The 56,100-nt window shown below is 58.2% G+C and carries 60 protein-coding genes and 1 tRNA gene (2 of these 61 running past the window's edge); 16 read left to right on the forward strand and 45 right to left on the reverse strand.

The window, feature by feature from the left end; genetic code table 11:
* From ACN0WW_RS08650 to ACN0WW_RS08730, 17 genes are all read right to left on the reverse strand, one after another.
* Nucleotides 1–2,303, reverse strand: the 5' portion of a protein-coding gene (locus ACN0WW_RS08650; protein WP_417611455.1) for a DUF2460 domain-containing protein. Its footprint begins 46 nt before the window's first position; only the first 2,303 of its 2,349 coding nucleotides appear in the window; the start codon lies at nt 2,301–2,303; the stop codon falls past the left edge of the window.
* A 1-nt stretch (nt 2,304) separates the two neighbouring features.
* Nucleotides 2,305–2,886, reverse strand: a complete 582-nt coding sequence (locus ACN0WW_RS08655; RefSeq protein WP_417611457.1) for a tail tape measure protein — start codon at nt 2,884–2,886, stop codon at nt 2,305–2,307.
* Entirely contained in the window at nt 2,879–3,118 is a 240-nt protein-coding gene (locus ACN0WW_RS08660; RefSeq protein WP_417611459.1) for a phage tail assembly chaperone, read from the reverse strand. Before ACN0WW_RS08660 ends, ACN0WW_RS08655 begins: the two co-directional genes overlap by 8 nt.
* A 58-nt stretch (nt 3,119–3,176) precedes the next feature.
* Complete coding sequence (locus ACN0WW_RS08665) at nt 3,177–3,497, reverse strand: gene transfer agent family protein (RefSeq protein ID WP_417611461.1); 321 nt, start codon at nt 3,495–3,497, stop codon at nt 3,177–3,179.
* The gene (locus ACN0WW_RS08670) at nt 3,490–3,897 is read right to left on the reverse strand and encodes a phage tail tube protein (RefSeq protein WP_417611463.1); all 408 of its coding nucleotides are present in this window, start codon (nt 3,895–3,897) and stop codon (nt 3,490–3,492) included. Before ACN0WW_RS08670 ends, ACN0WW_RS08665 begins: the two co-directional genes overlap by 8 nt.
* A 240-nt stretch (nt 3,898–4,137) precedes the next feature.
* The gene (locus tag ACN0WW_RS08675) at nt 4,138–4,536 is read right to left on the reverse strand and encodes a DUF3168 domain-containing protein (protein WP_417611465.1); all 399 of its coding nucleotides are present in this window, start codon (nt 4,534–4,536) and stop codon (nt 4,138–4,140) included.
* On the reverse strand, nt 4,533–4,754 hold the full coding sequence (locus tag ACN0WW_RS08680) for a hypothetical protein (protein ID WP_417611467.1): 222 nt from the start codon (nt 4,752–4,754) through the stop codon (nt 4,533–4,535). Before ACN0WW_RS08680 ends, ACN0WW_RS08675 begins: the two co-directional genes overlap by 4 nt.
* Complete coding sequence (locus tag ACN0WW_RS08685; protein ID WP_417611469.1) at nt 4,751–5,077, reverse strand: head-tail adaptor protein; 327 nt, start codon at nt 5,075–5,077, stop codon at nt 4,751–4,753. The genes ACN0WW_RS08680 and ACN0WW_RS08685 overlap by 4 nt, the downstream gene beginning before the upstream one ends.
* Nucleotides 5,077–5,622: a head-tail connector protein gene (locus ACN0WW_RS08690; RefSeq protein WP_417611471.1), complete on the reverse strand. Its 546-nt coding sequence runs from the start codon at nt 5,620–5,622 to the stop codon at nt 5,077–5,079. Before ACN0WW_RS08690 ends, ACN0WW_RS08685 begins: the two co-directional genes overlap by 1 nt.
* A 105-nt stretch (nt 5,623–5,727) precedes the next feature.
* Nucleotides 5,728–6,900: a phage major capsid protein gene (locus ACN0WW_RS08695; protein ID WP_417611473.1), complete on the reverse strand. Its 1,173-nt coding sequence runs from the start codon at nt 6,898–6,900 to the stop codon at nt 5,728–5,730.
* Nucleotides 6,901–7,014: 114 nt separating this feature from the next.
* On the reverse strand, nt 7,015–7,551 hold the full coding sequence (locus ACN0WW_RS08700) for an HK97 family phage prohead protease (RefSeq protein WP_417611475.1): 537 nt from the start codon (nt 7,549–7,551) through the stop codon (nt 7,015–7,017).
* On the reverse strand, nt 7,548–7,856 hold the full coding sequence (locus ACN0WW_RS08705; protein ID WP_417611477.1) for a DUF6127 family protein: 309 nt from the start codon (nt 7,854–7,856) through the stop codon (nt 7,548–7,550). The genes ACN0WW_RS08700 and ACN0WW_RS08705 overlap by 4 nt, the downstream gene beginning before the upstream one ends.
* Nucleotides 7,857–8,172: 316 nt before the next feature.
* The gene (locus tag ACN0WW_RS08710; RefSeq protein WP_417611479.1) at nt 8,173–9,309 is read right to left on the reverse strand and encodes a phage portal protein; all 1,137 of its coding nucleotides are present in this window, start codon (nt 9,307–9,309) and stop codon (nt 8,173–8,175) included.
* A 281-nt stretch (nt 9,310–9,590) separates the two neighbouring features.
* Nucleotides 9,591–10,976, reverse strand: a complete 1,386-nt coding sequence (locus tag ACN0WW_RS08715; RefSeq protein ID WP_417611481.1) for a DNA-packaging protein — start codon at nt 10,974–10,976, stop codon at nt 9,591–9,593.
* A complete protein-coding gene (locus ACN0WW_RS08720) occupies nt 10,969–11,457 on the reverse strand; it encodes a hypothetical protein (RefSeq protein ID WP_417611483.1) in 489 nt (162 codons plus the stop codon). Before ACN0WW_RS08720 ends, ACN0WW_RS08715 begins: the two co-directional genes overlap by 8 nt.
* 172 nt (nt 11,458–11,629) lie before the next feature.
* Complete coding sequence (locus ACN0WW_RS08725) at nt 11,630–13,411, reverse strand: patatin-like phospholipase family protein (protein ID WP_417611485.1); 1,782 nt, start codon at nt 13,409–13,411, stop codon at nt 11,630–11,632.
* 72 nt (nt 13,412–13,483) lie between these two features.
* On the reverse strand, nt 13,484–14,551 hold the full coding sequence (locus ACN0WW_RS08730; protein ID WP_417611487.1) for a DUF2855 family protein: 1,068 nt from the start codon (nt 14,549–14,551) through the stop codon (nt 13,484–13,486).
* Between the two features lie 146 nt (nt 14,552–14,697).
* On the opposite strand from ACN0WW_RS08730, the gene ACN0WW_RS08735 reads away from it, so the two are divergent.
* The 3 genes from ACN0WW_RS08735 to ACN0WW_RS08745 all read left to right on the forward strand — a co-directional run bounded on the left by ACN0WW_RS08735 (nt 14,698) and on the right by ACN0WW_RS08745 (nt 18,515).
* Entirely contained in the window at nt 14,698–16,254 is a 1,557-nt protein-coding gene (locus tag ACN0WW_RS08735; protein WP_417611489.1) for an alanine/glycine:cation symporter family protein, read from the forward strand.
* 231 nt (nt 16,255–16,485) lie between these two features.
* The gene (locus tag ACN0WW_RS08740; protein ID WP_417611491.1) at nt 16,486–17,067 is read left to right on the forward strand and encodes a YqaA family protein; all 582 of its coding nucleotides are present in this window, start codon (nt 16,486–16,488) and stop codon (nt 17,065–17,067) included.
* Between the two features lie 74 nt (nt 17,068–17,141).
* Nucleotides 17,142–18,515, forward strand: coding sequence for a glutamate--cysteine ligase (locus ACN0WW_RS08745; protein WP_417611493.1), 1,374 nt, complete (start codon nt 17,142–17,144; stop codon nt 18,513–18,515).
* A gap of 151 nt (nt 18,516–18,666) precedes the next feature.
* Here the strand turns inward: ACN0WW_RS08745 and dinB are convergent, their stop codons facing one another.
* Nucleotides 18,667–19,776 carry a DNA polymerase IV gene (gene dinB, locus ACN0WW_RS08750; RefSeq protein WP_417611495.1) on the reverse strand — a complete coding sequence of 370 codons (1,110 nt, stop codon included), beginning with the start codon at nt 19,774–19,776 and terminating at the stop codon, nt 18,667–18,669.
* A gap of 39 nt (nt 19,777–19,815) precedes the next feature.
* Nucleotides 19,816–21,396 (reverse strand): pentapeptide repeat-containing protein, encoded by a 1,581-nt coding sequence (locus ACN0WW_RS08755; protein WP_417611497.1) that lies wholly within the window; start codon nt 21,394–21,396, stop codon nt 19,816–19,818.
* A gap of 71 nt (nt 21,397–21,467) precedes the next feature.
* On the opposite strand from ACN0WW_RS08755, the gene ACN0WW_RS08760 reads away from it, so the two are divergent.
* Together ACN0WW_RS08760 and ACN0WW_RS08765 are read left to right on the forward strand one after the other, a co-directional pair.
* Nucleotides 21,468–22,721 carry a multidrug effflux MFS transporter gene (locus ACN0WW_RS08760; protein WP_417611499.1) on the forward strand — a complete coding sequence of 418 codons (1,254 nt, stop codon included), beginning with the start codon at nt 21,468–21,470 and terminating at the stop codon, nt 22,719–22,721.
* A gap of 24 nt (nt 22,722–22,745) precedes the next feature.
* Entirely contained in the window at nt 22,746–23,186 is a 441-nt protein-coding gene (locus ACN0WW_RS08765) for a DUF2147 domain-containing protein (protein ID WP_417611501.1), read from the forward strand.
* Nucleotides 23,187–23,419: 233 nt separating this feature from the next.
* Here the strand turns inward: ACN0WW_RS08765 and ACN0WW_RS08770 are convergent, their stop codons facing one another.
* The 6 genes from ACN0WW_RS08770 to ACN0WW_RS08795 form a co-directional block, all read right to left on the reverse strand.
* The gene (locus ACN0WW_RS08770; protein WP_417611503.1) at nt 23,420–24,430 is read right to left on the reverse strand and encodes an SO2930 family diheme c-type cytochrome; all 1,011 of its coding nucleotides are present in this window, start codon (nt 24,428–24,430) and stop codon (nt 23,420–23,422) included.
* Nucleotides 24,430–25,623: a parallel beta-helix domain-containing protein gene (locus ACN0WW_RS08775; protein ID WP_417611505.1), complete on the reverse strand. Its 1,194-nt coding sequence runs from the start codon at nt 25,621–25,623 to the stop codon at nt 24,430–24,432. Before ACN0WW_RS08775 ends, ACN0WW_RS08770 begins: the two co-directional genes overlap by 1 nt.
* A 95-nt stretch (nt 25,624–25,718) precedes the next feature.
* Nucleotides 25,719–26,414: an aspartate/glutamate racemase family protein gene (locus ACN0WW_RS08780; RefSeq protein ID WP_417611507.1), complete on the reverse strand. Its 696-nt coding sequence runs from the start codon at nt 26,412–26,414 to the stop codon at nt 25,719–25,721.
* 35 nt (nt 26,415–26,449) lie between these two features.
* Nucleotides 26,450–27,922 (reverse strand): NAD(P)(+) transhydrogenase (Re/Si-specific) subunit beta, encoded by a 1,473-nt coding sequence (locus tag ACN0WW_RS08785; protein ID WP_417611509.1) that lies wholly within the window; start codon nt 27,920–27,922, stop codon nt 26,450–26,452.
* On the reverse strand, nt 27,922–28,218 hold the full coding sequence (locus ACN0WW_RS08790; RefSeq protein ID WP_417611511.1) for an NAD(P) transhydrogenase subunit alpha: 297 nt from the start codon (nt 28,216–28,218) through the stop codon (nt 27,922–27,924). The genes ACN0WW_RS08785 and ACN0WW_RS08790 overlap by 1 nt, the downstream gene beginning before the upstream one ends.
* Nucleotides 28,219–28,228: 10 nt before the next feature.
* Nucleotides 28,229–29,359: a Re/Si-specific NAD(P)(+) transhydrogenase subunit alpha gene (locus ACN0WW_RS08795; protein WP_417611513.1), complete on the reverse strand. Its 1,131-nt coding sequence runs from the start codon at nt 29,357–29,359 to the stop codon at nt 28,229–28,231.
* 308 nt (nt 29,360–29,667) lie between these two features.
* Between ACN0WW_RS08795 and ACN0WW_RS08800 the strand changes: the two genes are divergently transcribed.
* Nucleotides 29,668–31,095: a sigma-54-dependent transcriptional regulator gene (locus ACN0WW_RS08800; RefSeq protein ID WP_417611515.1), complete on the forward strand. Its 1,428-nt coding sequence runs from the start codon at nt 29,668–29,670 to the stop codon at nt 31,093–31,095.
* Nucleotides 31,096–31,232: 137 nt separating this feature from the next.
* The gene (locus ACN0WW_RS08805) at nt 31,233–31,838 is read left to right on the forward strand and encodes a hypothetical protein (protein ID WP_417611517.1); all 606 of its coding nucleotides are present in this window, start codon (nt 31,233–31,235) and stop codon (nt 31,836–31,838) included.
* 7 nt (nt 31,839–31,845) lie between these two features.
* Here the strand turns inward: ACN0WW_RS08805 and ACN0WW_RS08810 are convergent, their stop codons facing one another.
* Complete coding sequence (locus ACN0WW_RS08810; RefSeq protein ID WP_417611519.1) at nt 31,846–33,264, reverse strand: DEAD/DEAH box helicase; 1,419 nt, start codon at nt 33,262–33,264, stop codon at nt 31,846–31,848.
* Nucleotides 33,265–33,372: 108 nt separating this feature from the next.
* On the reverse strand, nt 33,373–33,876 hold the full coding sequence (locus tag ACN0WW_RS08815) for a hypothetical protein (RefSeq protein ID WP_417611521.1): 504 nt from the start codon (nt 33,874–33,876) through the stop codon (nt 33,373–33,375).
* Between the two features lie 162 nt (nt 33,877–34,038).
* Here ACN0WW_RS08815 and ACN0WW_RS08820 point away from each other — a divergent pair, with 162 nt between their 5' ends.
* Nucleotides 34,039–35,487 (forward strand): FAD-binding oxidoreductase, encoded by a 1,449-nt coding sequence (locus ACN0WW_RS08820; RefSeq protein ID WP_417611523.1) that lies wholly within the window; start codon nt 34,039–34,041, stop codon nt 35,485–35,487.
* Nucleotides 35,488–35,538: 51 nt separating this feature from the next.
* The gene (locus ACN0WW_RS08825; RefSeq protein ID WP_417611674.1) at nt 35,539–36,324 is read left to right on the forward strand and encodes a SapC family protein; all 786 of its coding nucleotides are present in this window, start codon (nt 35,539–35,541) and stop codon (nt 36,322–36,324) included.
* A 225-nt stretch (nt 36,325–36,549) separates the two neighbouring features.
* On the opposite strand, the gene ACN0WW_RS08830 is transcribed toward ACN0WW_RS08825, so the two are convergent.
* A complete protein-coding gene (locus ACN0WW_RS08830; protein WP_417611525.1) occupies nt 36,550–37,386 on the reverse strand; it encodes an N-formylglutamate amidohydrolase in 837 nt (278 codons plus the stop codon).
* Between the two features lie 189 nt (nt 37,387–37,575).
* On the opposite strand from ACN0WW_RS08830, the gene cpdR reads away from it, so the two are divergent.
* Nucleotides 37,576–37,953, forward strand: a complete 378-nt coding sequence (gene cpdR, locus ACN0WW_RS08835) for a cell cycle two-component system response regulator CpdR (RefSeq protein WP_417611527.1) — start codon at nt 37,576–37,578, stop codon at nt 37,951–37,953.
* 43 nt (nt 37,954–37,996) lie between these two features.
* A tRNA-Val gene (locus ACN0WW_RS08840) sits at nt 37,997–38,071 on the forward strand.
* 20 nt (nt 38,072–38,091) lie between these two features.
* Here the strand turns inward: ACN0WW_RS08840 and ACN0WW_RS08845 are convergent.
* From ACN0WW_RS08845 to rpmF, 4 genes are all read right to left on the reverse strand, one after another.
* A complete protein-coding gene (locus ACN0WW_RS08845; RefSeq protein WP_417611529.1) occupies nt 38,092–39,132 on the reverse strand; it encodes a helix-turn-helix transcriptional regulator in 1,041 nt (346 codons plus the stop codon).
* Nucleotides 39,133–39,243: 111 nt separating this feature from the next.
* Nucleotides 39,244–40,215, reverse strand: coding sequence for a beta-ketoacyl-ACP synthase III (locus ACN0WW_RS08850; protein WP_417611531.1), 972 nt, complete (start codon nt 40,213–40,215; stop codon nt 39,244–39,246).
* On the reverse strand, nt 40,212–41,255 hold the full coding sequence (plsX, locus tag ACN0WW_RS08855) for a phosphate acyltransferase PlsX (RefSeq protein ID WP_417611533.1): 1,044 nt from the start codon (nt 41,253–41,255) through the stop codon (nt 40,212–40,214). The genes ACN0WW_RS08850 and plsX overlap by 4 nt, the downstream gene beginning before the upstream one ends.
* Nucleotides 41,256–41,307: 52 nt before the next feature.
* On the reverse strand, nt 41,308–41,487 hold the full coding sequence (gene rpmF / locus ACN0WW_RS08860; RefSeq protein WP_082788395.1) for a 50S ribosomal protein L32: 180 nt from the start codon (nt 41,485–41,487) through the stop codon (nt 41,308–41,310).
* 212 nt (nt 41,488–41,699) lie between these two features.
* Between rpmF and ACN0WW_RS08865 the strand changes: the two genes are divergently transcribed.
* The gene (locus ACN0WW_RS08865) at nt 41,700–42,095 is read left to right on the forward strand and encodes an MAPEG family protein (protein ID WP_417611538.1); all 396 of its coding nucleotides are present in this window, start codon (nt 41,700–41,702) and stop codon (nt 42,093–42,095) included.
* A gap of 55 nt (nt 42,096–42,150) precedes the next feature.
* Here ACN0WW_RS08865 and ACN0WW_RS08870 read toward each other — a convergent pair whose 3' ends face one another.
* From ACN0WW_RS08870 to ACN0WW_RS08880, 3 genes are all read right to left on the reverse strand, one after another.
* The gene (locus ACN0WW_RS08870) at nt 42,151–42,717 is read right to left on the reverse strand and encodes a DUF1993 domain-containing protein (RefSeq protein ID WP_417611540.1); all 567 of its coding nucleotides are present in this window, start codon (nt 42,715–42,717) and stop codon (nt 42,151–42,153) included.
* Between the two features lie 75 nt (nt 42,718–42,792).
* Nucleotides 42,793–43,455 (reverse strand): MBL fold metallo-hydrolase, encoded by a 663-nt coding sequence (locus ACN0WW_RS08875; RefSeq protein ID WP_417611542.1) that lies wholly within the window; start codon nt 43,453–43,455, stop codon nt 42,793–42,795.
* Nucleotides 43,456–43,511: 56 nt separating this feature from the next.
* Nucleotides 43,512–44,165, reverse strand: a complete 654-nt coding sequence (locus tag ACN0WW_RS08880) for a S24 family peptidase (RefSeq protein WP_417611544.1) — start codon at nt 44,163–44,165, stop codon at nt 43,512–43,514.
* Nucleotides 44,166–44,348: 183 nt separating this feature from the next.
* On the opposite strand from ACN0WW_RS08880, the gene ACN0WW_RS08885 reads away from it, so the two are divergent.
* Both ACN0WW_RS08885 and ACN0WW_RS08890 read left to right on the forward strand, forming a co-directional pair.
* Entirely contained in the window at nt 44,349–44,492 is a 144-nt protein-coding gene (locus ACN0WW_RS08885) for a hypothetical protein (protein ID WP_417611546.1), read from the forward strand.
* Nucleotides 44,482–44,838, forward strand: coding sequence for a hypothetical protein (locus tag ACN0WW_RS08890; RefSeq protein WP_417611548.1), 357 nt, complete (start codon nt 44,482–44,484; stop codon nt 44,836–44,838). Before ACN0WW_RS08885 ends, ACN0WW_RS08890 begins: the two co-directional genes overlap by 11 nt.
* On the opposite strand, the gene ACN0WW_RS08895 is transcribed toward ACN0WW_RS08890, so the two are convergent.
* Nucleotides 44,829–45,584 carry a hypothetical protein gene (locus tag ACN0WW_RS08895; RefSeq protein ID WP_417611550.1) on the reverse strand — a complete coding sequence of 252 codons (756 nt, stop codon included), beginning with the start codon at nt 45,582–45,584 and terminating at the stop codon, nt 44,829–44,831. The two genes, ACN0WW_RS08890 and ACN0WW_RS08895, sit on opposite strands and share 10 nt — an antisense overlap.
* A 292-nt stretch (nt 45,585–45,876) precedes the next feature.
* On the reverse strand, nt 45,877–47,109 hold the full coding sequence (locus ACN0WW_RS08900; RefSeq protein WP_417611552.1) for a TIGR04063 family PEP-CTERM/XrtA system glycosyltransferase: 1,233 nt from the start codon (nt 47,107–47,109) through the stop codon (nt 45,877–45,879).
* A gap of 269 nt (nt 47,110–47,378) precedes the next feature.
* On the opposite strand from ACN0WW_RS08900, the gene ACN0WW_RS08905 reads away from it, so the two are divergent.
* Entirely contained in the window at nt 47,379–48,779 is a 1,401-nt protein-coding gene (locus tag ACN0WW_RS08905) for a putative O-glycosylation ligase, exosortase A system-associated (RefSeq protein ID WP_417611554.1), read from the forward strand.
* Nucleotides 48,780–48,935: 156 nt separating this feature from the next.
* Here the strand turns inward: ACN0WW_RS08905 and ACN0WW_RS08910 are convergent, their stop codons facing one another.
* The 4 genes from ACN0WW_RS08910 to ACN0WW_RS08925 all read right to left on the reverse strand — a co-directional run bounded on the left by ACN0WW_RS08910 (nt 48,936) and on the right by ACN0WW_RS08925 (nt 52,578).
* A complete protein-coding gene (locus tag ACN0WW_RS08910) occupies nt 48,936–49,229 on the reverse strand; it encodes a putative quinol monooxygenase (RefSeq protein WP_417611556.1) in 294 nt (97 codons plus the stop codon).
* Nucleotides 49,230–49,289: 60 nt separating this feature from the next.
* Nucleotides 49,290–50,468 carry an acetyl-CoA C-acyltransferase gene (locus tag ACN0WW_RS08915; RefSeq protein WP_417611558.1) on the reverse strand — a complete coding sequence of 393 codons (1,179 nt, stop codon included), beginning with the start codon at nt 50,466–50,468 and terminating at the stop codon, nt 49,290–49,292.
* 112 nt (nt 50,469–50,580) lie between these two features.
* Nucleotides 50,581–51,747 carry a mechanosensitive ion channel family protein gene (locus ACN0WW_RS08920; protein WP_417611560.1) on the reverse strand — a complete coding sequence of 389 codons (1,167 nt, stop codon included), beginning with the start codon at nt 51,745–51,747 and terminating at the stop codon, nt 50,581–50,583.
* 60 nt (nt 51,748–51,807) lie between these two features.
* Entirely contained in the window at nt 51,808–52,578 is a 771-nt protein-coding gene (locus ACN0WW_RS08925; protein WP_417611562.1) for a TlyA family RNA methyltransferase, read from the reverse strand.
* Nucleotides 52,579–52,661: 83 nt separating this feature from the next.
* Between ACN0WW_RS08925 and ACN0WW_RS08930 the strand changes: the two genes are divergently transcribed.
* The gene (locus ACN0WW_RS08930; protein ID WP_417611564.1) at nt 52,662–53,174 is read left to right on the forward strand and encodes a hypothetical protein; all 513 of its coding nucleotides are present in this window, start codon (nt 52,662–52,664) and stop codon (nt 53,172–53,174) included.
* Between the two features lie 292 nt (nt 53,175–53,466).
* On the opposite strand, the gene ACN0WW_RS08935 is transcribed toward ACN0WW_RS08930, so the two are convergent.
* The 4 genes in view from ACN0WW_RS08935 to lptM are tightly spaced (at most 49 nt apart) and all read right to left on the reverse strand, a layout consistent with a single transcriptional unit that may run on beyond the window.
* A complete protein-coding gene (locus ACN0WW_RS08935) occupies nt 53,467–53,940 on the reverse strand; it encodes a DUF2721 domain-containing protein (RefSeq protein WP_417611566.1) in 474 nt (157 codons plus the stop codon).
* Nucleotides 53,937–54,713 (reverse strand): siroheme synthase, encoded by a 777-nt coding sequence (locus tag ACN0WW_RS08940; RefSeq protein WP_417611568.1) that lies wholly within the window; start codon nt 54,711–54,713, stop codon nt 53,937–53,939. The genes ACN0WW_RS08935 and ACN0WW_RS08940 overlap by 4 nt, the downstream gene beginning before the upstream one ends.
* 49 nt (nt 54,714–54,762) lie before the next feature.
* Nucleotides 54,763–56,022: a diaminopimelate decarboxylase gene (gene lysA, locus ACN0WW_RS08945; protein ID WP_417611570.1), complete on the reverse strand. Its 1,260-nt coding sequence runs from the start codon at nt 56,020–56,022 to the stop codon at nt 54,763–54,765.
* 31 nt (nt 56,023–56,053) lie between these two features.
* Nucleotides 56,054–56,100: the final stretch of an LPS translocon maturation chaperone LptM gene (gene lptM, locus ACN0WW_RS08950; protein ID WP_417611572.1), read on the reverse strand. Its footprint extends 205 nt past the window's final position; the window shows 47 of its 252 coding nt (coding positions 206–252); its start codon lies off the right edge, out of view; the stop codon is at nt 56,054–56,056.

Genomic DNA, 56,100 nt, shown 5'->3' on the forward strand with positions numbered 1-56,100 from the left:
CCAGCGAGAAAGGTCGCTCGGCTCACGGTCAGCTGGTCGCGGGCGAAGCGAACCGGGACATCGAACAGAAAACCGGCGGTAATGGCGCTGCCATCCGCAGGCGGGCTGTCGAAAAGGATGCTTCCTGCCGGACCCAGCGACCAGCCTGCCGCCACTTGCCCGTCGATCGCGATCTGCAGCGAATCCTGACGGGGCCGCGTGATCAGCCGTTGCTGTGGTTCTGCGCCAGCATCACCATAGTTTTTCACCAGCTGAAAGGCGGTCTGCTGACCATCGCCCTCACCCAGCACCTGATCGTTTGGCGTCGGCGCACCGATCATATCATTGGAACTGTGATCATAAGGATCGCGAAAGCGAAAAGCCTTGGCGGCACCCCGCCGCGCCCGGAAAAAGGCGATCAGATCATGCAACTCCTCCTCGCTCCGGATCCCCGGCCCGACATCGAACTCCAGCCGCGCATCGGCCCAGTCGCTGTTGCGTTTCTCATGGCCGGAGATGGTAGTAATAATATTGGTCGAGAATCCCGGTGAAACGCTGGCGCCCTGGCCAATCGCGATCGGAAACAACACATCGTCAAAGGCGTTCACATCCGCTTCCTCTTCCTGAAAATAGGTAAATCCGTCGCGCGCCACCTGTGGCAGCGCCCAAATGTGAATTTCCGCGGTGCCGCGCGCCTTCGCATCCGCAATCGCTTGCGCCATATGGCCCCAGATAAATTGATCGGCGGCATCAAGCACAAAACCGGCAAAATAATGCTGTTGCTCAACCGGATAGCCCAGCCGCTGCGTCGCCAAAGCGACCCCGGTGCTGGCCGCTAGCCGGTTGCCCGCAATCACCCAGTCATAATCTTCCAGTTGCAAGATATCGAAGGCCGGCGACGCCCAGCCAACCGGCAGATTGGCCCGCTTGGCCTCGGGTGCCTGCTCATCCAAAATCGTTGGCAGATAAGCCAGCAGCAATGTCTCGACGGGCGCAGCACCGGCTTCGTTTTTCACGGCATTGAGCAGGTCCGCCGTCGACTGCGCCAGAAGCGCCCCCGCCTGATCCAGCATCGCCTGTTGGGCCGCTGTCTTCGGCCCATCAATGCTCGATATACTAACCGAATTCGCGCCAAATGCCGCGCTGGCAGCCGCATCATAAAGACAAATGCGTTTGTCCGGCATGATCCACCACCAGGGCTCACCGACCTGAAAGCGGATCGTCGCTCCCGCATCTCTGGCAATCGCGGTAAAAGCGCGCGCCACCGCCTGCAGATAGGACATCGCACTGCCATTGGCGGGCGAAAGCAAGGTCGAGGGCGGTTCCCAGCCGGTCAGCGCCGGATCGCCATTTTCCGCTCGCTGTTTCCAGTCGTTCCAGCAATGCGCATCGAACAATTCGTAGGACAGCGACAGAATCACCGTAAAACCCATGGTTTCGGCGCGCATGATCAGATCACGGTGCCAGGCCGCCGCCGGCTGGTTGATCGCCGCAAAGTCCTCGCCCGCCTGAGGTGCCGACAGGCTGACATAGAGTCCGGACCCAACTGTCTCCAGCCGGAAATAATGGCTCATCCCGAGATAATGGTTGATCGACCCGCGATAGCCCAGAGCCCGGATTGTGCGGAGCAGCCGCTCCGGCGTCTGGTTGAAACTGTCATCATAGGCGGTCGCCATCGACAGACCATGTGCCGGCAGCATGATATCGCCAATATCCAGCACCGCGCCCCGGCCATCGGTCCGGATATCGCTCATCTCCACCCAGCCGATCCTCGGCGTAGCAAAGCGCGTGCCGAGCCCGTCATAATCCGGCGGAATGATCGAGATGAACAGCCGGTCGATATCCTCCGCAAATAGCGGATCGGCCTCGCCGGGCAGCACGAAGCCGCCGTCGAGCTGCGAAAACTCTATCGAAATCAGTGCATCGGTCGGTGTGCCGTTGGCATAATTCCACAGCCGCACATACCAGCTTTTCGGATTGCCTGCCGCGTCCCGCCCTTCAATCGTCAGCGTCGGCCCGTTGATCGCGTCCAGCGGCATGATGCCGGACGAGCGCCAACGAAACCGCCAGCTGAGTCCCGCGTAGTCGCGCTCTGTCTCATAGGCGAGCAACGGGTGATCGAGCGTATCTTCGCTTTCCCAGATCAGTCCGGCCAGATCATCGCTGTTGTAGAAAACCGCATCCACCCGCAGCGCGTCCGGTGCCGTTGTCACCACCGATGCCATCATCGGACGCGGGAAGTTGATCGTCCAGAAGCGCGGATCAAAGCGCTGGATGAAGCTGCTTTGCTGTCTGGTCCGTTTGTCCGCTAGCCAATATCCCATATCAACCCGCCTTTGCCGCCAGCGCGTTCCGCACCGCGCGGCCAACCTGCCGGCTCGAGCGCCGGATCTGGTCGGGTGCGCTCCCCTGGCCATTGTCGGAAATATTGATGGTTAGCCGGATGTTGGGCGCACCGCCGATAGCGGCCGTCTGTTCGATCCGTCCGGCCGCTGTCGGGACAAATATTTCCGGGCCCCGTTCGCCAACCCGATAGGCTCGGCCATCGCTCACCGGACCACCGGTTGCGCGTCCGGGCGCGCCAAGAAATGCGCCGAGCAGGTTCGTCCCGATATTCAGCAAGCCAGAGCCGCTCGAACCACCACCAAACAGGCCTTGCAAACCGCCACGGATCGCGGCGCTGGCAATATCGTTCATCACCGACAGCGCGACCCGCCGCAAATCCTCGAAATCCAGCGAACCGCGGCGAATGGCACGGCTCAGGGTCCGCTCCAGTGCCGACCCTGCCTGCTCCACGCCCGATACAAAAGGCCCGTCGAGCTGCCCTTTCATATCCGCCACATCCTTGGCGAAACCGGCGGTGTCGGCGCGGACGCTGACCACCAACCGTTCGATTTCCTCATCCATCAGGGAAGCTCTCTTTCAGTTTTTCGAGTTGTTCTGCGTCCAAAGGAACAGCGGCCTGATCGCCCGCGCTGCTTCCGGTAAAGGCAGCAAATATCGCCACCAGTTCGGCGGGCGTCGCTTTCCAGAATTGATCGGCTGTCCAACCGAGAACGGCGCAGACCGTCCCGGACAATTTTTGGGTCGCGTTGGAAAAATCAGTGTTCTCCCGCGCAGGCGGGAGTCCATCTCCCAAAGCATCGGTCGACGAACACTCTCGAGATGGACCCCGGCCTACGCCGGGGCACAGCTCACTATTCACCAACACCCGACAATATCTGCCGCAGCACTATCTTCAGCGCCGGCGTTACCCCGGCCAGGCCCAGGCTCATCATCCCCTCGCCCAGCTGATCCCGGCTCAAGCCTTCGGGCCGATCCCGAACAACATGCCAGAACAGCGCGACGATTTCCGAGAGCAAAAGCCGCCCATTCGCCGCCCGCTCAACCAGATCGAACAACGATCCCAGTTCCTCTTCCGCTGCAACCAACGCCGCAAAAGTCGGGCGCAAAACGATCCGTTGACCGTCGATCCGCAACTCCGCCTCACCGCGCAGGCGATTGGCCGGCTCAGACATTGATCACCGGCCCGGAGCTTTCGAGGCTGAGAGTGTAACTGCGCTCGCCGTTATAATCGCCGCTATAGTCCAGCCGAGCGACCAGGAAATCGCCCTGCATGCGCTCGCCACCTTCGAAGCTGAGTTCATAGGCATCGATGACGCCGCCCAGCGCATGATTCTTGATCCGCATCTCCGCTTCCGACCCTGTAAACACTCCGGCCCCGGACACCGAGACCGAGCGAACCCCGGCCCCCGACAGCAGTTGCCGCCAGCCACCGCTATCCTTGCTGGTGATCGCCACCGGCTCACCATTGACCGTCATCTGCGTGGTCCTGAGCCCGGCGATCGTCGTATAACCCACCGGACTGCCGCCATCGCCAATCTTCAGGAGAAAGGCACTGCCTTTTTCTGCTGCCATATTCTGGTTCCTTTATGTGATCGTTATTATGTCTCGCGGCAGTTCGCTTTGCGAACGCCTCCGACGGGGCGGGCTATCGCCCGACGCGCGGTCGCGCTTGCCTCACTATGCTCGGTTGGACGCTGGCTGCGAGTGGGAACGCCAAACCGACGCGCAGCGGAGGCAAGGCCGACCGGCCGCCGCGCCTTATGGCGCGAAAGCCAAGGGCGCGGATGCGCCCGCCCGGCGCTTGAGGGTAAATTAAACCCTCAAAACCTTGGCCCGATATTCCACCAGCCCGCTCCACGGCCCGGCCGTCCGCCGCAAGATCCGCGTGCGCCGAAAAGTGAAGGTGACAATCTGCCACCCCTCCGGATCCTCCAGCCCCGCCTCCAGCGCTTCCTCGACCAGCGCCATCAGCCGGTGCAGACGCGCCGCAGTCTCGCCATCATCATATATCGTCAGCGCCAGGCTAAGCTCACGCCCAACCCCGCCCTTGTGGCTCCAGTCGAGCGAAGCCCCGGTGGCCAGCGCGATATAGGGGTAGTCCGCGCGCGGCGGCGGACCATCAAACACGCCGCTGACCAGATCTATCAACGGACCATGTGCCTGCAGCAGAACGACCAACTGCGCCTGCACCGCCTCCAGCGCGCCGCTCATCGAGCACTCCGCAGCAGAAAGCCGATATCGCGCAAACTGCTATGGTCGAGCAGCCGCTGTTTCAATCGCCCTGCTTCCAGTTGGAAGCCCTCAGCGGTTTCGGCGACCCGGACATCCTCTGGCAGGTCCTCCGCCAGCACCGATTGGATCCCGGATTTCACGCCCGCCAGCCGCTGCTGTGCGATCAGTTCTCCGCGCCTCTGCACTTTCTCCATCATCTTGTTTCTTCCGCCTGCAATATGGTTTTCGGAATCAGCCGGTGCTCCAGAACCACGCTCGTGATCACCATCACGCGACCACGCCAGAGCAGCCGGTCGCCCGGTTTAATCGCCTGCGTTTCCCGCAAGACAAACCGCCAGCGTGGCAAGGCGGACCGGCTTTCGCCGGCCTCCGCGCGGCCGCTGCGCATCGCCTCCGCCGCTGCCCAAAAATCTCCGATGCTGTTCCACAGCGGCTCGGCGGAACCCAGCGGATCGCGGTCGGTAGGTTGCCGCTCGATCGCAATGCGTTCCCGCAAAATCCCGGAAAATTCCTGTCCCATCACGCGATCCGCATCCGGCGATAGGGTCGCCACAGCGCCGTCACCGCACTGGGCGGGCCGCCGATATCAACGCCGTCGCGGTTGGCATAGAGATAGCCAGCCAGCCGCACGATTCCCTGGCGCAGGCCCGCCGGCAATTGATCCCAATCCGCCGCCAGACCGCAGCTATAGACAATCCGTATTCGGGACGCGTCGCTCTCCTCCCGCATCCGCACCCAGCCAAGCCCCTCGCTGTCGATATCAATCGCATAGTCATCCACCGCCAGCAGCGCCGCGCTGCCGTCCGCTTCCACCGCTTCGACCGAGACAATCGCCTGCACCGGCAGCCGCTTCAGCTTTTGCCAAGCCTGCCACGCCGGCAGGACGTCGGTCACTGACCGTGCGATCAGCATCAGGCCGGTAAAATCCTCGCACAGGCCAGCGGCGCTGCGCAAAAAGGCCGCAATCGCATCATCATCGGCATCATGATCGATCCGGACAAAGGCCTTGACCTCCGCGATCAGCGAAGCCGGCAGATCCGGCCATTGGGCAACAGGAAAGCTCACGATCGCGGGCTCCTTTCGCTAGATTTTCAGAAAAGGTGCGCCCGTGCCGGATCGAGAGGGGAGCAACCGGCACGGACGCGCTGCGCCGAAGCGCAGCAAGGGGGTTCAGGAAGCGCTGAACTGCATCAGCTTGATCGCTTCCGAATTCATCAACTGCCCGCCGACCCGCTTCGTCGCGTAGAAATGGACGAACGGCTTGTTGGTGAACGGATCGCGCAAAATATGCGTCGCCCGACGCTCGGCGATCAGATAACCGGCACGGAAATTGCCGAAGGCGATCGCCAGGCTGTCGGCGGCAATATCGGGCATATCCTCGGCCTCGACCACCGGATAGCCGAGCAAGGTCGCCGGCTGCCCGCTGGCCAGCGAAGGCTGCCACAGGAAGGCGCCATCCGCGGTCTTGAACTTGCGGATCTGCACCAGCGTCGCGCTGTTCATCACGAACGCGGCGCCCTGCCGGTAAGCCGGGCGTAGCGTATGCACCAGATCGACCAGCACATCCTCGCTGGCAAAACCGCCGCTCGAACCGGACGCCACATATTGCAGGGACCCAAAGGCCCGAACATCGTCGCTCTCGTCGGTTACCGCGGCATTGAGAAAGCCGCGCGGCTGGTTCACGCCCGATCCACTGATAAAGGCCGCGCCCTCCGCCCGGGCAAATTCCCGTGCGATTTCGTCGGCCAGCCAGGCCTCGACATCAAAGGCCGCGTCATCCAGCATTGCCTGCGACGCCGCCGGATTGGCGTAGAGCTCGCCGCTCGGCGGCGCGATCTCGTTGAAATCCGGCGTATCCGTCTCCGGCCGCGCAGCCGTCTCGCTGACCCAGCCCGATGGCGTGCCACCCGTAGTCACCAGCTTGCGATAACCAGCGGTCCCCGTCTGCACCACGGTCGCAATCGACCGGATCGGCGAAATATCCTTGAGCGTCGCCCCGATCAGCGCATCAATCTCCTGTGGCACGGCAAAGCCGCCCTCGGGCCCCGAGGCACCGGAAAAGCTCTTCAGCTCAACCCCGGCCTGCTCGCCGCGGCGGAGATATTTGGCCACAAAATCCTGCGCGGCAGACGAGGACGGCATGCCTTTGGCACCATCAAGCACCGGCCGCGCCGCAACCTTGCCGATCGCATCGACCTGCCCTTTCAGACCGTCAACATCACCGCGCAAGGCGGCAATCGCCTCACCATGTTGCTGCGTTTCCTCGGCGATCAGCACCGCATCAAAAGACGCTTCCAGCGGATCGGCCTTGGTTTCAAGGGGGTTTTCGGGAGAGAGTTCCATAACATTCCTTTCCTGGGTTATCTTCAATTGAACCTATGAATCGCGCGAGGTCGCGAAGCCACGAAGCGGGAGCGTGCACTTCGTGACTTCGCGACCTCGCGCGAAAAATTAATTTTACTGAACCAGATGAACGCGCGCCAATGCCTGCATCGGCGACGTCACCAGGGAAATCTCCGCCACATCCAGATCGAGCAATTCGCGCGGAATCTCGCCCTCCGCCCGCTTGACCCGGTAGCCAAAACTCAGCCCTTTCAGGGCTTTGCCCTGCAACATCCGGGCAGCGGTTCGACCAGCCCTGGTCGCAGTCGAAACCGTCCCGATCACGCGCAATCCGCGCCGGTCTTCCCGGACAAAATCCACCGTCCCGATCCGCCGCAGCGGATCATGCTGCCACAACAGCGGTAGGGACTGTCCATCCGGAAAGACTCCAAAGGCCCCACGACGAATAATATCCCCGCCCCGGTCCACCCGGTCAAAAATCGCTGCATAACCGGCAAAGCGAATGCGGTCCGAATATCCCGTTCGCCCTGAGCCTGTCGAAGGGCCTTTCGCGGCGTTTTGCGTTAGTGGTGAGCCTGTCGAACCACGCCTCTCGGACGAGCGACACCCTTCGACAAGCTCAGGGCTAACGGATTGCCCCACCGCCCTCACGTCACCAGATCCCCCAGCCCCAACCGCATCGCGATCCCGACCAGGAGCAGCGCCAGCACCCCGCGCACCACCCAGCGGATCGCCGCTTTCCAAGCGCTCGCCTTGGCATCGCGCCAGGCGCGCAGCAGCTCGCGCAGTTCGTCAATATCGTCCTCCGCTCCCGGATCGGCCAGCCCCAGCCGGTCCAGCACCCGCGCCGCGCCATTATCGGTCGCATCCTCGACAATCGCGCGCAGCGTCACCAGATCCGCGCCATCGCCTTCCGCCTGCGCCATCAGGCGAGCCAGCATTTCTTCGTTTTGCATTTTTTTGAAAACTCCGTTTTGACCTCAAGCGCCGGGCGCGGGATATTTCGCTATGTCTCGCGGCAGTTCGCTGCGCTCACGCCTCCGACGGGGCGGGCTATCGCCCGACGCGCGGTGGCGCTTGCCTCGCTATGCTCGGTTCGGCGCTCCCGCTCGTGATTGTCTTTTAACCGAGGCGCAGCCGAGGCAAGGCCGACCAGCCGCCGCGCCTTATGGCCCGAAAGCCAAGGGCGCGGATGCGCCCGCCCGGCGCCTGAGGTTAAAATAAAGATTCCCCGTCGGAGGCGTGAGCGCAGCGAACTGCCGCGAGACAAAATTAAACCCCCAGCATCGCCCGTTTCTCTTCCGGCGACAGAAAATCCGCCTCGCACACCTGCTTCCACAGCCACTCGCGATCCTCCGACAGCGCCGGGATCTGATCGCGGTCCACCGCCAGCGCCGCATCCGGCCACCAGGCCCGCAGCGCCTCCGCCAGCCCGTCCAGTATCTTCCCGGCCAGCGGGAGGATGGTCAGCCGCCACAACGCCCGGTTGGCCTCGCGATAATTGGCATAGCTATTGTCACCCGGCAGCCCGAGCAGCATCGGCGGCACACCAAAGGCCAGCGCGATTTCCCGCGCCGCCGCTTCCTTCAGCGCGACAAAATCCATGTCCGCCGGGCTCAGGCTCATCGACTGCCATTTCAGCCCGCCCTCGAGCAGCATCGGTCGCCCGGCATTGCCCGACCCAGCAAAGCTCGCTTCCATCTCCGCCTTCAGCCGGTCGAACTGCTCCCCGGTCAGCGCCGACCCGTCCGCGCCCGGATCATAGACCAGCGCTCCCGAAGGCCTCGCGGCGTTATCCAGGATCGCCTTGTTCCACTTCGCCGCCGCATTATGCACCGCCACCGCCTTCGCCGCAGCCCCCAGACAACCGAGCCCATAATGATCATCGGTCGGATGAAAGGCCTTCACATGGATGACCGCCGCCCGGCCCATTGCATCCTGAGCCGCCAAGCGCGTCACATGCTCACCAGCGCGATAGACATAGGCAACCGGCCAGCCCTTGGCATCCGGCTCCACCGTCACGCGGTCGGGCCGCAGCGCATAAAGCTCATCCGGCTGCCCGTCGCCGCCGGCCATCACCTGCACATAGCCATTGCCATGCAGCAGCAGATGCGCCGCCAGCGTCTCCAGCAACGACTGGCCCGCGCTGCTCGTCTGCACCAGCGCCGCAACCCGATCGTCAACCGGCAACAGCGGTGCGCCACCGACGCCCTCCGACACAATCCGCACCGCCCGCTGGGCAATCGCATTCTCGACATAAGCCTCGCGGACCCGTCCCTCGTAAGAAAAAGGTGCGTCCCCCGAAAGAGCCGCGCCACCATAAGTGCCGATATAGCTGCGCCCAAGCGGCGGCCGCAAAGAGCCGCCCCCGCCCTTGAAGGCGAGCGCAATATTGTCCCAGAATGTCATATCTATCTTCCTTGATAACAAAGATGTGCTCCGCACTCGATGCGGAGCCCTGGAGGCCAGACACCGACCCCCGTAAGAGCTCCGCATCAAGTGCGGAGCACGAAATAACGTCCGCAGCTACAACGGCGCGGTGCCCCTGCGCAGGCAGGGGCCCATCTCCTGCAATATTTTTGATAAAGCACTGGATCTGGTAAGCGCCCGCCGCAACTCTTGGCGCAAGCCATATCCATTGCGAATGACGAGCCTTCTCGAGATGGCCCCCTGCCTGCGCAGGGGAACAACTACCGCACCCGCGGCACCCGTTCATTCCCCAACATCAACTCCGTCAACGCCCATACCAGCGCATCCGCCCGGTCCGGCGACCGCCCCGGCCCTTCATATCCGCCACCGATCAGCAACCCGCACAGCTCGTCTTCCAGCTGCGGGAACGCCCCGACATGATGCACCCGGCCGTTTTCATAGAGCGCCGCCACCGGTTCCGCCCGCGCAACCTTCCCGCGCGCCGCATGGACCAGCTTGACCGGCAGCGAAATCTTCGCTGCATGCAGCACCGGTTTCACCATCGCCCCGCCCTGATTGGCTTCGGCAATCACCCGGTCCGCCTCAAACCGGTCCGCTGCGTCGGCCACCCGCCGCGCCCAGGTCTCCGGGCTGGCCTTTTCCACGCTGCAATCCGCGAGCACATAGGCTTTGCCATCTGCGCCCAGTGCGGCGACAATGATCCCGCAGGCATCTCCGGTTTTGGAGGCGGGAGGATCCACACCGATAACGATACGGACAAGCCCCGCATCCCGTTCGTCTCGAGCGCAGTCGAGAGACCGGTCCGGCGTAGCGCCAGTGTCTCGACTTCGCTCGACACGAACGGCAGCAACCCGGCACCCTTCAATCATCGCCCGCGTCCACAACGCGCCTTCCGGCTCCTCGATCAACTCCCCGTCCAGCTCCTGCCGCCCCAGCCGCGTGCCGCCATAATCCGCCACCATCGCGGTCAGAAAAGCCACAGGCAGATGCAGATCATTATCCTGCGTCCGGCCCCTGGTGATCGCCACTCCGTCCGCATTCACCAGCGCCCGCACCAGCGCCACCGGACGCGGCGTCGTTGTCGCCACCAGCTGCGGCCGAAAACCCACCCGCAAACCCATTTTCAGATTGTCCCAGGCCGCTTCCGCCTGCCCGGCATTGTTCATCCACTTGGCAATCTCGTCGCACCACGCATGGCTATGCTGGGGACCGCGTAATCCTTCCGGTTCCGCTGCCGAATAGAGATAGGCCTGCGCCCCATTGTCCCATGTCAGCCGCTTCAGCGACGGTTCCCATATCGGCCGCTGTTTCGGCGGCGCGATCGACAGCAGGCCGCTCTCGCCTTCGACCATGACCGTGCGCGTTTCCGCATAATTGGCCCCGACCAGCGCCAACCGCGCGCTGCCATCGCCTTCGGCAATGCTGCGCACCCATTCCGCGCCCGCCCGGGTTTTGCCAAAGCCGCGGCCGGCCATGATCAGCCAGACCAACCAGTCGCCATCCGGTGCCCGTTGTTCGGGCCGCGCCCAGAACGGCCAGTGATAGAGAAAGGCGTCCTGTTCCTGCGCGCTTAGCCCGGCAAGAAAGGCCCGTCGCTGACGTGGCACCGCCCCGGCAAAAAGCGCCGCATCGCTGCCATCAGTCATCGTCGCTCGACGCCGCTGGCTTGGCTCTCTGGTCGGCCAGCGCTCGCCCGCTCAACAGCTTCTCGCGCATGTCCGCCAGTTTGCGGTCCAGGCTGGCGCGCACTTCCTCCGGATTGATCTGCCCTTCCGCCACCCGCGCCAGCGCCACCATTTCCTTGTGCGCCAGCAGCAGTTTGACGCCAATGCCGTCGCGAAACTGCCTGACCATCGCAACCTGCTTGCCTTCGTGAAACACCGGTTTCTCGACGCCGTTGCGGGCGCGGTCGAGCAAATCCATTTCCAGCAGTTCGTAGCCGGCGGCCAGCGCCTGCATCCATGCCCGGAAAAACTCCGGATCGCACTCCCGCCATTTGTAAACGGTCGATACCGCAACCCCGGCAGCCGCCGCCGAATTGGCGACGTGCGAACTGGTGGCGAGATTGCTGAGAAACTTCACCTTGCGCCTGTCGTCACATACTCCCCGGGTTTTCGATTTTGCCATAATATACTCCGTACCGGACCGCCGCGAACCATCCGGACATAAAAAAGGGCCTTCCGGTCTGAAGGCCCGGCCGGTCGTTCAGAGCCCGTCGGCCCGAATCACAATTTCGCGATGTTCCTGATATGTACCTAAACAGCGTGACGATGTCAAGAGTTTTTACCTATTTGGTTTATTAATCTCCAAAATCCATCGTCGGCAGAACCTGTTCACTGATATATTCAGCGGCCATATCCGCCAGTTCCCGCCCCAGATGCCAGTCGAGAATCTGCATATCGGGAATGATCGGCGGATTAACCAATATGTCCTGATCGCCCAGCATCTCCTTCGATGCCATCCGGCTTGCCACGACCATCGACCGCGACATGATTTCCACGATCGAGGGAAATTCAGCCTCGCGCTTCCGTCTGAGCAGGACATCGCGAATGAGCGACCATCGTCCCCGGATATCCCCATATTGAACGTCAGTGCGCCAGATTTCATTGGGATCACCAAGCGAGACCACGATATTCGGCCCCGCCTTGATCCCGTGCATGATCTTGACCGGCACATTGTCGAGCACCCCGCCGTCGACCAGAATATTGCCGTCGCTGTCGATAAAGGGCGGCAATATCGTCGGCAGCGAGCCCGACGCGCGCACGCATTCCCACAACGGCCCGCGCCGGTGGATGTGCAGGCCGTTGGTCGACAGGTTGGTCGAGACACCGAAGAAATTGATCGGCTGATCGGCGATATCCTTGGTGCCGTACCGGGTCCTCAGTTCCCGGTCGAACACGGTCGGGTCGAGCAGCGAGTAGAGCGGCAGGGTAAACCGCCGCATCGCCTTGGCATGGATGAACATCGCTTCCATCTGATCGAGCGTTTCCTCGACCGACAATCCCCTTGCAATCGCGCCGCCCATCGCCGCGCCAGCGCTGGCGCCGCCGATAAAGTCGATCGGGATGTCGGCCTGCTGCAACGCCTTGATCACGCCCAGATGGGCACAGCCCAGCGCCCCGCCACCAGCCAGCACGACGCCGATTGCCCTTCCGGTCAGAAAACGCGCGACCTTGGTAAAGTCCGCATCATTGTCGAGCGCAACATGATGGTGCAACTTCGGCGCGCGCGGGTCGATCCATTCGCCGCTGCGGCTGATCGCCTTGCTGCTATTGGTGCGCAGCAGCAGCAACGTCCGCTGCGGCTCGGCGATCCAGCCCATCGCCACCTCTTCCATAGCATTGGGCGCGGGGTCCATCTTGCCGGGCCGCCCCACCATCACCAGCGCATCGGCATTGCGGCAGACCATCTGCCCCCAGTCCTCCGATCCGCTGCCGTCGATCAGAACATAGGCACCCCTGGCCTCCTGCTCCGCCAGCCAGGCCTGATATTCCTGGGCGTCGGCGGCTTCGCTGGTCCCCTGGTCGAGCGCCACTACCGGCGTCTCTGCGCGCACCACCGTTTCAAAAGCCTCTGCCAGCCGCGCCAGAAAACCATCCGGCATCTGGCTGGTTCCGGCTGGCAGCAGCGCAATCACCCGCGGGTTCTTCGCTGTCACGGACGCCGTCCGGGCCGTCGCTACCGCGAGTCGGGCCGAAACCAGTTTCAGCATGCCCGCGTTCAGTTCCGGATGGCTCCGGGCTATCTCGTCAAAAGCCCGCCGCGACACTTCCAGTACATGGGAATCGCGCGTGGCGACGACATCGGCGGTGCGCTTGCCGCCGGCAAAAAAGGCCAGTTCGCCAACCGCTTCTCCGGTTTCAATATGAGCGACGATCCGGCTCCGGTTGATAACCACCCGGAACCGGCCGGATTCGACAAAATAGAGCGCGTCCGCATCATCGCCCTGCCGCACCAGCACCTGACCACCAGCGATCTGCCGCATTACGGAAACTGCCTGCAAGGCCTCCAGTGCTTCCGCTGCCACCCCGTCAAACAGCGCATGACGGCTAAGGTCCGGTTTTCCTGTTGGTTCAGCCACGCAAAACTCCCCGTTGGTGCGCCCCTTATGCGATCCTTATCCTGGCCTGGCGGATCACAATCAATCCCGCGCCTAATCCATATGACACATCAGGCCGCGGCTGGGTGCCACGGCATTGGACAGCATGGAGATATAGGCCGTTTGCAGCGCATCCGCTCCCGCAACATCCTCGATGGTGAGATAGGCGCTGGCCCCTTTGACAAAGGCGGCAAATTGCTCATCAACCTGCGCCCGAAAGGCCGCCGGCCCGATTTCCTTCATCAGCGTCTCGGCCGCTGTCGGCGCAAAGAACAGCTCCGGCTTCGGCCCCTGCATATCGTCCGCGCCGCCGCGCTCTTCGACATGAGTCGCACCGACCAGCGCACTATGTTTGAGACCATCGCCCCATTGTGCATGGATGTCCGACAGCAACCGCCCGTTGCCGGCAAAATCAACCGAGACGATCGGCTGCCCGGCATCCACTTGCTTCAGATCATCATAGACAATGACTTCATCATAAAGCCCGCTTGTCTCGACAAATGCCTTGTTGCCCTCTGACGTGAGACCGATCCGCTTGATCGCCGGGCTCAGGTTTTTGGCGACCATCGCGAGGCCCAGCGCGGTTTTCGAGGAAGCACTGGTCGTCAGCAGCGCTTCGGCTCCAAACCATTCGTTTGACCGCATGAAATGCTCGATCAGAAAACTCGTCGTGAACAGAGGCTGGAAGAGGGCCCGCTCGGCTTCGTGCGTGCCCTGATTGCTGCCCAGCCGGTGATATTGATTGTAGATGATCGCCAGTCCCTGCCGGTGCTCGGCGCCATCGACAAAGCCGCCATCCTGCACGTTGGTCGGCGTGACCAGCAAATGACTGGCCATTGGCAAATAGCCATAGACCCGCTCGCCAACCGCAATATCGGCGTTTGCCGATGCCAACACCCTGGCAAAACCCCAGACCGGCACAATGCCCCACTCGGCATCGCCGGTCGGAAAGAAATTCCAGTAGCCAAACGCCTCACCGGCCGCCGCATAGGTGATATTATTGGCGGTCAGGGCGTATTTTTCTATTCCCAGCAGAATTTGGCCCTCTCCCAAAGCAGGCGTATCGCTATCGTGCCATTCCGCTTGCGCCAGATCCTCTTTCTTCACCCACAGGCTTTGCATCTTTCAGACTCCATCCGATATTCCGGTTGCCGTCCAGCATAAGCGCTCCCCGCGATTTGGCAAAAGCATTTGCCAAAAACCGTTCGCCTGCTAATCCTGCGACTGAGCATAGACTTAGCGCGTCCGCGCCATCGGGGAGAATTTTTGTGAGTGCAGCACCGGTTTCGGGTTTTGAGGCAGCGATCGTGCCGATCACCAATGTTTCAGATTTTATCTGGGGTGGAACCTGGGAGGGAACCGAAATACTGCCGATACCGCCGATGGTGGTGTTCCTGCTCGGTGCCGGCATCTATTTCATGATCGGTCTGCGCGGCTATCCGCTGCTGCGCCTGTTTCCGGCTTTGGCAGGATTGTTCAAGAAACCGGCCGGCGACGGCAAGGGCGAAATTTCCCCGTTCGCCGCTCTCTCCACCGCCTTGTCCGGCCAGGTCGGCACCGGCAATCTCGCTGGCGTCGCCACCGCGATCACGCTTGGCGGACCCGGTGCAATCTTCTGGATGTGGGTCACCGCGCTGTTCGGCATGGCGCTGGCTTTTGCCGAAGGCTCGCTCGCTGTCCGCTTCCGCGAACAGGCCGAAGACGGCACCTATCGCGGCGGCCCGATGAGCTATATCACCATCGGTCTCGGCCCCAAATGGACCTGGCTCGCCATCTTGTTCTGCCTCGGCACGCTCTTCTCCGCGCTGGTCACCGGCAACGGAATCCAGGCCAACAGCCTCGGCGACAGCGCCAATGAGCTGTTCGGCGTCGAGGAATGGATTGGCGGCGCCGTAGCAGCCGTCGCCGTATTCATCGTGATCATCGGCGGCATCAAGTCGATCGGCCGCGTGGCGGAAACCATCGTTCCCTGGATGGCCGGTGCCTATCTGCTGATGGCCTTCATCGCGCTGGTCATCAACATCCCCGACCTGCCGGAAACCTTCGGCCGCATCTTCGGCGGCGCGTTCAATGCGCAGTCGGCCAGCGGCGGCTTTCTCGGCGCAGCGATCATCATCGCCATCCGCGCCGGTGTCGCCCGCGGCCTTTTCTCCAACGAAGCCGGACAAGGCTCGACCCCGATCGCTCACGCCGTCGCCCAGACCAACGATCCAGCAGCACAGGGCCGCTTTGCCATGATGGGCACATTTATCGACACAGTGGTGATCTGCACGATGACCGCGCTGGTGATGCTGACCGTCGAAGGCAATTTCACCCATACGCTGGCCGATGGCACAGCGGAGGCAGTGAAACATGCTTGGCAGTCCGACCTCAACGGCTTCGCGATGACCTCGGGCGCCTTTGCCGCGGCCTTCCCGTTCCTCGTGTTCGGCATTCCGATCGGCACGCTGATCGCTTCGGTGGCGCTGATCCTGTTCGTCTTCACCACACTGCTTACCTGGAGCTATTATGGCGAACGGGCGATCACCTATCTCTATGACCTGACCCCCGGATCGACCCTGAAAGGCGAAACCCGCCTCCACTTCGCATGGCGCGTGCTCTGGTGTCTGGTGATCTTCATCGGTTCGTTCGCACCACTGGAACTGATCTGGCGGCTCGGAGACATTTCCAACGCCGTCATGACCCTGCCAAATATTGTCGGTCTGCTGGCGCTGTCCGGCGTGGTCTTCGCGCTGGCCAAAGGTCATCGCTCCGCCGGCACCGATCATGGCCGCGAGACACCGCAGGAACTGATGGAAGAGATCACCGGCGCGCCGGGGCACTGAATGAACTTTTCTTTGAACCTCAAGCGCCGGGCGCAGGCATCCGCCTGCTTGGCTATCGCGCCAATATGGCGCGGCGGCCAGTCGGCCTTGCCTCGCTACGCTCGGTGTCATCTCCATCAAACCGAGCGTAGCGAGGCAAGCGCGACCGCGCGCCCGAGCTTATGCGAGGAAAGCCAAGCAGGCGGATGCCTGCGCCCGGCGCCTGAGGCCCAATAAAGAGATCCAATAAAAATGCTCAAACGCCTCTATGAATGGATGCTCGACAAGGCCGGCCATCCGCAAGCGACCAAATGGCTCGCCGGAATCAGCTTTGCCGAATCCAGCTTCTTTCCAATTCCGCCCGATGCGATGCTCGCGCCAATGTGTCTGGCAAAGCCCGAGCGGTCCTGGTGGTACGCGCTCGTATGCACCATTGCCTCGGTGCTCGGCTCGCTGCTCGGCTATGCAATCGGCTATTATTTCTTCAAGACGCTCGGCATACCGATTCTGGAATTTTACGGCGTAACCGAGAAATTTGATCTTTTCGCCCAAAGTTTCAACGAGCAGGGCTGGATCGTGGTCTTGCTGGCCGGTTTCACGCCGCTGCCGTTCAAGGTCATCACCATCGCTGCGGGCAGCACCGCGATGCCCTTGCACATCCTGATAGGCGCAGCAATCGTAGCCCGCGCTGCCCGCTTCTTCCTGGTCGCTGCCCTGCTCCGCTTTTTCGGGCCGCCCATGAAGCAATGGATCGACAATAATTTTGCTTTGGCGACCACGGTCGTCGGGATATTGTTCGTCGGCGGGTTCGCAGCCGTCAAGTGGCTGCTATGACAAGTAACAAAAGCTTTCAGCGGACCAGCTTTTTTTCAGTGGCTCCGCCGCTGATCATTTTCTAAAGGCGGATCATGAGCACCAGACAAGCTTCAGACAGCGACGATCCCGTGATCGAAGATATCGCCCAGTTGACCCAACCGATGATCAAGGGCGAAAAGCCGAAAGATCGCTGGCGGATCGGCACCGAGCATGAGAAATTCGTCTATTCCACCACCGACCACCACGCCCCCAGCTATGATGAACCCGGCGGGATAAAGGACCTGCTGCTGGCGATGCGCGAATTCGGCTGGGAGACGGTGGAAGAAGGCGGCAAGGTGATCGCCATGTCCGGCACCGACGGCGCGATCAGCCTCGAACCCGCCGGCCAGCTCGAACTGTCCGGCGCGCCGCTCGAAAATCTTCACGAAACCTGCAACGAAACCGGCCGCCATCTCAATCAGGTGAAGGCAATCGGCGAGAAAACCGGCAAAGGCTTCCTTGGCATGGGCATGTGGCCGGACAAGACGCGCGCCGAACTGCCGATCATGCCGAAGGGCCGCTACAAGATCATGCTCGACCATATGCCGCGGGTCGGCAATCTCGGCCTCGACATGATGCTGCGCACCTGCACCATCCAGGTCAATCTCGACTATGCCAGCGAAGCCGACATGGCCCAGAAATTCCGCGTCGGCCTGGCGCTGCAGCCGCTGGCCACCGCGCTGTTTGCCAATTCACCCTTCACCGAGGGCAAGCCCAACGGCTACCAGAGCTTCCGCAGCCATATCTGGTCGGACACCGATCCGCACCGCACCGGCATGCTGCCCTTCGTGTTCGAGGACGGCTTCGGCTACGAACGCTATGCTGAATATATGCTCGACGTGCCGATGTATTTCGTCTTCCGCGACGGCAAATATATCGACGCCGCCGGCCTCAGCTTCCGCGATTTCCTCAAGGGCAATCTATCGGTGCTGCCCGGCGAAAAGCCGACTCTGTCCGACTGGAACGACCATCTCTCGACCGCCTTCCCCGAAGTGCGCCTGAAAAGCTTCCTCGAGATGCGCGGTGCCGATGGCGGCCCGTGGAACCGAATCTGCGCCCTGCCTGCTTTCTGGGTCGGCCTGCTCTACGACCAGACCGCGCTCGATGCCGCCTGGGACCGGGTCAAGCACTGGACGATGGAAGAACGCGAGGCACTGCGCAACGCGGTACCCAAACACGGTCTCGACACGCCACTGCCGCGCGGCGGCAAGCTCAACGATCTCGCCAAGGAAATCCTCGAAATATCCTCCGCCGGCCTCACCGCCCGCAACCGTCTCAACAGCAGCGGCGACAATGAAAGCGGCTTCCTCGACCCGCTCCGCGAAGTCGTCGCCAAGGGCAAATCCCCCGCCGCCCAGCTGCTCGACCGCTACCACGGCGAATGGAACGGCGACGTCAGCCGCATCTACGACGAAATGAGTTTCTGAAACCTTGTGCTCCGCGCTCGACGCGGAGCTCTGGCGGCAAACGCGCAAGTGATGTTGTGCTCCGCACTCGATGCGGAGCCCTGGGAGGCAAACACCCTCTTCGTAGCGCAGAGCTCCGCATCAAGTGCGGAGCACAAGAATATGACCAGACCTAAAACTCGAAGGCCTGCTGCTCCATGTGCTCGGAAGTCTCTTCGCCGCTCGCTTCCGCCCCTTCCAGATTGGCCAGCGTCAGCCCCAGCAACCGCACGCCGTTCTCCACCGGCATGATACTCGCCAGCAGATCGCGCCCAAGCCGCGCAAACTCTGCCTTATCCGCAACATAATGGTCCACCGACTGCGACCGCGTCACCTGCCGGAAGTCAGCATATTTCGCCTTCAGCGTCACCGTCCGCCCGCGTGCCTCGCATTTCTCGATACTGTTCCAGACAATATCGATGATATGCTCCAGCGCATCCTGCAGATCGGTATCGCTGACCAGATCGTCGCCATAAGTCCGCTCGCCGCCGACCGACTTGCGAATCCGGTGGGCGCGGACTTCGCGATGATCAACGCCGCGCGAAGCGCGAAACAGATAGCCGGCCGACTTGCCGAAATGCTGGCGCAGAAACTCCTGTGACTGCGCCCGCAAGTCCGCGCCAGTGTGAATGCCCAGCTTGGCCATCCGCTCCGCCGTTTTCGGGCCAACGCCAAAGAAACGCCGCACCGGCAGTTGCGCGACAAAATCCGCGCCCTGATGCGGTTTGATCACGCAGATCCCGTCCGGCTTGTTCTGGTCAGAGGCGATCTTGGCGATAAACTTGTTATAGCTGACCCCGGCGCTGGCGGTGAGGCCAGTCTGCTTCCGGATTTCGGCGCGGATCATCTCGGCGATCCTTGTGGCATTGCCGATCCCCATCTTGTCCTCCGTCACGTCGATATAGGCCTCATCCAGCGACAGCGGCTCCACCAGATCGCTGTGCATCCGGAAAATCGCGCGAATCTGTTGCGACACCTCGCGATAGACGTCGAACCGGTGCTTGACGAAAATCAGGTCCGGGCAACGGCGCTTGGCGGTGACCGACGGCATCGCCGAGCGCACGCCATATTTGCGCGCCTCATAGGAAGCCGCCGCAACCACTCCGCGCTTGGATGATCCACCGACCGCGACCGGTTTGCCGCGCAATTCGGGAAAATCGCGCTGCTCGACACTGGCAAAAAAGGCATCCATATCGATATGGATGATCTTGCGCTGCAGCAGATCGGGGGCGGAATCGGACATGGCACCAGTTTAGCGTCTGTTTCCCGGCTTGGGGAGGCGCTACATTTCCTCGGTCAGCGACTTTCGATAGCGTTCGATCATCCCCTTGTCCGCATCGATGCGGACCGTCTCGCCAAAGCTTGCGCGCATACCGCAACCCATGAAATCCGAAGCGTCCGGATATTTTTCATAATCCGGTTTGCCTCCCGCAAAGATTTCCAGCCTGCCATCGATGATCCGGAAAATTGGCATCGCCGGCCCTTCGGACACGGGAATATACCATCCGGTTTCCCTGTCGAGGTAGAGATGCGAGGCGGAAAGGCTGCACAAATGAGCGTTGGCACCGACCGCGCTGCCCTTGATCGCATACAGGCCGTCATCGGCGCGCTCGACCAATATCTCGGTCATCGACGCGCCTGCCAGAACCGGCACGATCCTGACGAACAGCTTGGATTGCCGAAAAGCGGCGGGGAGCGGCAGAACATCATCAACAAACAGGGCGGATTCTCCGGGAGCCAGCCAATCCGTCTCCCCGATCAGGCCAAGCAGTTCGCCCTTGCGGAGGCTGTAGCTTTGCCGGATGCAGTCCGACGGAAATTCCGCCGAAGCACAGCGGTTGCGCTGCTGTAACCAGACCCGCTGACTGGCCCGGACACCGGAATCGACAGCCTTGGCCCGCTGATAAAGAGTGGCAACATCGCGATCCGCCACACGCAGATCACTGGCATATTCGCCGCAAATTTCCTGTTCAACCTTGCTCGAGGCTTTGCTGCAATCAAAGGACGGCCGGGCCTGAGCCGCTTGCTGCTCCGCATGGACGGCAAGCAGGGTGCGCGCCTCATCGGCGCTCACGCCGACATCATGATCACCCCCGCGCAGGATGACGGGCCCACGAAATTGCGCCTTCTCCAGATCGGGCAATTGACCCGGGCCGATGATCGTTTGATCGAGAATTGCGCCCGCCACATCGGCATCATAGAGGCCGAAACTGTGCAGCACGGCCCGGCTAAAATCTGTCCACCTGGCACTGATCCCGTCGCCGCCCTGATAGACAGGACAGCCATCCGAAAGCGTGATCCCGCACTCGAACCGGAAACCGGTCATATTCGCGCCATCGACATCCCAGCCCTCGACGCTGCCCTCAAACCAGCCGCCGCCCAGTCTTCCCCATGAAATATCCGCGCCCCGCGCGTTCACATTCTTCAAATTGCTGTTCTGCAGATTGGCGTGGGCGATATCGGCATTCTGAAAATTTGCCCCTTCCAGATTGGTGCGAACAAACGTGGGAACCACAAGCGTGGCGTTGGACCAGTTTGACCGGGACAGATCGGAATCGACAAAGCAGGCCTGCCGGAGCGAAAATCCCGAAAAATCCCAACCGGAAAATTTGCCGCCCACAATAATCGCGGCATCCAGCTCTTCGCGGTTGATCGCTGCCTTTAAGGCAGCCGGATCTGGCAGTGAGTCGCCATCGATACGCATGAGTCGGGCACCCGATTGATCGGAGATATCCTTTTCCGCTCCATCGCCGGCAAGGATCAGGTCCGCGCATCCTGGTGGCGGCGGTGTCGCGTGGGCCGGACTGATCAGAAAGGGTGCAGCCAGTAGCGAGAGAATGAGCTTCAAACCATTCAATCTCATTGTCGCTCCAATCTTTGCCTGTATCAATATAACGTATAGCCACAACCGCTCGATCTTGCCATAGCGCGGCGGTGCAGAACAAAGCTCTCCCTTTTCCGATAGGTCGCGTCGAACTGGTCATCATGATGGCCAGCCTGATGTCGCTAAACGCGCTCGCGATCGACATCATGTTGCCCGCGCTTGGCCTGATCTCGGACGATTTCGCCTTGCCCGCCGTCAATGACCGGCAATGGACGATCACCTCCTATATCTATGGCATGGCCATCGGCTCGATTCTCTATGGCTCGCTGGCCGACCGCTTCGGGCGCAGGCCGGTTTTGCTGGTGACAATTGCGATCTACACCATTTTCGGCATTCTCTGTGCGCTTGCCTGGGATTACGAACTGCTGCTGATCGGCCGCTTTGTGCAGGGACTGGCCGCATCCGCCATGGGCGTATTGGCCAACAGCATCATTCGCGATCGCTACGACGGCGATGCGATGGCCCGCGCGATGTCGACGATCATGATGATTTTCATGATCGTACCCATCACCGCGCCGCTGCTCGGCCAGCTGGTTCTCCATGTTGCACCGTGGAAGGCCATCTTTCTTGTGCTGTCCGCCGCCGGACTGTCGGCATTCCTGTGGGTGATGACCAGGCTGCCCGAAACCCTGCATCCTGATGACAAGACGCCGATCAAGTTCAAATCGGTCACCGCCGCATGGTATGGGGTCATTTTCAATCGCAACAGCTTCGGTCATGTCATGGCCAGCGGCCTGATGATGGCGCCCCTGTTCGCCTATATCGCCTCGGCCCAGCAGATATTTTTCGATGTCTTCGGTGTCGGCGACATTTTCGTCTATATTTTCGCGCTGAATGCGGGGGCCATGTCGGTTGCCAGCTTCACCAATTCCAGGATCGTCATGCGCTTTGGCGCGCGGCGCGTATCGCAAAGCGCGCTGATATTTTTCATCCTCGTATCCATCCTCCACTTCGGTCTCGCCGAAGCCGGATGGATGAATATATGGACATTTACCGCCGTGCTGGTCCCGTCGATGGGGATGGTCGGCTTCACCGGCGCTAATTTCAGCTCGATTGCCATGCAGCCGTTCGGCAAGACGGCGGGCGTGGCCTCCTCGTTCCAGAATTTTGCCCGGTCCGGCCTTTCTGCCATGATCGGCGCTGCGATCGGACTGCAGTTTGACGGCACGGTGCTGCCTCTGGCCACCGGCTTCCTGGTGTGCGGCATTGCGTCGTTGCTGTTGATTTTCTGGGCGGAGAAAGGAAAGCTGTTCCGGCGCGTTCAGCCTCGGGTAACCCCCGATGATCTAGTGCCGCAGTCCTAGACCGCAGATCGCAAGGACCAGACTATGACCGTATCCATGCCCAGCCCGATGAAGATGGCCCTTGGCCTGCTCCCCGCCGCGTTTGCCTTTGCAACCCCGGCTATGGCAGCGGATTCGATCATGGGCGACTGGATCACGCAGGAACGCGATGCCATCATCCGGATTTCCCAGTGCGGCAAGTCGGTTTGCGGCCGGATCCACAAATATCTGGTGACCCCGCCCAATGGCGTGGGGCAGAAGGACGTCAACAATCCTGACAAGAGCCTGCGCAGCCGCACGCTGCTCGGCATGCCGATCCTGACCGGCTTCCGGCCGGATGACGATATCTGGCGCGGCAAGGTTTATGACCCGAAAAGCGGCAAAACCTACCGGTCGGAAGTCAGCCTTCAATCACGGAACAAGCTGAAGATGAAAGGGTGCATTGCGTTTATCTGTCAGGGACAGGACTGGACCCGCGCGAAATAGCGGTATTTTCTAACCTCAAACGCCGGGCGGGCGCATCCGCGCCCTTGGCTTTCGCGCCATAAGGCGCGGCGGCCGGTCGGCCTTGCCTCGGCCGCGCCTCGGAAAAACAAACTCTACATCGGACATCAGACCGACGCGCAGCGGAGGCTAGCGCGACTGCGCGCCCGAGCTTATGCGAGGATAGCCAAGCGGACGGATGTCCGCGCCCGGCGCTTGAGGTAAAACAAAAAACATCATTCCATCTCCGCGATCCATTCCCGGAGCAGCGCCACGCCTTCCGCATGTACCGTCGTCCGCCCGACCTCCGGCATGCTGATCCCCGGCTCCAGACTGTTCAGCCGATAGATCAGGATACTCTCGTCGGGCTCACCGGGCGCGATGTCGAAATCATGCGTGCCGCTGCCCCGCCCCGCCGCCACCGGTCTTTTGTTGATGCCCAGCCGCACCGGCATCGTCTCCTCATAGGTCAGGAACAGCCCGGAGTTGCTCGCCGAGCCATTGATATTGTGGCAATGAGCGCAATTGACATCGAGATAACCGCGCGCCCGCGCGTTCAGCGGCGCGCTGCTCTCGCCCCAGACCGGCACTGCATAGTCAACCACCGGCACCGCGTCGATCAGACCCAGCCTTGCAAATTCTTCCAGCTGCCCGCCATGGGTCAGATTGCGCGCCTTCGGCCCGATCGGCGTCACCGCCCCGGACAGGGCGTGGCATTCCTTGCACTGGTTCTTGTTCGGCACCCCGTAGCTAATCGACCGCTGCTGACCCGAGGGATCGGTGAAGGTCACCGGAATCCGTGCGCCCGCGACTTTCAGCCTGGCCTCGGTCTGCGCTTCGTTCCAGACATAGGGCAGCGCCAGCCAGCCATCGGCCCGGTGCAACAGCACTCTGGTCTCCAGCAAGCGCGGCTTGCCCTCAATCTCATAGCCAAAGCTTTTGATCAGCGCCGATCCCACCGGCAGATCCAGCAAGCCGTCCCCCCCGGCCTTCGCCTGCTCTCCCGGCGGCACATAGATGAACCGGTATTTCTCTGCATAATCGGAGAATAAGGGCGTATTCAGCTGATAAGGTACGACCCGGTCATTCGGCTGCCAACCGGCATCATCCCGGAAAAAGCGATAGTCGGACAGCAGACGCGGCAGGCCATCGGACAGGATCACTGCGTCCGACACCGGCTCCGGCGCGCGCGCGCCAGCGGAAAAAGCCAGCCCCAGAACAGCACAGACGGAAAGCAGCAGCCGCATTACTGGATCGCGTCCTCCATCGCCTGCGGCAGCGTGATCGGCGTCAGTTGTCGGCCATCAAACGGCTCGCTCGCTGCTGCCGCCAGTGCCGGCTTGGCTTCTGTCAGCGGCTGGCCGGGTTCGGTCAGTCCCATGGTCAGCACCGCTACATCATCGCCGATCTGGATATTCTCGCCGGTGCCATCCTCGATAATCGGAGGAATAGCGCCACCAAAAGCGGCCTTCAGTTGCTCGCCGCCGGGGAAGGCGGGCTTGTAGCCGGCCCGTCCATGCATATTTTCAAACACCCTTACGCCAATCGGCTTCGGGTTATATTTCGGATCATTCTGCTCCTGGGTATAGGACACGATCAGGATATTGCCGGTGCCATTTTCGGCGAGCCGGTTTTCAAACACCTCGACATCATAATGCGACATCACCATGATGCCCATGCCGGTCGGCACCTGCGCGACGATATTGCCCTCCGGCGCGAAATTCGGAGTGTTATTGTCGATCACGAGATTATCGAACACGCGGACATTGCGCCCGCCCTGCTTCGGAATATTGGGCAGATCGAACACCAGGATCCCGCCGGTATTGTTGACCGCGATATTGTTATAGACGTCCGCGCCGATGCTGTTCTCTATCTCGATCCCGGCAACATTATATTTTGCGACGCTGTTGCGGACGATGATATTTTCCGACTGGCCAACATAAATGCCCGCATCGGACGAGCCGATCGTGGTGACGCTGTCGACCAGCACATTCTTGCTTTCGACCGGATAGATCGCATAGGCACCATTTTCCGGATGCGGCCCGCGGGTCCATTCCACCCGGACCTTGTAATAGACAATATCGTCCGCGCCCTTTGACTTGATGCCGTCGCCCTTGCTGTCCTCGATCGCAAAGTCGCGCAGCACGACATGGTCTGACGTCACCAGCAGACCTTCGCCCGCCCCCAGCTGTCCGGCAAAGTTCAGCACCGTCTGGTCCATGCCCGCGCCGCGGATCGTGACATTATCGACATCGAGCGAAAGGCCATCGACCAGATCAAAGCGCCCCGCCCCCAGTTCGACGACATCGCCCGGTTCGGCCAGAATCAGCGCTTCCTGCAGCCGTTCCTGGGCATCGGAACCGGGATCGACCGTGACGGTTTTTGCGAGTGAAGGGGCGCTCAGGCACAGCGCGGTGGCCACCATTAGACTGCGGATCATATCTCTCTCCTACAAGAAGCCGAGATAATGCCGCAAAATGTCGCCGCTGCCAAGAGCATTGACATGGATGTCAGTTAGTCAGGAGCGGACCCCGCTCAGCCGTCCGCGAGGATCCATTCCACGGCCGCATCAGCGTGAATCTCGGTACTGTCGTAAATCGGCAGAATATTGGCCTTGGTATCCACGATCAGGTCCAGCTCGGTACAACCCAGCACAACCGCCTGAATCTCCTGTTTGGCAATATTGGTGATATAGGTTTTCATCGTCCGCTCGGACTCGCGCTTTTTCAGACCGAACATCAATTGCTCATAGATGATCCGGTCAATCTCCTCGACCCGCTCCTCGTCGGGCGGAGAAAGCGTGATCCCCTTGCCGACCAGCCGCTTGCGGTAGAAACCTTCCGTCATCACATTGCGGGTGCCGATCAGGGTTGCCGAGTTTACTCCGTCCGCCACCATTTTGTCACCGACACAATCCGCAATATGGATGATCGGCACGTTCACCTCCGGCTGCACCCGGTCATAAATTTTGTGCATGGCATTGGAGCAGATCAGGAGCGCAGTGGCACCGCTATGTTCCAGCCGCTTGGCCGCCCGCGTCATCAGGCCAGCCGCAGCATCCCAGTCATCGTCCGACTGCAGCCGCGCATAGTCGCTGAAGTTCACGCTTTCGATCAGCAAATGCGGGCTGGAAAAACCACCCAGCCGTTTTTGCACGATGCTGTTTATTCGCGTGTAATAGCTGGCTGTCGAGACCCAGCTCATCCCGCCGATCAGGCCAATTTTCCGCATTGAAGTTCATGTCCCCGAAATGTCAAAAATAGCGTCTAAAGCGCTTTGACGATTTCTTCGCACATTTTCTTCGCATCGGAAAGCAGCATCATCGTCTGGTCCATATAAAAGACCTCGTTATCGACACCGGCATAGCCAACGCCGCCCATCGAACGCTTGATGAAGAAGATGGTCTTGGCCTTGTCGACGTCGAATACCGGCATCCCGTAAATCGGCGAGGATTTGTCGGTTTTCGCCGCCGGATTGACCACGTCATTGGCACCAATGACGAACGCTACATCGGCCTGAGCGAACTCGCTGTTGATATCTTCCAGCTCAAAGACCTCATCATAAGGCACATTGGCTTCGGCGAGCAGCACGTTCATATGACCCGGCATCCGGCCCGCGACCGGGTGGATCGCATATTTGACGCTGACACCCAGCTCTTTCAGCTCATCACCCATTTCGCGCAAGGCATGCTGCGCCTGCGCCACGGCCATACCATAGCCCGGAATGATGATCACGCTTTCCGCCTGCTTCATCATATAGGCAGCGTCTTCGGCGGAACCCCGCTTCCAAGGCCGGTCGATCTTGGCCGCGCCGTCGCTTGGCCCGCTGTCCGCGCCAAAGCCGCCCGCGATCACGCTGATAAAGCTGCGATTCATCGCCTTGCACATGATGTAGGACAGGATCGCACCGGACGAACCCACCAGCGCGCCGGTGATGATCATCGCTGTATTGCCCAGAGTAAAGCCCATCGCTGCCGCCGCCCAGCCGGAATAGCTGTTCAGCATCGACACCACGACCGGCATATCTGCGCCACCGATCGGAATGATCAGCAGGAATCCGATCAGGAAACTCAGACCGATGATCGTCCAGAAAATTGGCCCAGTGCCGACCGTCGGAGCAATCGCAAAATAGGCGGTCAGGCCGATGATGCCGGCCAGTACGCCAAGATTGATCACATGGCGCATCGGCAGCATGATCGGCGCACCCGACATATTGCCGTTAAGCTTGAGAAAAGCGATCACCGAACCGGAGAAGGTAATCGCACCAATGGCCACGCCAAGGCCCAGTTCGACCCGGCTCACCGTCAATATTTCACCGGTCGCATCCAAAATGCCAAACGCCCCGGGATTGAGATAGGCTGCAATACCCACCAGTACAGCGGCGAGACCGACCAGCGAGTGAAAGCCCGCGACCAGCTGCGGCATATCGGTCATCGCAATCTTGCGCGCGGTGATGAAACCGATACCGCCACCGATCACGATTGCGACAGCAATTTCGGGAAGACTGACAACGCTGTGCGTGACCAGCGTGGTGATCACGGCGATCAGCATGCCGACCATACCATAGCGGTTACCCGCCCGGCTGGTTTCCGGCGAAGAAAGGCCGCGCAGGGCCAGAATGAACAATACGCCGGCCACCAGATAGGCAGCTGCAACCCAAGGGTTTACCGGCTCGCCGGTAGAGGCAAGGGCCGGGGTAGAGAACAGAAGCGCCGATGCGCCAAGCAATGCCGTCCGCATTATTTGCGCTCCTTTTTCTTGTACATGGCGAGCATCCGCTCCGTGACGGCAAAACCGCCAAAAATATTCACGCTGGCCAGCACAACACCGAGCAGACCCAGCCACTTGGCGGTCTGCCCCCCATCGGCCTGCGCACCTGCCGCTGCTGCAATCAGCGCTCCGACAATGATCACCGAAGAGATCGCGTTGGTCACCGCCATCAGCGGCGTATGCAGGGCGGGAGTCACCGACCAGACGACATAATAGCCGACAAAACAGGCCATCACGAAAATTGAAAGAACTGATATAAAATCCATTGCTAACCCCCTAGTTCGCCAGAAGGCGCTCATTCACGACCTTACCATCTTTGGTCAGGCGTATGCCAATCGTCACTTCGTCATCATCAGGCAGAACCGGCCGCTTCGCTTCCTCGTCCCAATAAGCGGAGAGGAAATTATAGAGATTGCGCGCAAACAGGGCCGAGCTGTCTGCCGCCATCATCGCCGGTATATTGCTCGCGCCGATAATTTTGACACCATGCTTTTCGACCACTTTGCCGGGAACGGCGCCTTCGACATTGCCGCCTTGCTCCGCTGCCAGATCGACGATCACGCTGCCGTTGCGCATGGTGGCGATTTGCGCATCGGAAATCAGACGCGGTGCAGCCCGGCCCGGGATCAGGGCGGTGGTGACCACGATATCCTGTTTTGCAATATGGGAAGAGACGAGTTCGGCCTGCGCCTTCTGATATTCCTCGCTCATTTCGGTAGCATAGCCGCCGGATCCTTCGCCCTCGATGCCTTCAACCGATTCAACGAAAATCGGCTTGGCACCCAGCGACTGGATCTGTTCCTTGGTGGCGCTGCGCACGTCGGTCGCGCTGACCTGCGCCCCCAGACGCCGCGCCGTAGCAATCGCCTGCAAACCGGCCACGCCAACACCCATGACGAAACAGCGCGCGGCGGAAACCGTGCCAGCAGCGGTCATCATCATCGGGAACGCCCGGCCATATTCATTCGCGGCCAGCAGCACTGCCTTGTAGCCTGCCAGATTGGACTGGGAGGACAGGATATCCATCGACTGCGCGCGGGTGATCCGGGGCATGAATTCCATCGCCAGCGCGTCGATGCCCAGCTTGGCATATTCATCGACCCGCTCACGCTCGCCGAACGGATTGAGGCTGGCCACCAGCCAGGCGCCTTTTTTCATGCTTTTCAGCGATTGCGGATCCGGGCCCTGCACACCCAGAACGATGTCCGCATCTTTCAAAACAGCAGCGCGCGTACCAACCGTCGCGCCGACGTCGGTATAGTCGGTATCAGCAACTGAAGCAGATTCGCCTGCTCCCTTTTCGACGGCCATCGCGGCGCCAAGGGCGACGAACTTTTTGACCGTTTCCGGCGACGCACTTACGCGCGTCTCGCCAGGGGCGAGTTCCTTTAATACCGCAATTTTCACGCTAGATTCCAATCCGTTAGGAAATAAGTAAAACTACTATCGTTGTCACTACAGCCACTAGGATCGTTCCGAATTTCAGCATCCCCAAAAAGCTGGCATAAGTTTCCTGGGCCGGGCCCAAATTATTTTCCGTTGTCATGTTTTCCCCAAATTTTGTCTTCAAAACTGACGCGAGGTGTAACCCTATATTAGCGACTGCTCAAGTCCTACCCACCGTCATTTTGGATAGAATAATTGTGGCACCTTTAATCGGCTCTTTACCGGTTGTGTCTATGAAAGTGGCTCATTGTGGGACAATCGGAACAAAAATGGCACAAAACGGCACTAAATTACTGCTGCTGATCGATGATGAGCCGGCGCAATGCCGCTTGATTTCGGCACTGGCTTCGCGCGCGGGATTTCGGACAATCTATGCCCGTGATGCGGAAACCGCGATCGCGACGCTCGGCACGCAGGATGGAATGATGCTCGACGCGATCATTCTCGACCATTGGGTGCCGGGTTCCGAAGCCACCGAACTGATCACCGAGCTGAAAGCCCGCCGCCCTGCGCTGCCGATCCTGATGCTGACCGCGGTCGGATCGATTGCCGAAGCGGTCGACGCCGTCCGTGCCGGGGCTACCGACTATCTGATCAAGCCGGTCGCTCCCGAACGAATGCTGAATGCGCTCAACGCCGCCGTTGAATCGTCCAAGGATGACGGCGAACTGCGCCCGCTCAGCGAAAAAATCTCGGCGCCGCTGGAATTTGAGGAAATTGTCGGGGCCGCTCCCGCTTTTCGCGCCGCATTGGCGATTGCCGCCAAGGCTGCGCGCGCCCGGGTGCCCGTGCTGATCGAGGGCGAAGGCGGCGTCGGCAAGGAAGTCATCGCCGATGCGATCCATGCCGCGAGCCCGCGTGCAAAATTGCCGATGTTGAAGCTGAACTGTGGTGCAATTACCGGAAACCTGCTCGATTCGATCCTTTTTGGTCACGAAAAAGGCGCTTTTACCGGTGCTTTTGACCGCAAAATCGGCCTGCTCCAGCAAGCCGAAGGGGGGACAATCTTCCTCGACGAAGTTGACCGGATTCCGCCCGAAACGCAGGTTCGCCTGCTGCGCTTCCTGAAACATTCGGATATCCAGCCACTGGGCAGCCCGAACAGTTTCCAGCTCGACGTCCGGGTTATCGCCGCAACCAATCGCAAACTGGAACGGGAAGTCGAAAAGGACAATTTCCGTGAAGACCTCTATTATCAGATGAACGTCGTTCAGCTGACGATCCCGCCGCTGCGCGACCGGACCGGCGACATCCCGGCGCTGGCCCGGCATTTCCTCGCCCGTCTCGCGCATCAACCCGGCTTGCGCAGCCTCGGTATCACCGACGAGGCGCTCAACCTGCTGCGCAGCTATCGCTGGCCCGGCAATGTCCGCCAGCTGCAAAGCGTTTTGTTCCGCGCCGCCGTGATGTGCGATCACAATGCTCTGACTTGCGAAGAATTTCCCCAGATCGCCTCTTTTGTGGCCGAATCTGGCGACGCCGAACCGCACTTGTCGAACAGTCCCGAAGGCATTGGCATCACCCTTTATAGTGAAGATGGCAATTTGCGGCCGCTGGATGAAATAGAGGCCGACGTGATCCGCCTTGCGATCGGCCATTATCGCGGGCGGATGACGGAAGTCGCTCGCCGTCTCGGCATTGGCCGATCGACGCTCTATCGCAAGCTCAGCGATCTGGGCATTGATAACGCTGCATAATCGGGTGCGGACCCGTTGGATTTGACATTTTCGGCCATTTCCAACACGATCCAATCCAACACGGACGCCCGTCTATTCCGCCCTGAATCCAACATCGCCATTGATGTTTCCCCTCGCTGGTCTTAAGTCTGGCGAATATGAAAAACATGCTTCCAATTCTTCCATTCAGCGCCGCTCTTACGCTTGCGCTGCTCGTATCGGCTTGCGGAAAACAGGAAGCGGTAGGCGATGTTCCGTCCAGCGAAGAACTCGCTCGCCAGGCCGATGCTGCCAGCAAGGCGATCCGCGATGAAGCGGCGGCATTGGCAGGAAACGGCCCGCAAGCCGCGGTCGATCTGGCCAGCATGGAAAGCTACACCAATGCGCTGCGCGGCTATACGATCATGGTCCCGAGCGACTGGACGGTCGATGAATCTGCCAGCGATGACAATGGCCGGGTCTATACAGAGACCCCGGGCGACGCGAAACTGGCCGTAACTTGGGTTGAAAATCGCGAAGATATAGCCTGGAACAAGGCCGTCGAAACGGTCGAAGATGGCAATGTTGCGATGAAAGGCGAAGCAGTAGGCGACAACGAATATCGCGCTTCGGGAATTCTTACCAACGGGCTGAAATCGAACCAGCGTATGCTCCGCAAACCGGATGGCACCATGGTGCTCGCCGAAGTTACCTATGCCGCAAACGAGGCCCAATCAATGGACCCGCTGGCGACCATGATCCTCGACAGTCTGACGCTGCAATAGCTGCGATTTATCGGTTGAGCTTGGCGCCCAGGAAGCTGGGCATTGGCCCATTCCAGCCGTTATCCACACCGTCGTCCTTGTCGTCCTGAACCGACGGCTGATTTTTCACTTTGCTCTTGGCCCTACGCGGCGACTTGGTCGGCGCATCGTCATGGTCCTGTCGCGCCTTCTTGGGCCGATCATCTTGTCGCGCTTTTTTCGGCGCATCATCCGAACGCGGTGCCTTCGCCTTGGGTGAGTCCGGCTTTGCCTTTGGTGAATCCGATTTCGCTGGCGCTGCCTTCTTGGCAGGCTTCTCGCTGGTCTTGGCCTTGCGCTCCTTGCGCACAGAGATTTTCATGCCGGTCAGCTTCTCGATGCTCTCGACATGCTCGGCATCGCTGCGGGTAATGAATGTAATGGCGATGCCGGTGGCACCAGCCCGGCCAGTGCGGCCGATCCGGTGAATATAATCATCCGGATGCCAGGGAATGTCATAGTTGATCACATGGCTCACGCCCTTGATATCCAGACCGCGTGCCGCAACGTCCGATGCACATAAGATATTGATCTCACCGGATTTAAACCGCTCCAGTTCCGCGAGACGCGAACTCTGGTCCATATCCCCGTGAATCTGACCGGCATCGAAGCCATCTTTGCGCAGGCTCTGGCAAAGATCGCGCACTTCGGTCTTGCGGTTGCAAAAGATGATCGCTGTCTCGACGCCTTCATTGTCCAGAATGTCGACGATCAATTTGCGCTTCGCTTTTGGCGCAACTTCTATAAGCGATTGGTCAATCGACGTATTGGCCGTCGCCGGGCGCGAAACCTCGATATATTTCGGGTTATTGAGAAACTGGTCCGACAATTTCTTGATCGGAGGAGGCATCGTAGCCGAGAATAGCATCGTCTGCCGTGTCGTCGGCAGCTTGGAGCAGATTGACTCAATATCCGGAATGAAGCCCATGTCGAGCATCCGGTCCGCTTCATCGATAACCAGCAATTCGCAGCCGGACATCAATATCCGCCCGCGATCAAACAGATCCATCAACCGTCCGGGCGTAGCTATCAGTACATCGACACCTTTTTCCAGGTCCTTGATCTGGTCACCCATAGACACACCGCCGATCAGCAGAGCCATGCTGAGATTGTGATTCTTGCCGTACTTCTCGAAATTCTCGGCGACTTGTGCGGCCAATTCCCGGGTCGGCTCCAGAATCAGCGATCGCGGCATCCGCGCGCGCGAGCGGCCATGCGCCAGAATATCGATCATTGGCAGAACGAAGCTTGCCGTCTTGCCAGTACCGGTTTGAGCGATGCCGATGATGTCTTTCATCATTAGCACGGAAGGTATGGCCTGCGCCTGGATCGGCGTCGGTTCATCATAGCCAGCCTCGGCTACGGATTTCAGCAGTTCTTCAGACAGGCCGATATCGGCAAATTTCATAGCGGTTCCGGAAAAATATAGGATACACCCTTGCATCCTCACTTAGCCTCTGCGGCTGACCGCGGCAATGATCGCATATCCCGAAATTGTCAAGCTTTCTCGCTTGGTCTAGCGTTGCGGGACAAGCTCCCGAAATCGCTCAATCTCGCATTTTGCTCCGGTACGCGAATGCAGGATGTCACGGCCTGCACACATTTTGCCGTCTTTGGTCTTCTCAACGTAGAAACCAGAATAGAAGCTGCGCGCCTGACAATTGTCCTCAAGCTGAGCCCTGATTCTTTTGCGATCTTTGGTGACCAGATCCAGATAACGATCCGCGAACATCTGAACCCCCAGAACATTTTTCATCGGCAGGCATTTGCCGATCTTCTTCTCGCGATAGGTCGTTCGCGAACTGTTTTGTGAAAACCCGGCCATCGGTGCAAGCGAAGATGGCAACCGGCGGGGCACCCGGATGATTACCCGTTTTTCGATTCGGACCTGCGCATATTCGCGTGGCCGCTCCGGCACATAATGCACCGGCGCATCAGCCGACGGACCGTCCGTCGGCCGCATCTCGCGCATATCTGGCACAGAGAGCAGCAATATTGCCGTAAGTGACAGGCTCACCATAATCCCTTAACTAATTCTTGCGTTCGCTATACCATCGATCGTTGAATATCGCATGAACTGGAAAATTGTCATCTACAATCGTTTACACGAAAATGGCCGGTCGGTGACCTCGCCGCACCGCTGATCGTCAAACGGTTCATACTACTGCACAGGAAAAGAAATATGCCGAAACAAGTGAACTGGCTGGAACAGATGCAGGCGGTTGTTGGCCCGAAAGGGTTCACCATATCCGGCGATGATATGGCGCCCTGGCTCACCGACTGGCGCGGTCGTTATACCGGGGCTGCAGCGGCCATGGTCTCACCCGGCACCACACAGGAGACGTCTGAAATACTGAAGATCGCGAACGATAACGGCGTGGCGATTGTGCCGCAAGGCGGCAATAGCGGCATGGTCGGGGGAGCGACCCCCGACAGCAGCGGCCACTCTGTTCTGCTGTCGCTTCGCCGCATGAACAGGATACGGGCGATTCAGGCGGACGATCAACTGGTTGTGTGCGACGCTGGTGTGATATTGCAAAACTTGCATGAAGCGCTCGCCAGCCACGGACAGAGATTTCCCTTGACCCTCGGCGGAAAAGGCTCGGCGACGGTCGGCGGTCTGGTGTCGACAAATGCCGGCGGTACCCAGGTTCTGCGGCACGGCACCATGCGCTCGCTGGTGGCCGGGATCGAGGCCGTGCTTCCAGATGGCAGTATCTTGGATGGCCTCTCCGCTCTGAAGAAAGACAATCGTGGTTATGATCTGAAACAATTATTCGTTGGCGGTGAAGGCACGCTGGGCATCGTGACAGGCGCGACCTTGAAAACGGTCCCGGCATTGGTCGATCGCTGTGTCGCCTGGGCTGCCGTCGACAGCACTGACGCAGCCTATCAACTGTTCCGGTTTCTAAACAGCCGGACGCCGCACGCACTGGAAGGCTTTGAAATAATTCCAGCGACCTGCCTGAATTCCGTATTGCGCCACATTCCCGGCACCCGCCAGCCATTGGAAGGAACCTATCCGTGGCATGTATTGATCGAAATCATACGGGATCAGCCAGATTCGGAAGACCCCAGAATGGTGGCAGAAAATTTGCTCGCGAAAGCGATTGAACGAAATTTGATCGAGAACGCAACGCTCGCGGCCAACGAACAGCAGGCAGAGGATTTCTGGAAAATCCGGGATTCAATCGCCGAAGCCGAGCGCGCGAGCGGCCCTGCCCTGCAGCATGACATCAGCGTCCCGGTCCCCGGTATGGCCCGTTTTATCAACGAGGCATCACCGGTTATCGAGGCAAGATTTCCCGGCACCAAGGTCGCCGCCTTTGGCCACATGGGGGATGGCAATGTCCACTTCCATGTCAAGGCACCCGAAGGCATCACGGCCCAAGAATGGATGGAGGATCTGGGAAAACAAATAACACCGCTGGTCCATGACCTCGTCATCGCAGCGGGCGGATCGATTTCCGCCGAACACGGGATTGGCCAGAACAAGCGAACGGAACTCGAACGAATATCGTCCGACGCGCGCCTGTCGATGCTACGTGCGATAAAAATGGCAATTGACCCGAATAACATTATGAACCCGGGCAAACTCGTTCCCCTTGCGTCCAGCCATTCAGGCTCTTAAAGCGCAAGACAACAATTCGTTCTCAACAGCAATTTTTCGGAGAAGATGACTATGGCGAGCACGCCGCAAGCACAAGCCCTACCGATGTTCTACAAGGACTTGATTCCGCTCAATTCCAACGAGCATGCATCATGGAAAGTCAAAGGGCTCGACAACGCATCGTTCATGCAGTCGCAACATGCGATCCCGATTACCTCGGATGAGTTCATGAGCGCCGCGCGCAATTATCCTATCGTTTTTTCGATTGGCGAGAATAGCGTTCCGCTGATTCTGATGGGCCTGAACGAAGGCGTAAACACCTTCATGAACGATGAAGGTAGATTTAGCGAACCAGCTTACGTACCGGCCTATGTTCGCCGCTATCCTTTCATGCTCGCCAAATTGCGCCCGGATGCCGAGGAACTCTCGCTCTGCTTCGACCCGACCACCGACGCGATTGGCGACTATGCTGAAGGCGACGCCTTGTTTGACAAGGATCAGCCAACCGAAACCACCAAGAATATTCTGAATTTCTGCGAACAGTTTGAGCAGGCTGGCCAGCGAACGGCACAATTTGTCCAGGAACTGGAAAAAATGGGGCTGCTCATGGATGGCGAGGTTTCAATCCAGCAGACCGGCGTTGAAAAGCCCTTCATTTATCGCGGTTTCAAAATGGTCGATGAAGAAAAGTTACGCGACATGCGTGGCGATGAACTCCGCAAGATCAACCAGAACGGCATCTTGCCCTTGATCTATGCTCACCTGTTCTCCCTGCAATTGATGCGCGATGTTTTTGCCCGCCAGGTGAGTGCAGGCAAGATGCCACAGGTTACGGAAGCTCCCTCCGTTCAGATTTGATCATTGCAAAACTCTGCTTCAAGCGTTTTCGCCGAAGCAGAGAAACACCGTGATAATTTTTCGACTGAGGGGCTTGCAACTCATTCCGACAAGGCCCACATATTGGGGGTACGGGTCCTCATCCCCCGATAGGATCTGTACCGGCATTCCCTTGGAATGCCACCTCCCTGAACCTTGGCCACCTCGCCGAACCGGCGAGGTGGTTTTTTATTGGGTAAATATCATTCATTCTGCCGCTTCGAGCAGATCCCGGCCAGACAGTTGTTCGGCCAACATTAGGCAACAGCTTTGGATCAGCTCAGAGATCGACTGTGCGGCAGCGATCGGCTCGCGCATATCCCGATCAAGATACAGCGCACGATCGACTTCAAGCTGAAATGCATGAATGTTGCGCGCTGGCCTGCCATGCCGTTCCAGAATATAGCCCCCTGGATAAGGATGGTTGGTCTGAACCTGATGACCACGCATCCGGAAATGGCCCGCAGCCAATTCAACATATCGTGATTCACAGCTTCGACCGAAGCGGTCACCGATAACAAACCCAACCCGGCATTTATTTTCATCCAAAACCGAGGGCATGCTGTGTAAATCGAAGAGCAAAGCGCAGCCATGAACGGATCGCATCTGATCCAGCAGATGCGTCACTATCCGATGATAGGGTTCATGATCGCTCTCGATACGGTCGCTGATGTCCTGATGAAGCCATTTTTTGCGCCACAAATTGCCGACTCCATGTAACCGGCGCGGCACTATACCCAAACCGCCTCTTACCTTTTTGCTGATATGCGGAGTCTGAGCTGCATCCAGCCCGACCACCATATCTGGATCGATTTCCGTTCGACTACGATTGAGGTCCACCCAGGCCCTGGGTTTGCGGGCAACAATCGCTGGAAAGCCGGAAGCGATAGCCGACGCCGCCAGCACGTCTGCGTAACGATCTTCCAGCCGAAGCAAATGGGATGCTGACACATTCAGATTATCCAGGAGTTCAGGCGGATAGTCCCGGCCAGAATGAGGCACGCTGACCAGAACCGGGAAGTTCAACTCCGCAATATTGGACAAGGAATAATTGGCTCCGGGAGGAGAAGAGCCTGCAAAAACGTCATTAGGCATGACAACGCCCCGAAAGATCAGCATGAACGACCAGAAAAACTGCCGGCTTCGAGAAAAAATTAACCGATTTGCTCTTATACGCCGGTCTCGGCATAATAGCCGGTCTGCATTCAGGCATATTCAGGAAGGCGCGAAAATATGATCAGGATTCTCCTCGCGGAAGATGAGCAAGCAATGCGCGAGCATCTTACACGGGCCTTAGAGAAAGCCAACTATGAAGTTGTCGCCGTTGATCGCGGAACCGCAGCCGTGCCATTGCTCAACGAACAGAAATTCGACCTGCTGCTGACGGACATCGTTATGCCGGAGATGGATGGCATCGAACTGGCACAGCATTGCGCCGCAGTGTGTCCAGAGACACAAGTCATGTTTATCACTGGCTTTTCCGGCGTAACATTGCGAGCTGGAGAATCGGTTCCAAAGGCAAAAATATTATCCAAGCCGTTCCATTTGAGAGATCTTGTCATGGAGGTTGACCGTCTGTTCGAACCAGACAGCATCAGCGACCGGAATTAAGTCTTGCGCCAGTCGAGGCGGCTGGCTAGAGGGCCTGCAGCGTGGGCGTATAGCTCAGTGGTAGAGCACTTCGTTGACATCGAAGGGGTCGGGAGTTCAACTCTCTCTACGCCCACCATTTTCCGGACAATCTGATATTCAGGCAGCGAGTGCTTCAGCGCTTGCCGCATCCTGACTCGGCGGATGGCCGTACCAACTGGTATAGGCTCGAGTGAAGGCACTCAGTTCGCTGTAGCCGAGCTTGGAAGCAATCTCGGAGAGGTTTCGGGTGCCTTCAAGAAAGTAGAGGTGGCAAGTATCACGCCGCACTTTTCCCAGCAACTGGCGATAGGACTGGCCTTCCGCAACCAGCTTGCGCCGCAAGGTCCGCTCTGCCATACCGAAGGTCATAGCGGCAGCATCCAGGCTGAGACCGGACTTGTCGAGCAGATATAATAGATACTGATAGGTCAATTTCGCGAGATTCTCGCGCTCAAATCTTTGCCGCTTGAAATACTCGGCCTGCTTCTGGCGTGCAGACAAAATTGCAGGATTATGGCCGGCCAATGGCTTGGTCATAGCGAAGCGATGATATTCGAGATATGTCGATGGTCGGTTAAATTGGCAGGGAATCGGAGCACTATTCGACTTCTCGTCGGAAAAGCCTCTGAAACCTTCCGGTCGTGGATGTGCAAAATGCGCAGCCCTTACAGTTTTGAAACGTCCGTCCGAAAGTAACTGGCCACAATGGTAGACCAGAGCAAAGAGGATCGGCGCCAGGTCGGACGACGCAGGGTTATCATGACACCAGACCAACCGGTCACCTGATGACAACGGCATCAGCTTGACCACCGGCTTTTCTCCGCCCAGACGCTGCTGCGCGACGAGATGGATCAATGCGTCGCCGAAACTGGGATGAAAATATGCTGTAAAGCCGGGATCGGAGAAGCCCAGCGGGACCATATTTTGCCCGATCGCCGAATGAATATCCGCCCGGTTAAGCTCTTCCTGAGCCGCAGAGCAGAGATTGGAAATCGAATCATCGCCCAACTGAAAGCCGGGATCTCGCAATTCTGATTCAGAACACCCCAGCGCGCTTAGCAATCTCGGCTTTCGGGCTTCCAGAGCGTGGCAGCTGAGATAGGCACGAAAAACAAACTGAGCCGATATCTTCAAATGCGGGGATGCCGGATAGTTCATGTCGGCAAGCTAGAAGCCGAAATGCATTATGCTCAACTGGCTTTCGACAAGGACGCAAAATCGGCGACGAAAACGACCGCATTCATCAATCTGCGATATACAATATCACATCTAATATCGGATAACCGATGCACCCCATGTAAATCCGCCGCCCATGGCTTCCAAAACCAGCAAGTCTCCGCCTTTGATTCGTCCATCGCGCACCGCGGTGTCGAGGGCGAGCGGAACCGACGCTGCCGACGTATTGGCGTGCATATCGACGGTCTTGATCACTTTTTCGGGAGCAAGATTGAGCTTTTTAGCCGTCGCATCCAGGATTCGAGCATTCGCCTGATGGGGAACGAGCCAGTCGATATTATCGATCGGTTCACCGGCTTCTTCCAGCACCTCGTTGAGCACCGAAGACAGATTGACAACTGCATGGCGAAACACCTCGCGGCCCTTCATGCGCAGCTTACCGACTGTCCCTGTGGTGCCCGCGCCGCCGTCGACATATAAGAGCTGATTGTGGGCACCATCCGCATGCAGACGAGTAGCCAAAATGCCTCTTTCACCCTGCTCCGCGGCAAGCACCACGGCCCCGGCTCCGTCGCCGAATAACACACAGGTTCCGCGATCATCCCAATCCAGTATCCGGCTGAATGTTTCCGCGCCAATCACCAAGGCGTTGTTCGCGCTCCCGGCCCGGATCATGCTGTCGGCTACCGAAAGAGCATATAGGAAGCCCGAACAGACCGCAGCAACATCAAAAGCCACACAACCATTACAACCCAGCGCATCCTGAACGATGGTGGCCGTCGCTGGAAATGTCTGATCCGGTGTGGCGGTCGCGAGCACAATGAGATCAATATCGGCACTGGTAAAATCAGCTGCCTCCATTGCCTTTCGCGCCGCTTCTATCGCCAGCGTGGATGTAGTCTCGTCATCTTCAGCGATATGGCGGAAACGGATACCCGTGCGCTCAACAATCCATTCGTCGGTTGTATCAACGCGCTCGGCGAGCTCAGCATTGGATACGCGGGTACGTGGAAGGGCCGAGCCAGTTCCCTTGATCACGGCTCTTCGGCCGGCAGCAATGTTCATTTCGCAACCTCTGATACCGGCGCCGCTTCGCTGATCTTCTTCAAATCTTCGCTGATACGTTCCAGAATACTGTCTTCAACCAATCGTGCGGCTACTTCCACCGCGTTGGCCACGCCCTTTGGATCAGCGCTACCATGGCTTTTGACCACCACCCCGTTCAGGCCCAGAAACACGGCGCCATTATGATTGTTGGGATCGAGTTCATCGCGCAACATTTCCGTCGCTGGCCGGGAAATCAGGAATCCGATCTTGGACCGCAGACTGCTCAAGAAGCTTCGCTTCAGCAGATCTGTGACAAAGCGGGCGGTTCCTTCCAGCGCCTTCAGCGCCACGTTCCCGGAAAAGCCGTCGGTCACAATCACATCGGCTTCACCGGTGGATATCTTGTCCGCCTCGGTAAATCCGAGAAAGTTCATGTGCAGACCAGCCGCGCCTTTCAGCGTCGCGGCCGCCTCCTGAATGGTGCCGGTGCCCTTTGCCTCTTCGGTTCCGATATTCAGCAGCTTCACCTTGGGGCGGTCGAAGCCGTGCATGATCCGGCTGTAGGCAGCACCCATGACCGCAAATTGCACCAGATTTCGGCTATTGCACTCTGTATTGGCGCCCAGATCCAGCATCACCACATCGGTGTCTTTCATCGTCGGCAATAGCGCCGACAATGCAGGTCGGTCGATACCGGGCATGGTGCGCAACGCCAGCTTCGCAATAGCCATCAGCGCGCCGGTGTTACCAGCACTGACTGCGGCACTAACTTCGCCGGTTTTGACAGCATTGACTGCCATCCCCATCGATGTGGTCTTGGAAGAGCGCAGCGCCTGTCCCGGCTTGTCCTCGCCCGATACGACATCCGGCGCGTGCAATATGTCGGACGCTGCGCTGAGATTGGGGTGATTCTTGAGCGCTTCTTTGATCTGCTCTTCATCACCGACAAAAAGAAACCGAAAACCGGAATGACGGTGCCGCGCCAGTGCCGCACCGGCAACCATAACGCGCGGGCCTTCATCTCCGCCCATCGCATCAATCGCGATTCGCGGCCTCATTCCCACCGGTTATTCCCCTTTATTGCGCGTCAGAAGCCGAAAGACTAGCCGATTAAAGATCAGCGGCCAAGACTTCACGGCCATTATAATGGCCGCAAGCTCCGCACAAATGATGTGGGCGCTTCAATTCGCCGCAATTCGGGCATTCCTGATAGGCTTCGACTTTCAAAGCATCATGAGACCGGCGCATTCCGCGCTTGGACGGCGTAGTTTTTCTTTTAGGTACAGCCATTGCTAAGCCTGTTCTTTACATTAAAAAATACATAACATGCTCAATATGCCAATCAGCCAAGTCTAACAAACCAGTCCCTGATGTTGCAGAGAATCGCTTGGTCTTGGTTCAGCAGATTGCACGCGAAGGGGCGCGTATAATGAATTTCCTGTGCGTTGCAAGCATTGAGCTTCTATAGCGTCTCTATAATTTTCATATATTGGGGGGACAAGATGATTTTACCGATAACATTGACGGTGGCCGGGATCGCGGCGCTGATCAATATCTGGCTTATGGTTCGCGTGGGCCAGGTCAGAACCAGTGAGAAAATAAGTATCGGTGATGGCGGCAATGAGAAAGTCATCCGCCGCATGCGGGCGCACAGCAACTATATCGAAAGCGCGCCATTCATCATCCTTCTCGTCGCAGCAATCGAGCTTGCCAGTACGACATCGCCCGTCTGGTTGTGGATCGTCAGCGGCCTCTATCTGTTGGGCCGGGTCGCACATGGTGTCGGCATGGATGACGGCAAATTCGGTAAAGGCCGGATGATTGGCACTATTGTGACGATGCTGACCCTGCTCGGGCTTGGCCTTTACGCGATTTCGATGCCCTATTCAGGGGCCTGAAGTCGGCCTTGGGAGCGGCGAAGTGCCGCTGAAACCCTGGGGCGCTGGAACCCGCTCAACCTGCAGGGGCTGGATCGGCACGCAGATAGGGCATCAGGTGCGGTATATAATCCACCTTGCCTAGCTCAATCTTCTCAGCACGCAGAATCGCATAAGCGGTCATCAGATGAAAATAAAATTGGGGCAGCGTCCAGTCCCGCGCATATTGCTCCGCCGTCAGATCAAAGATCATGCCGCTCGGAAGCGCATGGGCGATATGTCCTTCCGGATCCTCATCAAGTGCCGCGGGCCCAATAGCATCCAACATCGTGATCGTTTCCGAGATGCGATTCTGTGCTTCCGCGATCGATCCCGGTTTCTCACCGGCATTTCGCCCTTCGTCGACCAGTTCCCCCAAAGACGCTGGAAAAGCCTGCCCCTGGAGCCGAAAAACAGCTTCTTGTGCCTGTACGCAGCAAAAACGTATCTGCGTCGACAATGGGAACATATCGGGAGCCAAACGGGCCGACAGAAGCGATTCGGCTTCAGACATCCCGATCTGCATCTGTGCTTTCTTCAACCAGCCAGAGAGCGCGGTCAGCATCTGTATATATGTCGGGACCAGCAGTTTCGTTAAGGACATGGGCTTCCATTCATTGGCTATGATTTGGCGCGAGCCAGAAGTGTCTGGCTTTCGGGCCGTTTTCGAATCCGGTGCCTAACGCGCCGCCAATACATCGTCGGCGACAAAGGCATTGGTTTTGCGCTCATAGCCAAACTGGCTGGTCGGACCATGACCAGGAATAAACGTCACGTCGTCACCCAAAGGCCAGAGCTTCTCGGTGATGGCATTGATCAAGTCTTGATGATTGCCACGGGGAAAATCGGTGCGCCCGATCGAGCCCTGAAAAATGACGTCGCCCACCACCGCCAGCTTTGATGCCTGATGATAGAAAATTACATGGCCCGGCGTATGACCGGGACAATGAATGACGTCGAGGACCAGCTCACCAACGGTCACTTGGTCGCCGTCGTTCAGCCAGCGGTCTGGCTCAAAGCTTTTCGCCACCATGCCGTAGCGCGCTCCATCACCATCAAGCTGGTCAATCCAGAATAGATCATCCTTATGGGGGCCTTCGATAGGAATACCGAGTTCCTCGGCCAGTATGCCCGCCTGACCGCAATGATCCAGATGACCGTGGGTGATGATGATCTTTTCAAGATCAACGCCATGCTCCTCGACCGCTGCCTTCAACCGCGACAAATCGCCGCCCGGATCGCTGAGCGCCGCCTTGTTGGTTTTCGTGCACCACAAAAGGGTACAATTTTGCTGGAGCGGAGTGACCGGAATTATCACGGCCTTCAAGGGTGCATCTGTCATGATAAGCTATTTGGCGTCAACACAGACAAGTTGCAACCCGCCTATTGACGATGAGGTTAAAGCCGCCGCCCTGTCCAGACGACCCTTCCAATGATATTCACACTCTCTGCACTGACATCCTCCCAGTCCGGATATTGCGGATTGTCGCTGCGCACCGACAGCTTGCCGGAAGGAGCCATCGCGATGCGCTTCACGAGCAGCACATCGTCCATCCGCAGCACATATATGCCATCGCGCAAGGGGCGGGACGCAGCGCTGTGATCGACCATGATGTCATCACCATCGCCCAACGTCGGATCCATCGAATCGCCATCAACCACAATCAGCGATAGATTGGCGGGGTTCGTGCCAAACCGCCTCAGCCATTTGGGCGCGAACCCCATGGCTTCTGCATATACGTCATCAGCCAATGATCCCGGACCAGCCGAAGCACCGACCTGCAATCGCTTGATTCGAAGCAGACCATCGAAATTCTTCCGTTGCAGCCCCGAATCTCCAGAAACAACAGGAGCACCCAACAAGCGTTCCTCGACGCCATAGAATTCTGCCAGCCGTCGCCTGTCGTCTTCGTCCAGTTTCTTAGGCGATCCACGCCTAATATATTGCTGAATGTAGGCAGGATTTTTTCCCAGCATTTTCGAGATCGCAGAAAAATCATGCCCGTTCTCACGGATGAGTTTCTCCAGATTGGCGCGCGGGTCATCGGTCACAATCCCAACGGCATAGCGGCACCGGCCGAATTTAACAATAGGATATTTCCTAGACATGTAGGAAATATCATTTCAGATAGGATTTTCCCTATTGAGTGAGTCGTCCGACCGGCGACCGAAAGCTGAAGGAGGTTACCAGTGCCCTTATTGCGCAAAATCGAAATATTCCTGAACGAAACGCACATGGCTTGGACCAGATTCGGGCGACTTGCTGTCCGCGATCCACGCTTTGTCCAGGATCTCCGCAATGGCCGCGAACCGGGCAAGATTGTCTCGGATCGAGTCGAAGAATTCATGACTATGTGGCAATCAGATCATGCAGGCTGATGCACCGCACCAACAACACGTCAAGCGTGCCCCGGGGGCGCTCATTGGCGACCAGATCGCGGCACTGGTCGGAAGCCTCGGCCTCGTCACCTTGCAACGCGAACGCGCATGGGCGAGTATCACCTTCTCCGGGACGCGCTATTCTTTTTTGATTGAATGGTCCGGCAATTGCGAAGCGAACGTGATGCACAATCTGGTGCAATCACTGCCAGACCAAGAATTTGTCGTCCCACGCTATTTCGTCGCCGACATATTGGTCAGAGACCGCTCAGAATCCCGAATATTGCTGGACGTTCTTGCAATCGTCGATCCGGTTGAACATCACAAAGGTCAGGGTCAGCGTTGAGCCGTCATACGCTCCAGAGTACCAAGCGCGGCCTTCAAAGCGGCATCCATATCAGCTCGTCTGTCGTCATTATGATCAGCCTCGACAGTATCGACAGACCGGAGCGGCGGCATCGCGACCGGCATCTCTGCTATCGGGGCTGCTGGCGGCGAAACTCTCTCGACTGTTTCAGGCGTTGATGGCTCAGCAGTCGGCTGATCGGCCTTGCTGCGATGCTTTTGCAATGCTTCCAGGCGGTCCAATCCAGCTTCCAGGCGGTCCGCCAATTGAGCCAGCGACAAATCCGAAAGGTCGGATTTGGACGCGACCGGTTCAGGCCGTTCCACAATATGCTGAGACGGATCCTGCTCCGGCTGGTTCTCAGACGGCGAATGCGCCTGCTGCTGGTCAGGAACCTGCGCTTCCGGCGTGACGGTCGGCAGCGGTTGTGGCTCATCTTTCGCGATGGCGACATCGTTTGGCCGAGTCTCGTCAAACCGCTTGATCTTCTCTGCAAGCGGCGCGCCCAGATCAGATGCTGCAAAGATTGGCTGCCGCGCTGGAGCGTCGGGATGGCGGTCTGCCCGCCTGATATCCGGCAGATCTTTCAACTCGGTCACCTGGCCAGTCGATTTTTTGGGCTTTTTGAGAAATTTGGTAAGAGATTTCGCCGACAGATTGAGTTTGGGCAAGGCGCGCCTCGATCTGCTTTCATTTTCTTGGTCGGTCGATTCGAAGTTTGGATCTTTGCGAATTGCCAAGCTCATGTCCGGGCCTCCTTCGTGTGATTTCGTTTTATGGTTGAGAAACAAAAATAGCGCCGATGCAGAAACTAGGCCTGCCATAACAGCGATGAGCGCTCGCGCTGTATTGCCAAGCGGCGGTGCCGCTGCGGGAATGATCTCGGACAACCCGGTAGCACCAACGATATTTTCAAGATAGACATGGGGCAACGTGGCAATAACCAAAGCTGCAGCGATACCGCCAGCCAAGGCTAGAGCGGGTTGTTTAAACCGCGCAAAATCCTGCTCTATTTGATCCACATTCTTCTCCGCAATCTCATGCCGCGCACTCCAATGATTTGCGCGCGATCAACTTTTGGTAAACAGGAGTATAACGCAAAATGTTTGACGACCAGTTACGATCCGATTCAACAAATTTCTTTGCTGTTTCAATAGTTTGACTCCATACACCGCGATTATCGAGCAAACTGGCCAGCTTTTCTGCCATTCTCTGCGGATCGCCAGCAGCAAACAGCGTGCCGGTGACACCATCCTCAATCAACTCTTTATGACCGCCAACATCCGAAGCGGCTACGAGACGCCCTTGTGCCATGGCCTCTAGCGGCTTGAGCGGCGTCACAAGGTCCGTCAGCCGCATAGATTTACGCGGATAGACCATTATATCCATCAGACCATAGTAACGCTCGACCTCATCGTGCGGTACGCGACCGGTAAAGGTGACCGCAGAGTCCAACCCCAAACGTTTGACCTGATTTTTCAGCGAGCCTTCCATTGGACCACCACCAACCAGCAGCAAATGAGCTTCTGGGTGTGAAACCTGCAGCAGCGGCATAGCCGCGATCAGATCATCAAGACCTTCATAATCATAGAAACTGCCGATAAATCCCATGACCGACTTGTCGGGCAACCCCAGCTGAGACAGGACGATCTCGTCGCGGGCCGGCGGCTGACCGAACAGGTCAAGATCTACGCCATTCGGCGAGACGGTTATTTTACCTGGCTGCACGCCGCGGGCGATCAAGTCGGCCCGTAAACCGTCACAGATCACCGCCACCGCATCGGCACCGTTGACGACATGATTCTCCAATTGCCGGGTTAACCAGTAGCGAGGGCTGTGCTCCCTGCCGGTACCATTGCCGACCGCTGCATCTTCCCAAAAAGCCCGGATCTCGTAAACCAGAGGCAATCCCGTCTTCTCCGCGACCCGCAAGGCAGCCAGGCCGTTCAGCGCAGGCGAATGAGCATGCAGAACGTCCGGCTGCCATTCACGAACGACTTGCTCGACGCGATCTGCCAGCACCGCGACCTCCCGCCATTCGCGGATTGGTGATGGCCCCTGCACCTTTGCCAGAGTACGAAAGAACCGGAGCCCATCAACTTCTTCAGCTGACTGCTCGGAGACATAACCATGCTGATTCTGACGAACACCAGTGACACCAGCCACCGTCAAACCGCTGGCAATCTGGGCCTTCATTATCGCCCGCGTACGAAAGCAATAGCCGCTGTGCAACGGCAGGCTATGGTCCAATATGTGTAATATCCGCGTCATGGGATAAGGCCTTGCCAAAAAAGGATTAACGTCCCGTCAACCCAAAGCCTGTATCGCACCGTGTCAGAAGAGCGTCTTTTTACCGCTCGTGCCGGGATGAATTGGGTAGATGATAGACAATTTTTCTATCGCGTTGACGCATGGCCTTTTGCTGATCGCCGCCTGGCGTCTTATGAATCGAGACGATCTTGATGTCGAAGATCCACCGGAGCCAGACCAGCAAACAACAGGTTTTTTGAACCGACCCCATCGAAACGGATCATCGCCCGATGCGTGACCTTTTCTTTGTCGGATATCTCGTCTTGTTGCTGTTCATCGCCTTCAAGCGACCGTTTCTGTTCACTCTGATCTACGCCTATGTCGACATCGTCGCACCGCAGCGACTGAGCTATTTCATGCTCAACTCGGTACCCGTGTCGCTAATCGTCTTCGCTCTGGCCTTCCTCGGATATCTCTTGGCAGACAACAAGCAAGACAGCCGCTTTTCCATGCGACAGGCAGTGATGATTCTGCTGCTGGCCTATTGCGGATACACCACAATACAGGCGGAGGTGCCAGACGCGGCGCTAGAGAAATGGGACTGGATCTGGAAGGCGTTGGTTTTCGCAATATTTCTTCCACTCACCCTCAGAACCAAATTGCGTCTCGAGGCACTGGCACTGTTCATGGTGCTATGCGCCGGCACATTGATCATTACGGGCGGGATCAAGACCTTGGTCTCGGGCGGCGGATATGGGGTGCTCGTGCTGCTGGTCGATAATAATGCTGGCCTGTACGAGGGCTCGATCATGTCGACAGTCGCTATCTGCATCATCCCGCTGATCCTCTGGCTCGCTCATTACGGCACTATTTTCCCGCCCGACTGGCGCGTGAAGTTATTCGCCTATGCTCTGATCTTCTCAGCTCTGCTCATCCCCATTGGCACCGAAGCACGGACCGGACTAGTTTGCATCGGGGTTTTGGCAGTGCTGCAATTGCGCTTCGTTCGCTACCGATTGCTTTACGCTGGAGCCGCCGCTGCAATTGGCCTGATGTCGATTCCGTTATTGCCACAAAGCTTCACTGATCGGATGTCGACGATCGAAAATTACGATTCGGACCAATCGGCATCGACCAGGATAGCTGTCTGGCGATGGACACTGGAATATATAAAAACCCATCCTTTTGGCGGTGGCTTTGAAGTCTATCGGATTAACAAGCTGACCTATAAATTGTCCAAGGTCGACACCGAGCAATATGAAGAATGGGGCATTGATCCGGATGATGTCGACGCTCGGGTTATCGAGGACGAAGCGCGGGCTTTCCACAGCAGCTACTTCGAAATGCTCGGCGAACAAGGTTACCCCGGCCTTGTCATGTGGCTGTTCATCCACATCGGCGGCTTGTGGCGAATGGAGGTGTTGCGCAGAAAATATGCCAAGTCGAAAAGAGAGAGCGAGCAATGGGTCGCTCCCCTCGCCATTGCCCTACAGCACGGTCACGTCATCTATCTGGTCGGGGCACTGTTTGTCGGCATCGCCTACCAACCCTTTGTCTACATGCTGGTCGCCCTTCAGATCGGTCTCGACACATATATGGGACGCCGTTCCGCAGAGGCAAGACAACGTCCGCTTGCGAAACAAATGCCCCCGGGAACGCCAGCACGGGCCGGTAAACCATTTGCAAATTGAAGGACGTATCCGCAGGACCGAAAGGCTCCTGCGGATCATGCTGGCCAAGGCAAAAGAGCGACCAGGACGATCTCGACCGGCCTTTGCTATCGGCAAAACACCGGTTCAATCACCCCAGTTGGAATCAGCCAAATGTCTGGCTACTGGAAATGCCGCCTAGATTCCGTCCAGATATTCGATGACCGGAGCCGCAGCCATGCATGGCGCCAGTTTCGGTCCACTTGCCCGGAAATGATCCGATTTGCCGTGCGCATCCAATGCCGCCTGATCGACATAACGCTCGAGCACCTTATATTGCTGCGGATTATCCTTGCACTGGAAAACCGAATAAAATTCATTGCCGGGCTCGTTGGCCCTTACCGCCTCCATCAATTCGGTGAAGGCCACTTCAAAATCAGCATTTTTGCCATCAGCCACGGTCAATGTCGCAACTACGCCCACTGCTGCCATGATAATTCTCCCTGAAAGAAACGGGCTGACGGTTGTCCGTCAGCCCTCTATGTGTCGGTGTTAGAAAATCTCGAACAATCCAGCTGCGCCCTGACCGCCGCCTATGCACATGGTGACCACCGCATATTTTGCGCCGCGCCGCTTGCCTTCGATCAAGGCATGTCCCGTGCATCGCGCACCGGTCATTCCATAAGGGTGACCGATGGAGATCGAGCCGCCGTTCACGTTCAACAGTTCGTCCGGAATGCCAAGTTTTTGCTGGCAGTAGAGCACCTGAACGGCAAAAGCCTCGTTCAATTCCCAAAGGCCGATATCATCCATCTTCAGATCAAAGCGTTCGAGCAATTTCGGGATCGCGAATACCGGCCCGATACCCATCTCGTCTGGCTTGGTGCCCGCAACCGCCATTCCGACATAGCGGCCCAGCGGGTTGAGCCCGGCCTTTTCTGCCGCCTTGGCTTCCATGACGACACTCGCAGCAGAACCGTCTGAAAGCTGAGACGCGTTACCTGCCGTGACGATCTTGTCAGGGCCGAGCACGGGCTTCAATGACTGCAGGCCTTCCAGCGTCGTCGAGGGACGGTTGCCCTCATCCTTGCTGATCGTGACTTCGACATGGGAAATCTCTTTGGTTTCCTTGTCCTGAACGCCCATTGTCGTCGTCACTTCAACGATTTCAGCATCAAAGCGGCCAGCTTCCTGAGCCGCAGCCGTGCGCATTTGCGATTGCAGCGCATATTCATCACAGGCTTCGCGGGTTATACCATAGCGTTCGCCGACAACTTCCGCAGTCTGCAACATCGGCATGTAGATATCGTCATGCATTTTGAGCAATTCACGATCTGGCTGCACCCTCATTTCCGGTGTCTGCACGGTGGAGATCGATTCTTGTCCGCCACCAACAACCACATCCATCCGGTCGAGCGTGACCTGCTTGGACGCCGTGGCAATGGCCATCAAACCTGAGGAACATTGACGGTCGATGGTCATGCCGGGCACTTCAATGGGAAATCCTGCCCGCAGCGCAACCTGACGAGCCAGATTGCCGCCTTGCGATCCCTGCTGCAACGCACTGCCCCAGACAACATCGTCAATCGTTGCAGGGTCTATGCCGGCACGTTCCACAGCAGCCTTTGCCGCATAATGGCCGAGCGTCGCACCGGTTGTAGTATTGAACGCACCTTTATAGGCTCGGCCAATAGGGGTGCGAGCAGTGGAAACAATGACAGCATCACGCATGATGGAATTCCTTATATGATTGATATCGGAGTCTGATTTTGGGCGCATTGTCCCCGTTAATCGAGCAATTAACAAGGGATTTTTTTCAAGGCATCGCCGCCGCTACGGAACGCTAGTCCTTGTCCACCAGCACACCAAAGCCACCCTCCGGATAGGGCAAGATCATCTCGCCGTCGGGAGCTGCAGTAAATGTCGTTTGCGTCGGATAGGCAAATTCCAATCCTTCTTCATTGAACGCCTGCAAAATCGCAAGCCCGATCATGTGACGGCCCTGATAGACCACGTCATATTCGCTGCTCATGATGTCAAAATCGAGTTCGAAATTGATCGAGCTGTCGCCAAAGCCGACGAAACCACACCGAACAAATACCCCGTCGTTGTCTTCGACGATCTTTTTTAGCAGGTCCGGGATGCGGCGGGCTTCATCAGGCTTGGTTTGATAGATGACACCGATGCCAAAGCGCGTGCGCCGCCTCGCCAATCGCGTCATGTTCACGATCTCCTTATCCAGCAGATTGGTGTTGGAGACGATGACTTCTTCACCAGTGATGGCTCTCAGCCGCGTGGTTTTCAGCCCGATTTTCTCAATCGTTCCGACCGTGGAATCATAACTGATCGTTTCCCCGCGGCGAAACGGCTTGTCGAAAATGATCGAAAGGGCCGCGAACAGGTCAGAAAAAATGCCTTGAGCGGCCAGACCGATGGCTATGCCACCAACCCCCAAACCCGCGATCAATCCAGTCACGTCCACACCCAAATTATCCAGAATCATGATCGCGGCGATCGCAAAGAGCACAAAAGTGACCAGCAAGCGGATCAGAGTCATCGCATTTTCCAGCGTTTCATGCTGGTCCGGGTCCTGAGACGTTCGGCGAACAATCAGGCCAAGGATTATTTCGCGAAGCCAGATGGCAACCTGCAACACGGTCGATATCGTGAACAGGACATGCACCACACGGTCGAAACTCGACGGAGCGCTGGCGAAGGTTACCACCAGTTCGGCAGACACCATCAACATGAAAAATTTGCTGGTTCGCGCAATCGCCTTGCCGATGATCGTCCGATAGCCCGTTAGGCCGCTATTATTGCGGACATAGCGAGCCGCGAGACGCTTGATCGCACCGAGCAGGAAAAATATTCCGGTCCCGATAACGATCGCCAGAATTAGTTCGACATAATGGCTGGACAGCCAGCGGGACCCTTCAACGGTCAAGTTTGTGATGGAAGAGCCTATATCCGGCATTGTTGGCACCAGGGGTGTATCTGTTGTTTTCGTCATAGATGTCCAGCTAGGGAGATGTGCCAAAAATAACAACCCAAAGGACAGGGCATCAATCGATCAGGACCGATCGTCGCTCGACTTTTCCGCTCCAATCAGAAACTCCACATTCCCTTTTGGACCTGTAATCGGACTCTCCGTGATGCCCAGAATGTGCCAGCCGGCCATGATCAGCCAATCCCTCACTTTATCACAGGCGGCTTGCCGGACCGCGTCATCACGAACAACACCGCCCTTGCCGACCTCGTTTCGCTCGGCTTCAAATTGCGGCTTTACCAGCGCAACCAGCAGGGCTCCGTCTTTCGCAAATTCCAGTGGACGTTCCAGCACTTTTGTCAGCGAAATGAAACTGGCGTCGCAAACAATTATATCGATCTTCTCGGGAATATGCTGATCGGTCAAGATTCTGGCACTGGTCTGCTCGTGAACAACCACCCGTTCATCCTGCCTCAGCTTCCATGCGAGCTGATTGGTGCCGCTATCGACAGCGTAGACTTTTGCAGCGCCCCCGTTTAGCAGCACGTCGGTAAAGCCACCGGTGCTGCTGCCGACATCCATCGCGATCAGACCTTTGGTATCGATGCCAAAATGGCGCAACCCATGGTCGAGCTTGATGCCGCCACGAGACACCCATGGATGGTCTTTGCCCTTCAACTCAATCAGCGCATCGCTGGCAATCTTGTGGCCAGGCTTGTCGATTTTCTTCCCAGCGACGGTCACCAATCCCGCCATGATATAGGCTTGCGCTTTGGCCCTACTCTCAGCGAGACCACGGTCCGCCAGTATCTGGTCGACGCGTTGTTTTGCGACTTTGGGTTGGGACTGGGGCATTGGAAATGAGGACTAGCCTAGCGCCAAGCTTTTGGCCATATTCCTTTACTATGAGAATCATCTTTGCCCGACGGCTTGTTCCGATGAGCTTGCTCGCCCTTGCAGCTTGTTCGACCGCGCTCCCCGAACCGGCGCCAGCTCCTGAACCAGCCAAGCCAATCGCGAAACCAGCGCCCGCACCGGCACTGGCACAGCCGCAAGGCGACTGGATCGACTGGCCCATCACTGCCGGCACATGGAGCTATCGACAGGACGAACGCGGTTCCATTGCGTTATTCGGCCAGACCGGTGAAGACGCAATTTTCATCATTCGTTGTGATAAGGCGCGCCGACAATTATTCTTGTCCAGGGCTGGCTCGGTTGCCGCAGGCGCCACCATGGTCCTGCGCGCCAGCGCGGGACGGGCATCCTATCCAGCTTCCAATAGCGGTGGGACGCCAGCTTATGCAGCGATCTCGGTGTCGCCAATGGACCTTATGATGGATCGAATTTCCTATAGCCGCGGACGCTTTGCCGTCGAAACCAGTGGCCTGCAATCGATTGCCCTGCCCTCTTGGCCAGAATTCAGTCGAGTGGTTGAAGATTGTCGCAGCTAATCACGCCGGAACGCGCAATACTGACAGCAAAATAGAAAAATTCAAGACTTGTTCGCTAAAGAAATTTGATTCAAACCGTGATTGTCGAACAGCGGAGAAGTTTCAATGCAAGAGTTCGTATTTCATTCACAAGCGAAAGGAGGTGGTCCGATGTCTCATGGTTCAGCACAGGGGTCGGAAAAATCCGTTCGGGGGGCACATCTGATCTAGATATCAGGCAACCCGGCAGCGGCACTTCCTACCGCTGACCCATGTTCAGAGGCTGTCGGTCCACACGACCGGCAGCCTCTTTTCATTCTGCTCTGTCCGATGTCTCAAGATATTCTTCGCGGATCATGAAATCGCGGATACCGATCCTCACTTCCCGCAAAAACTGGATGAGAGCGCACGACAGCAGACAAATCGCAAAGAAAAACGCCCCGGCAATCGCCAGCGACAGATCAATCGCCGTAAGCCCCATGATGAACAGCATGCCGATCAACGTGCAGGCGGTGATAGCGCTGATAACGCTGAGAAAGATTGCACTGTTTACGATCTTGATCCGCAACTGCAGGTCTCCCAGTTCCGCAACCAATAGACGGCGGTCCAAACCAGTGGTTGACTGGAACAGTTCCTGCAGATTGCGCGAACGATCAATAATCCGTGCCAACCGTCCGGCAAACAGGTTAAGCATCGCGCCAATACCGACAAGCAGAAATGCCGGCGCAAGCGCGGTTTGCATTACAGTGACAATATCAGCGCTCGCGACTGGGGAGAATCCGTTCATCTCTTCATCCTGATCCGCAGCACGAGACCTTCTGTTGGCTGTTCATCCCACAAGGTCAGCGCAAAGCGCTCTGCATCAGCCCGCGCCCGATCCAGCACCTTGTCAGGCACATCACCGGCGGCAAAAATCTGATCTGCCTGACCGAGCCAACGCGCTTGGCGGAGGGTTAAATCGTCAGGATCGTCGCTGGTGAGTTCCAGATCGATAACTTGCGACCGCGCTTGCCCGTTTGGCTGATCGAGCCAGTCGTCGATGTCGACTGCACTATGCTCGACCATGATGTCCAGAGGTCCATCGGGCGCCAGCGCCGCATCAATCGCTTTCCGCCGCGCCGCGCCATCGGGCCAGATCTGCTGGATCCGCGGTCGGGCGCCAAGCAGCGCCTTTGCCACTTCACCGAGGCCAGCAGGCAGCAATTGCTCAAGCCTTTGTCGCAGCGCCTTGGCCAGACCTGCAGAGGCCCCGCCGGTTCCCATCGCAATCAGCACCGGGTCGCGGTCGATGATCGCAGGCGTCGTATAATCGCACAGAGCAGACCGGTCGACCGCATTGACCAGCAAACCGCGCGCTTTCAAGCGCGCTACCGCTGCCATTGCCGCCTGATCATCTTCCAGCGCCACCACGGCGAGCGTCAGACCTTCGGCCGTTTCATCATCGGTGATAATAGCTCCGGCCCTCTCATAGAGCCGCTTTTTGGCCTCAGCCATCTCACCACGTCCGAGAAGCAGGATCGTGCGGCCCTCCAAATTCACAAAAATCGGCAACTGGTTCATCGCATCTACCAATATTGTTGGTCATGCCGTCAGTCGCCGGCCTGACGCATTATTTCAGCCAGTCTGGCACATGTTCTGCCGCCATGATTGTAGCAGGGTCAATCCGTTCAGCGACCACGGCAGAGCGATCACCATCGACCAGCACCTCAGGAACGAGAGGCCGGCTGTTATACGTATTGGCCATGGTGGCACCATAGGCGCCGGCCGTACGGAATATCCCCAGATCATCGGTCTGGACCCGATCAACGACCCGTTCCTTGGCAAATATATCGCTGCTCTCACAAATCGGACCGACAATCGAGGCTACCATGGTTTCACCGCTGGGCTCGACCGCTTCGAAATGATGCCAAGCATCATAAATGGCTGGCCGCATGAGATCGTTCATTGCCGCGTCGATAATCACGAAATCGCTGTTCACGCCGGGCTTGATCCGAATGACCTTGGTGATCATCACTCCGCTGTTCCCGGCAATGACGCGGCCAGGTTCGAACATCAGCGTAACATCCCAACCCTGGGTAACCCGCGCGACCATCGCACCATATTCCGCCGGACTTGGGGGATTGTCGTCCGGCTTGTAGGGAACACCCAGCCCGCCACCGAGATCGACATGAGTAACCACATGCCCTGCATGGCGAAGTTCGGCTATCAATTCGCCCATTCTTGCATAGCATTTTTCCAGCGGTTCGAGCCGTTGCAACTGACTGCCGATATGAACCGCCACCCCGCGCAGATCGAGTCCCGCGAGTTTCGAAAGCCGCGCATAGATATCCAGAGCGACATCGATCGCGACCCCGAATTTATTCTCCTTTTTCCCGGTCGAAATTTTGGCGTGGGTTCCTGCATCAACATCCGGATTGACGCGGAGCGTTGCAGAGGCTTTCACACCGCGGGCAGCAGCTATCTCCGACAGCATTTCGCCTTCTTCTTCCGATTCCAGGTTGAACTGTCCGATGCCTTTATCGAGTCCGAGCGCCAGTTCCTCGCGGCTTTTGCCAACGCCCGAGAATACTATATCTTCCGCCTTCATACCCGCTGCGAGGGCACGCTCCATTTCGCCGCCGGACACCACATCCGCGCCATAGCCCTGGTTTGCCAATATGCGCAGAACAGCGAGATTGGGGTTCGCTTTTACCGCGAAAGCCAGATGAATGTCGCCGGCGTCTTTAAGGCCTTCACGAAAAACCCGTGCGTGACGCTCTAGCGTCGCCCGCGAGTAAACGTAGACCGGAGTACCGACCTCGTTCGCGATCTGCGTCAACGGAATGTCTTCCGCGTGCAATACCCCATTTTTGAGCTGGAAATGGTCCAAAATCTTATACTTTCAAATGAATGGAAGGATGCTAGCCCGGAGGCGGCAGGTCGAACTCGTCATCTTGGCGCTTTTCCG

The sequence above is a fragment of the Parasphingorhabdus sp. genome (assembly GCF_048269865.1).
Classification (GTDB): Bacteria; Pseudomonadota; Alphaproteobacteria; order Sphingomonadales; family Sphingomonadaceae; genus Parasphingorhabdus.

Coding starts and splice junctions, on each gene's coding strand:
- ACN0WW_RS08675 (WP_417611465.1), bottom strand. CDS start 4,536: ATGAGCGGCGCGCTGGAGGCGGTGCAGGCGCAGTTGGTCGTTCTGCTG.
- ACN0WW_RS08910 (WP_417611556.1), bottom strand. CDS start 49,229: ATGGCAGCAGTGGGCGTAGTTGCGACATTGACCGTGGCTGATGGCAAA.
- ACN0WW_RS08915 (WP_417611558.1), bottom strand. CDS start 50,468: ATGCGTGATGCTGTCATTGTTTCCACTGCTCGCACCCCTATTGGCCGA.
- ACN0WW_RS08680 (WP_417611467.1), bottom strand. CDS start 4,754: ATGATGGAGAAAGTGCAGAGGCGCGGAGAACTGATCGCACAGCAGCGG.
- ACN0WW_RS08720 (WP_417611483.1), bottom strand. CDS start 11,457: ATGGCAAAATCGAAAACCCGGGGAGTATGTGACGACAGGCGCAAGGTG.
- ACN0WW_RS08935 (WP_417611566.1), bottom strand. CDS start 53,940: ATGAACGGATTCTCCCCAGTCGCGAGCGCTGATATTGTCACTGTAATG.
- ACN0WW_RS08920 (WP_417611560.1), bottom strand. CDS start 51,747: ATGACGAAAACAACAGATACACCCCTGGTGCCAACAATGCCGGATATA.
- ACN0WW_RS08665 (WP_417611461.1), bottom strand. CDS start 3,497: ATGTCTGAGCCGGCCAATCGCCTGCGCGGTGAGGCGGAGTTGCGGATC.
- ACN0WW_RS08820 (WP_417611523.1), top strand. CDS start 34,039: ATGCCGAAACAAGTGAACTGGCTGGAACAGATGCAGGCGGTTGTTGGC.
- ACN0WW_RS08900 (WP_417611552.1), bottom strand. CDS start 47,109: ATGACGCGGATATTACACATATTGGACCATAGCCTGCCGTTGCACAGC.
- ACN0WW_RS08670 (WP_417611463.1), bottom strand. CDS start 3,897: ATGGCAGCAGAAAAAGGCAGTGCCTTTCTCCTGAAGATTGGCGATGGC.
- ACN0WW_RS08850 (WP_417611531.1), bottom strand. CDS start 40,215: ATGAACATTGCTGCCGGCCGAAGAGCCGTGATCAAGGGAACTGGCTCG.
- ACN0WW_RS08885 (WP_417611546.1), top strand. CDS start 44,349: ATGGCTTGGACCAGATTCGGGCGACTTGCTGTCCGCGATCCACGCTTT.
- ACN0WW_RS08740 (WP_417611491.1), top strand. CDS start 16,486: ATGCTCAAACGCCTCTATGAATGGATGCTCGACAAGGCCGGCCATCCG.
- ACN0WW_RS08925 (WP_417611562.1), bottom strand. CDS start 52,578: ATGCCCCAGTCCCAACCCAAAGTCGCAAAACAACGCGTCGACCAGATA.
- ACN0WW_RS08770 (WP_417611503.1), bottom strand. CDS start 24,430: ATGCGGCTGCTGCTTTCCGTCTGTGCTGTTCTGGGGCTGGCTTTTTCC.
- ACN0WW_RS08890 (WP_417611548.1), top strand. CDS start 44,482: ATGCAGGCTGATGCACCGCACCAACAACACGTCAAGCGTGCCCCGGGG.
- ACN0WW_RS08745 (WP_417611493.1), top strand. CDS start 17,142: ATGAGCACCAGACAAGCTTCAGACAGCGACGATCCCGTGATCGAAGAT.
- plsX (WP_417611533.1), bottom strand. CDS start 41,255: ATGAGGCCGCGAATCGCGATTGATGCGATGGGCGGAGATGAAGGCCCG.
- ACN0WW_RS08825 (WP_417611674.1), top strand. CDS start 35,539: ATGGCGAGCACGCCGCAAGCACAAGCCCTACCGATGTTCTACAAGGAC.
- ACN0WW_RS08845 (WP_417611529.1), bottom strand. CDS start 39,132: ATGAACTATCCGGCATCCCCGCATTTGAAGATATCGGCTCAGTTTGTT.
- ACN0WW_RS08800 (WP_417611515.1), top strand. CDS start 29,668: ATGGCACAAAACGGCACTAAATTACTGCTGCTGATCGATGATGAGCCG.
- ACN0WW_RS08765 (WP_417611501.1), top strand. CDS start 22,746: ATGACCGTATCCATGCCCAGCCCGATGAAGATGGCCCTTGGCCTGCTC.
- ACN0WW_RS08810 (WP_417611519.1), bottom strand. CDS start 33,264: ATGAAATTTGCCGATATCGGCCTGTCTGAAGAACTGCTGAAATCCGTA.
- ACN0WW_RS08705 (WP_417611477.1), bottom strand. CDS start 7,856: ATGCAAAACGAAGAAATGCTGGCTCGCCTGATGGCGCAGGCGGAAGGC.
- ACN0WW_RS08715 (WP_417611481.1), bottom strand. CDS start 10,976: ATGACTGATGGCAGCGATGCGGCGCTTTTTGCCGGGGCGGTGCCACGT.
- ACN0WW_RS08930 (WP_417611564.1), top strand. CDS start 52,662: ATGAGCTTGCTCGCCCTTGCAGCTTGTTCGACCGCGCTCCCCGAACCG.
- ACN0WW_RS08695 (WP_417611473.1), bottom strand. CDS start 6,900: ATGGAACTCTCTCCCGAAAACCCCCTTGAAACCAAGGCCGATCCGCTG.
- ACN0WW_RS08895 (WP_417611550.1), bottom strand. CDS start 45,584: ATGAGCTTGGCAATTCGCAAAGATCCAAACTTCGAATCGACCGACCAA.
- ACN0WW_RS08790 (WP_417611511.1), bottom strand. CDS start 28,218: ATGGATTTTATATCAGTTCTTTCAATTTTCGTGATGGCCTGTTTTGTC.
- ACN0WW_RS08870 (WP_417611540.1), bottom strand. CDS start 42,717: ATGTCCTTAACGAAACTGCTGGTCCCGACATATATACAGATGCTGACC.
- ACN0WW_RS08815 (WP_417611521.1), bottom strand. CDS start 33,876: ATGGTGAGCCTGTCACTTACGGCAATATTGCTGCTCTCTGTGCCAGAT.
- ACN0WW_RS08785 (WP_417611509.1), bottom strand. CDS start 27,922: ATGCGGACGGCATTGCTTGGCGCATCGGCGCTTCTGTTCTCTACCCCG.
- ACN0WW_RS08875 (WP_417611542.1), bottom strand. CDS start 43,455: ATGACAGATGCACCCTTGAAGGCCGTGATAATTCCGGTCACTCCGCTC.
- ACN0WW_RS08940 (WP_417611568.1), bottom strand. CDS start 54,713: ATGAACCAGTTGCCGATTTTTGTGAATTTGGAGGGCCGCACGATCCTG.
- ACN0WW_RS08905 (WP_417611554.1), top strand. CDS start 47,379: ATGCGTGACCTTTTCTTTGTCGGATATCTCGTCTTGTTGCTGTTCATC.
- ACN0WW_RS08655 (WP_417611457.1), bottom strand. CDS start 2,886: ATGGATGAGGAAATCGAACGGTTGGTGGTCAGCGTCCGCGCCGACACC.
- ACN0WW_RS08805 (WP_417611517.1), top strand. CDS start 31,233: ATGAAAAACATGCTTCCAATTCTTCCATTCAGCGCCGCTCTTACGCTT.
- ACN0WW_RS08780 (WP_417611507.1), bottom strand. CDS start 26,414: ATGCGGAAAATTGGCCTGATCGGCGGGATGAGCTGGGTCTCGACAGCC.
- cpdR (WP_417611527.1), top strand. CDS start 37,576: ATGATCAGGATTCTCCTCGCGGAAGATGAGCAAGCAATGCGCGAGCAT.
- rpmF (WP_082788395.1), bottom strand. CDS start 41,487: ATGGCTGTACCTAAAAGAAAAACTACGCCGTCCAAGCGCGGAATGCGC.
- ACN0WW_RS08775 (WP_417611505.1), bottom strand. CDS start 25,623: ATGATCCGCAGTCTAATGGTGGCCACCGCGCTGTGCCTGAGCGCCCCT.
- ACN0WW_RS08755 (WP_417611497.1), bottom strand. CDS start 21,396: ATGAGATTGAATGGTTTGAAGCTCATTCTCTCGCTACTGGCTGCACCC.
- ACN0WW_RS08865 (WP_417611538.1), top strand. CDS start 41,700: ATGATTTTACCGATAACATTGACGGTGGCCGGGATCGCGGCGCTGATC.
- ACN0WW_RS08685 (WP_417611469.1), bottom strand. CDS start 5,077: ATGGGACAGGAATTTTCCGGGATTTTGCGGGAACGCATTGCGATCGAG.
- ACN0WW_RS08730 (WP_417611487.1), bottom strand. CDS start 14,551: ATGCAAAGCCTGTGGGTGAAGAAAGAGGATCTGGCGCAAGCGGAATGG.
- ACN0WW_RS08710 (WP_417611479.1), bottom strand. CDS start 9,309: ATGACATTCTGGGACAATATTGCGCTCGCCTTCAAGGGCGGGGGCGGC.
- dinB (WP_417611495.1), bottom strand. CDS start 19,776: ATGTCCGATTCCGCCCCCGATCTGCTGCAGCGCAAGATCATCCATATC.